At 54.0% G+C, this 56,476-nt stretch carries 55 protein-coding genes and 1 pseudogene (2 of these 56 only partly in view); 25 read left to right on the top strand and 31 right to left on the bottom strand.

Annotated elements, in window-relative coordinates:
- The 3 genes from NLX71_RS07175 to NLX71_RS07185 all read left to right on the top strand — a co-directional run.
- Positions 1 to 356: the 3' portion of a hypothetical protein gene (locus NLX71_RS07175; RefSeq protein WP_254362805.1), read on the top strand. Its footprint begins 100 nt before the window's first position; 356 of the gene's 456 nt are visible here — the last part of the coding sequence; the start codon falls outside the window, past its left edge; its stop codon occupies positions 354 to 356.
- Positions 349 to 555 (top strand): helix-turn-helix transcriptional regulator, encoded by a 207-nt coding sequence (locus NLX71_RS07180; RefSeq protein WP_160043326.1) that lies wholly within the window; start codon positions 349 to 351, stop codon positions 553 to 555. Before NLX71_RS07175 ends, NLX71_RS07180 begins: the two co-directional genes overlap by 8 nt.
- Positions 556 to 657: 102 nt before the next feature.
- On the top strand, positions 658 to 1,215 hold the full coding sequence (locus NLX71_RS07185; RefSeq protein WP_254362806.1) for a sugar O-acetyltransferase: 558 nt from the start codon (positions 658 to 660) through the stop codon (positions 1,213 to 1,215).
- Between the two features lie 38 nt (positions 1,216 to 1,253).
- On the opposite strand, the gene NLX71_RS07190 is transcribed toward NLX71_RS07185, so the two are convergent.
- The 3 genes from NLX71_RS07190 to NLX71_RS07200 all read right to left on the bottom strand — a co-directional run bounded on the left by NLX71_RS07190 (position 1,254) and on the right by NLX71_RS07200 (position 2,705).
- Positions 1,254 to 1,712 (bottom strand): hypothetical protein, encoded by a 459-nt coding sequence (locus tag NLX71_RS07190; RefSeq protein ID WP_254362807.1) that lies wholly within the window; start codon positions 1,710 to 1,712, stop codon positions 1,254 to 1,256.
- Positions 1,681 to 1,968 (bottom strand): hypothetical protein, encoded by a 288-nt coding sequence (locus NLX71_RS07195; RefSeq protein ID WP_254362808.1) that lies wholly within the window; start codon positions 1,966 to 1,968, stop codon positions 1,681 to 1,683. The genes NLX71_RS07190 and NLX71_RS07195 overlap by 32 nt, the downstream gene beginning before the upstream one ends.
- 293 nt (positions 1,969 to 2,261) lie before the next feature.
- Complete coding sequence (locus NLX71_RS07200) at positions 2,262 to 2,705, bottom strand: hypothetical protein (RefSeq protein ID WP_254362809.1); 444 nt, start codon at positions 2,703 to 2,705, stop codon at positions 2,262 to 2,264.
- Positions 2,706 to 3,049: 344 nt separating this feature from the next.
- On the opposite strand from NLX71_RS07200, the gene NLX71_RS07205 reads away from it, so the two are divergent.
- On the top strand, positions 3,050 to 3,376 hold the full coding sequence (locus NLX71_RS07205; RefSeq protein ID WP_254362810.1) for a helix-turn-helix domain-containing protein: 327 nt from the start codon (positions 3,050 to 3,052) through the stop codon (positions 3,374 to 3,376).
- A 77-nt stretch (positions 3,377 to 3,453) separates the two neighbouring features.
- On the opposite strand, the gene NLX71_RS07210 is transcribed toward NLX71_RS07205, so the two are convergent.
- Complete coding sequence (locus tag NLX71_RS07210; protein WP_254362811.1) at positions 3,454 to 3,783, bottom strand: hypothetical protein; 330 nt, start codon at positions 3,781 to 3,783, stop codon at positions 3,454 to 3,456.
- A gap of 666 nt (positions 3,784 to 4,449) precedes the next feature.
- On the opposite strand from NLX71_RS07210, the gene NLX71_RS07215 reads away from it, so the two are divergent.
- The 7 genes and pseudogenes from NLX71_RS07215 to NLX71_RS07250 form a co-directional block, all read left to right on the top strand.
- Positions 4,450 to 5,718 carry an MFS transporter gene (locus NLX71_RS07215; RefSeq protein ID WP_254362812.1) on the top strand — a complete coding sequence of 423 codons (1,269 nt, stop codon included), beginning with the start codon at positions 4,450 to 4,452 and terminating at the stop codon, positions 5,716 to 5,718.
- Positions 5,719 to 5,866: 148 nt separating this feature from the next.
- Positions 5,867 to 7,060, top strand: coding sequence for a helix-turn-helix domain-containing protein (locus tag NLX71_RS07220; protein ID WP_254362813.1), 1,194 nt, complete (start codon positions 5,867 to 5,869; stop codon positions 7,058 to 7,060).
- Positions 7,061 to 7,384: 324 nt separating this feature from the next.
- A complete protein-coding gene (locus tag NLX71_RS07225) occupies positions 7,385 to 8,353 on the top strand; it encodes an agmatinase family protein (RefSeq protein WP_254362814.1) in 969 nt (322 codons plus the stop codon).
- A gap of 26 nt (positions 8,354 to 8,379) precedes the next feature.
- Positions 8,380 to 10,038: a urocanate hydratase gene (gene hutU, locus NLX71_RS07230; protein WP_254362815.1), complete on the top strand. Its 1,659-nt coding sequence runs from the start codon at positions 8,380 to 8,382 to the stop codon at positions 10,036 to 10,038.
- A 170-nt stretch (positions 10,039 to 10,208) separates the two neighbouring features.
- Positions 10,209 to 11,492, top strand: a complete 1,284-nt coding sequence (gene hutI / locus NLX71_RS07235; protein WP_254362816.1) for an imidazolonepropionase — start codon at positions 10,209 to 10,211, stop codon at positions 11,490 to 11,492.
- Positions 11,493 to 11,732: 240 nt separating this feature from the next.
- Positions 11,733 to 13,589 carry a purple acid phosphatase family protein gene (locus NLX71_RS07240; RefSeq protein WP_254362817.1) on the top strand — a complete coding sequence of 619 codons (1,857 nt, stop codon included), beginning with the start codon at positions 11,733 to 11,735 and terminating at the stop codon, positions 13,587 to 13,589.
- A gap of 176 nt (positions 13,590 to 13,765) precedes the next feature.
- Positions 13,766 to 14,014: pseudogene (locus tag NLX71_RS07250) on the top strand (GNAT family N-acetyltransferase); the annotation flags it as partial.
- A 275-nt stretch (positions 14,015 to 14,289) separates the two neighbouring features.
- On the opposite strand, the gene NLX71_RS07255 reads toward NLX71_RS07250, so the two are convergent.
- Positions 14,290 to 15,153, bottom strand: a complete 864-nt coding sequence (locus NLX71_RS07255; protein WP_254362819.1) for an ABC transporter six-transmembrane domain-containing protein — start codon at positions 15,151 to 15,153, stop codon at positions 14,290 to 14,292.
- A gap of 21 nt (positions 15,154 to 15,174) precedes the next feature.
- A complete protein-coding gene (locus NLX71_RS07260; protein WP_254362820.1) occupies positions 15,175 to 15,378 on the bottom strand; it encodes a hypothetical protein in 204 nt (67 codons plus the stop codon).
- 135 nt (positions 15,379 to 15,513) lie between these two features.
- Between NLX71_RS07260 and NLX71_RS07265 the strand changes: the two genes are divergently transcribed.
- On the top strand, positions 15,514 to 15,732 hold the full coding sequence (locus NLX71_RS07265) for a hypothetical protein (RefSeq protein WP_254362821.1): 219 nt from the start codon (positions 15,514 to 15,516) through the stop codon (positions 15,730 to 15,732).
- Between the two features lie 86 nt (positions 15,733 to 15,818).
- Here NLX71_RS07265 and NLX71_RS07270 read toward each other — a convergent pair whose 3' ends face one another.
- Positions 15,819 to 16,673 (bottom strand): polysaccharide deacetylase family protein, encoded by an 855-nt coding sequence (locus tag NLX71_RS07270; RefSeq protein WP_254362822.1) that lies wholly within the window; start codon positions 16,671 to 16,673, stop codon positions 15,819 to 15,821.
- A gap of 200 nt (positions 16,674 to 16,873) precedes the next feature.
- Between NLX71_RS07270 and NLX71_RS07275 the strand changes: the two genes are divergently transcribed.
- Positions 16,874 to 18,754: a 5'-nucleotidase C-terminal domain-containing protein gene (locus tag NLX71_RS07275; protein WP_254362823.1), complete on the top strand. Its 1,881-nt coding sequence runs from the start codon at positions 16,874 to 16,876 to the stop codon at positions 18,752 to 18,754.
- 272 nt (positions 18,755 to 19,026) lie between these two features.
- On the opposite strand, the gene NLX71_RS07280 is transcribed toward NLX71_RS07275, so the two are convergent.
- From NLX71_RS07280 to NLX71_RS07290, 3 genes are all read right to left on the bottom strand, one after another.
- Complete coding sequence (locus tag NLX71_RS07280) at positions 19,027 to 19,197, bottom strand: ATP-binding protein (protein ID WP_375377900.1); 171 nt, start codon at positions 19,195 to 19,197, stop codon at positions 19,027 to 19,029.
- A 73-nt stretch (positions 19,198 to 19,270) separates the two neighbouring features.
- Complete coding sequence (locus tag NLX71_RS07285; protein ID WP_254362824.1) at positions 19,271 to 20,263, bottom strand: NADPH:quinone oxidoreductase family protein; 993 nt, start codon at positions 20,261 to 20,263, stop codon at positions 19,271 to 19,273.
- Positions 20,264 to 20,290: 27 nt separating this feature from the next.
- Positions 20,291 to 21,193, bottom strand: a complete 903-nt coding sequence (locus NLX71_RS07290) for a LysR family transcriptional regulator (RefSeq protein ID WP_254362903.1) — start codon at positions 21,191 to 21,193, stop codon at positions 20,291 to 20,293.
- 109 nt (positions 21,194 to 21,302) lie between these two features.
- Here NLX71_RS07290 and NLX71_RS07295 point away from each other — a divergent pair, with 109 nt between their 5' ends.
- Together NLX71_RS07295 and NLX71_RS07300 are read left to right on the top strand one after the other, a co-directional pair.
- Complete coding sequence (locus NLX71_RS07295) at positions 21,303 to 21,674, top strand: CidA/LrgA family holin-like protein (protein ID WP_254362825.1); 372 nt, start codon at positions 21,303 to 21,305, stop codon at positions 21,672 to 21,674.
- The gene (locus NLX71_RS07300; protein ID WP_254362826.1) at positions 21,671 to 22,351 is read left to right on the top strand and encodes an LrgB family protein; all 681 of its coding nucleotides are present in this window, start codon (positions 21,671 to 21,673) and stop codon (positions 22,349 to 22,351) included. Before NLX71_RS07295 ends, NLX71_RS07300 begins: the two co-directional genes overlap by 4 nt.
- Positions 22,352 to 22,454: 103 nt before the next feature.
- Here the strand turns inward: NLX71_RS07300 and NLX71_RS07305 are convergent, their stop codons facing one another.
- Positions 22,455 to 22,715 carry a YqkE family protein gene (locus NLX71_RS07305; protein WP_254362827.1) on the bottom strand — a complete coding sequence of 87 codons (261 nt, stop codon included), beginning with the start codon at positions 22,713 to 22,715 and terminating at the stop codon, positions 22,455 to 22,457.
- 197 nt (positions 22,716 to 22,912) lie between these two features.
- Positions 22,913 to 23,341, bottom strand: coding sequence for a DUF1284 domain-containing protein (locus NLX71_RS07310; protein WP_254362828.1), 429 nt, complete (start codon positions 23,339 to 23,341; stop codon positions 22,913 to 22,915).
- 178 nt (positions 23,342 to 23,519) lie between these two features.
- Between NLX71_RS07310 and NLX71_RS07315 the strand changes: the two genes are divergently transcribed.
- The gene (locus NLX71_RS07315) at positions 23,520 to 23,981 is read left to right on the top strand and encodes a hypothetical protein (protein WP_254362829.1); all 462 of its coding nucleotides are present in this window, start codon (positions 23,520 to 23,522) and stop codon (positions 23,979 to 23,981) included.
- A gap of 43 nt (positions 23,982 to 24,024) precedes the next feature.
- Here the strand turns inward: NLX71_RS07315 and NLX71_RS07320 are convergent, their stop codons facing one another.
- Together NLX71_RS07320 and NLX71_RS07325 are read right to left on the bottom strand one after the other, a co-directional pair.
- The gene (locus tag NLX71_RS07320) at positions 24,025 to 24,810 is read right to left on the bottom strand and encodes a DUF4367 domain-containing protein (protein WP_254362830.1); all 786 of its coding nucleotides are present in this window, start codon (positions 24,808 to 24,810) and stop codon (positions 24,025 to 24,027) included.
- Complete coding sequence (locus tag NLX71_RS07325) at positions 24,803 to 25,375, bottom strand: RNA polymerase sigma factor (RefSeq protein WP_254362831.1); 573 nt, start codon at positions 25,373 to 25,375, stop codon at positions 24,803 to 24,805. Before NLX71_RS07325 ends, NLX71_RS07320 begins: the two co-directional genes overlap by 8 nt.
- A 290-nt stretch (positions 25,376 to 25,665) precedes the next feature.
- Between NLX71_RS07325 and NLX71_RS07330 the strand changes: the two genes are divergently transcribed.
- On the top strand, positions 25,666 to 26,076 hold the full coding sequence (locus NLX71_RS07330) for an AbrB/MazE/SpoVT family DNA-binding domain-containing protein (RefSeq protein WP_254362832.1): 411 nt from the start codon (positions 25,666 to 25,668) through the stop codon (positions 26,074 to 26,076).
- 58 nt (positions 26,077 to 26,134) lie between these two features.
- Here NLX71_RS07330 and NLX71_RS07335 read toward each other — a convergent pair whose 3' ends face one another.
- The 8 genes from NLX71_RS07335 to NLX71_RS07370 all read right to left on the bottom strand — a co-directional run bounded on the left by NLX71_RS07335 (position 26,135) and on the right by NLX71_RS07370 (position 35,859).
- The gene (locus NLX71_RS07335) at positions 26,135 to 27,907 is read right to left on the bottom strand and encodes a sensor histidine kinase (RefSeq protein WP_254362833.1); all 1,773 of its coding nucleotides are present in this window, start codon (positions 27,905 to 27,907) and stop codon (positions 26,135 to 26,137) included.
- A 70-nt stretch (positions 27,908 to 27,977) separates the two neighbouring features.
- Positions 27,978 to 28,781, bottom strand: a complete 804-nt coding sequence (locus tag NLX71_RS07340; RefSeq protein ID WP_254362834.1) for a response regulator transcription factor — start codon at positions 28,779 to 28,781, stop codon at positions 27,978 to 27,980.
- A gap of 83 nt (positions 28,782 to 28,864) precedes the next feature.
- Positions 28,865 to 30,526 carry an extracellular solute-binding protein gene (locus NLX71_RS07345; protein ID WP_254362835.1) on the bottom strand — a complete coding sequence of 554 codons (1,662 nt, stop codon included), beginning with the start codon at positions 30,524 to 30,526 and terminating at the stop codon, positions 28,865 to 28,867.
- A gap of 67 nt (positions 30,527 to 30,593) precedes the next feature.
- Positions 30,594 to 31,481: a carbohydrate ABC transporter permease gene (locus NLX71_RS07350; protein ID WP_375377894.1), complete on the bottom strand. Its 888-nt coding sequence runs from the start codon at positions 31,479 to 31,481 to the stop codon at positions 30,594 to 30,596.
- Between the two features lie 13 nt (positions 31,482 to 31,494).
- Positions 31,495 to 32,358: an ABC transporter permease gene (locus NLX71_RS07355; RefSeq protein ID WP_254362904.1), complete on the bottom strand. Its 864-nt coding sequence runs from the start codon at positions 32,356 to 32,358 to the stop codon at positions 31,495 to 31,497.
- Between the two features lie 407 nt (positions 32,359 to 32,765).
- Positions 32,766 to 34,421, bottom strand: coding sequence for a hypothetical protein (locus NLX71_RS07360; protein ID WP_254362838.1), 1,656 nt, complete (start codon positions 34,419 to 34,421; stop codon positions 32,766 to 32,768).
- 3 nt (positions 34,422 to 34,424) lie between these two features.
- Positions 34,425 to 35,213: an ABC transporter ATP-binding protein gene (locus tag NLX71_RS07365; protein ID WP_254362906.1), complete on the bottom strand. Its 789-nt coding sequence runs from the start codon at positions 35,211 to 35,213 to the stop codon at positions 34,425 to 34,427.
- Positions 35,214 to 35,379: 166 nt separating this feature from the next.
- Positions 35,380 to 35,859 (bottom strand): hypothetical protein, encoded by a 480-nt coding sequence (locus NLX71_RS07370; RefSeq protein ID WP_254362840.1) that lies wholly within the window; start codon positions 35,857 to 35,859, stop codon positions 35,380 to 35,382.
- A 530-nt stretch (positions 35,860 to 36,389) separates the two neighbouring features.
- Between NLX71_RS07370 and NLX71_RS07375 the strand changes: the two genes are divergently transcribed.
- Positions 36,390 to 37,628: an aminopeptidase gene (locus NLX71_RS07375; RefSeq protein WP_254362842.1), complete on the top strand. Its 1,239-nt coding sequence runs from the start codon at positions 36,390 to 36,392 to the stop codon at positions 37,626 to 37,628.
- 64 nt (positions 37,629 to 37,692) lie between these two features.
- On the opposite strand, the gene NLX71_RS07380 is transcribed toward NLX71_RS07375, so the two are convergent.
- Positions 37,693 to 38,280, bottom strand: a complete 588-nt coding sequence (locus tag NLX71_RS07380; protein ID WP_254362843.1) for a thymidine kinase — start codon at positions 38,278 to 38,280, stop codon at positions 37,693 to 37,695.
- 130 nt (positions 38,281 to 38,410) lie between these two features.
- On the opposite strand from NLX71_RS07380, the gene NLX71_RS07385 reads away from it, so the two are divergent.
- Both NLX71_RS07385 and NLX71_RS07390 read left to right on the top strand, forming a co-directional pair.
- The gene (locus tag NLX71_RS07385) at positions 38,411 to 38,947 is read left to right on the top strand and encodes a tubby C-terminal domain-like protein (protein WP_254362845.1); all 537 of its coding nucleotides are present in this window, start codon (positions 38,411 to 38,413) and stop codon (positions 38,945 to 38,947) included.
- A gap of 117 nt (positions 38,948 to 39,064) precedes the next feature.
- The gene (locus NLX71_RS07390; protein ID WP_254362847.1) at positions 39,065 to 39,523 is read left to right on the top strand and encodes a GNAT family N-acetyltransferase; all 459 of its coding nucleotides are present in this window, start codon (positions 39,065 to 39,067) and stop codon (positions 39,521 to 39,523) included.
- A gap of 74 nt (positions 39,524 to 39,597) precedes the next feature.
- Here the strand turns inward: NLX71_RS07390 and NLX71_RS07395 are convergent, their stop codons facing one another.
- Positions 39,598 to 41,430 (bottom strand): PAS domain-containing sensor histidine kinase, encoded by a 1,833-nt coding sequence (locus NLX71_RS07395; protein ID WP_254362849.1) that lies wholly within the window; start codon positions 41,428 to 41,430, stop codon positions 39,598 to 39,600.
- Between the two features lie 380 nt (positions 41,431 to 41,810).
- Here NLX71_RS07395 and NLX71_RS07400 point away from each other — a divergent pair, with 380 nt between their 5' ends.
- Both NLX71_RS07400 and NLX71_RS07405 read left to right on the top strand, forming a co-directional pair.
- A complete protein-coding gene (locus tag NLX71_RS07400; protein WP_254362908.1) occupies positions 41,811 to 42,680 on the top strand; it encodes an RNA-guided endonuclease InsQ/TnpB family protein in 870 nt (289 codons plus the stop codon).
- Positions 42,681 to 43,138: 458 nt separating this feature from the next.
- Positions 43,139 to 43,507 carry a hypothetical protein gene (locus tag NLX71_RS07405; RefSeq protein ID WP_254362851.1) on the top strand — a complete coding sequence of 123 codons (369 nt, stop codon included), beginning with the start codon at positions 43,139 to 43,141 and terminating at the stop codon, positions 43,505 to 43,507.
- 76 nt (positions 43,508 to 43,583) lie between these two features.
- Here the strand turns inward: NLX71_RS07405 and NLX71_RS07410 are convergent, their stop codons facing one another.
- Together NLX71_RS07410 and NLX71_RS07415 are read right to left on the bottom strand one after the other, a co-directional pair.
- Positions 43,584 to 44,324: a hypothetical protein gene (locus tag NLX71_RS07410; protein WP_254362853.1), complete on the bottom strand. Its 741-nt coding sequence runs from the start codon at positions 44,322 to 44,324 to the stop codon at positions 43,584 to 43,586.
- Positions 44,325 to 44,509: 185 nt separating this feature from the next.
- Entirely contained in the window at positions 44,510 to 46,306 is a 1,797-nt protein-coding gene (locus NLX71_RS07415; protein WP_254362855.1) for an ABC transporter substrate-binding protein, read from the bottom strand.
- A 156-nt stretch (positions 46,307 to 46,462) separates the two neighbouring features.
- Between NLX71_RS07415 and NLX71_RS07420 the strand changes: the two genes are divergently transcribed.
- Both NLX71_RS07420 and NLX71_RS07425 read left to right on the top strand, forming a co-directional pair.
- Complete coding sequence (locus tag NLX71_RS07420) at positions 46,463 to 46,816, top strand: hypothetical protein (RefSeq protein ID WP_254362856.1); 354 nt, start codon at positions 46,463 to 46,465, stop codon at positions 46,814 to 46,816.
- A gap of 473 nt (positions 46,817 to 47,289) precedes the next feature.
- On the top strand, positions 47,290 to 50,448 hold the full coding sequence (locus tag NLX71_RS07425; RefSeq protein ID WP_375377901.1) for a hybrid sensor histidine kinase/response regulator: 3,159 nt from the start codon (positions 47,290 to 47,292) through the stop codon (positions 50,446 to 50,448).
- A 38-nt stretch (positions 50,449 to 50,486) separates the two neighbouring features.
- On the opposite strand, the gene shc is transcribed toward NLX71_RS07425, so the two are convergent.
- The 4 genes from shc to NLX71_RS07445 all read right to left on the bottom strand — a co-directional run bounded on the left by shc (position 50,487) and on the right by NLX71_RS07445 (position 54,744).
- On the bottom strand, positions 50,487 to 52,397 hold the full coding sequence (gene shc / locus NLX71_RS07430; protein WP_254362910.1) for a squalene--hopene cyclase: 1,911 nt from the start codon (positions 52,395 to 52,397) through the stop codon (positions 50,487 to 50,489).
- Between the two features lie 109 nt (positions 52,398 to 52,506).
- Positions 52,507 to 53,265 (bottom strand): HAD family hydrolase, encoded by a 759-nt coding sequence (locus NLX71_RS07435; protein WP_254362859.1) that lies wholly within the window; start codon positions 53,263 to 53,265, stop codon positions 52,507 to 52,509.
- A 67-nt stretch (positions 53,266 to 53,332) separates the two neighbouring features.
- Entirely contained in the window at positions 53,333 to 53,734 is a 402-nt protein-coding gene (locus NLX71_RS07440) for a bactofilin family protein (RefSeq protein ID WP_254362912.1), read from the bottom strand.
- A complete protein-coding gene (locus NLX71_RS07445) occupies positions 53,734 to 54,744 on the bottom strand; it encodes a M23 family metallopeptidase (protein WP_254362861.1) in 1,011 nt (336 codons plus the stop codon). Before NLX71_RS07445 ends, NLX71_RS07440 begins: the two co-directional genes overlap by 1 nt.
- A 125-nt stretch (positions 54,745 to 54,869) precedes the next feature.
- On the opposite strand from NLX71_RS07445, the gene NLX71_RS07450 reads away from it, so the two are divergent.
- On the top strand, positions 54,870 to 55,250 hold the full coding sequence (locus tag NLX71_RS07450) for a hypothetical protein (RefSeq protein ID WP_254362863.1): 381 nt from the start codon (positions 54,870 to 54,872) through the stop codon (positions 55,248 to 55,250).
- On the opposite strand, the gene NLX71_RS07455 is transcribed toward NLX71_RS07450, so the two are convergent.
- On the bottom strand, positions 55,245 to 56,476 hold the 3' portion of the coding sequence (locus tag NLX71_RS07455) for a GerAB/ArcD/ProY family transporter (RefSeq protein ID WP_254362864.1). It continues 199 nt past the right edge of the window; only the last 1,232 of its 1,431 coding nucleotides appear in the window; its start codon lies off the right edge, out of view — the gene reads right to left on this strand; it ends in the stop codon at positions 55,245 to 55,247. The two genes, NLX71_RS07450 and NLX71_RS07455, sit on opposite strands and share 6 nt — an antisense overlap.

A 56,476-nucleotide genomic window follows, 5' to 3' on the forward strand; every position in this document is an offset into this window, starting at 1 on the left:
ATCTACATGTAGACACTGTCAAATTAATCACAGGCTTCACTGCCATTATTTCTGTTATTGGTGGGGTTGTCTGGGCGTATTATCTCATGAAAATTGTCCTGTTATCGTTTCTCATGCAAAAGAAGCGCCCATTGGCCATTTCATTAAATAATGAGTATTTTCAAGTGATTCGACTTAAGAGCTTTAGGATAGGCTTTTGGGTTATTTTGGGGTTGGTTGGGATTTTATTTACGCTCAGCTTGTATGTTGCATTAAATATCCAGCTTGTTTTACACCTATTGCTCGTTGTTGGTGTCATTTCTCCCCTAGTAAGTTACTTAATCCTTGACAAAGATGAGGTTCTCGACGATGAGTGAAGATGTTCTAGAAAATACTATAAAGGTGCAACGAGCCAAAATGAATTTGACACAAGAACAGTTAGCAGAGTTGATTGGGGTCACCAGAAAGACGGTCAACACGATTGAAAATGGCAAGTTCATACCGAGTACAGTGTTAGCCATTAAGATGGCAAGAGTTTTTGGTCTTCCCGTCGAGGAATTGTTTATTCTGAAATAACGTGGGACTGAACGCCTTTGAGGGGGCACCGAAGAACGCCTCCCTTCAACAAGAGAATTCTCTCGTGTATACTTAGTAAACATTGTACTAAGGAGGACTTCCATGAACGGAAATAATAAAGAAAAGGTCTATTATGAACGTGGAACGAATGAACTGCGGGAGAAAAGCTTGCGTGCGCAAAAGCTTGTGAAAGCCTTCAATGACTGCGATCCTGAGTACGCGCAAGAGAAAGAACGAATAATTCGAGAACTGTTCGGCAGCGTTGGTGAAGGAGCAAGCATCGAGCATAATTTCCATTGTGATTTGGGATATAACATCCATGTCGGACGTAATTTCTATGCAGGCTACAACTGCACCATAATGGATATGGCGGAAGTCCGCATAGGCGACGACTGTATGATTGCACCAAATGTCGGAATCTACACAGCGGGTCATTCGATTGAACCGAAAAACCGTAATAAAGGCGGTTACGGTATACCGATTGCTATTGGCAACAATGTATGGATTGGTGGACATTGCTCCATTTTGCCTCGGGTAACAATCGGTGACAATTCTATTGTAGCGGCGGGTTCTGTAGTGACGAAAGATGTTCCTGCAAATACGATTGTCGCGGGTAATCCTGCCAAGTTGTTGAGGCACATCGCAGAGGAACAATATTGATTTTATATAGCGTTGCTTGAAACAAACGGGAACGATATTCATTGAAAATCTCGCGAGTACTCAATTGCTTTTGGAACTTTAGCGTAAACTTTTTGCTGGCTGGTATAAGAGGTATCATACATATACCTGTCCCCATTATATACACGATAAACATCGGTTTTGTTGACAATCGTTGATCCTAAGTCATATTGAATAGCACCGTAGTAATCACGATGGTTAGGAACAGATTCCGGAGCCGTGTATACTTTTGTTGTTGAATATGTGTATTTGAACCCGCCAGTTGCCTCATTTGTCCATGCGATATTAATGACTTTTTGAAGTTCAACTCCAACACTAGATTGAATTTTGACGTTGGCACTAACCTCAATCGTTTTTGCAATCGTATTGGTTCCGCCTCTAGGAACACTGCATAAGAATGAATCTTGTTCCCTTGGACCTACATTGAAATTACCGTCTGCAACGGTTTTATACGGGTACTGAGTAGGTCGAATAAGCATAAACCTCGCTAATATTCCCTTGTGGAGTAATTTCCCTGCCTGAGTCTTTCTTCGCTAATGCCTCGTCAATAAATCTTACGGTAGCGTTATCTTGACCTTGGGGTTTGCCTACAACAACCGGTGCAGCCGAGGATGCAACTTGCGAGCTTGTCACAGCTTCCTTTTCGAAAATTGGATGAGCAACAACAGGAGATACAACGAGTGTTAGAGCTGCTAAAGAAGTGGCGATAACGGCAGGAATACGCTTAGGAGTCAAGTGGATAACCTCCCTAAAGGAATAATATGGTACAATTAACATAATGTCATAAATCGATTTATATTTAAATATAAAATTCAAAAGGAGGTATATTATGGTTAGTAGAGGGGTTATGTGGAACTTGATTATTTTGTTTTCTATTTTGTAGCAAAGCTCGGCCAACCTTCGGGCGGCAAACCCGGCACCTGTCGATGCCCTGTATACCGCGTCGTATAAGTTCTTAATGCCGTATAATCACTCAAAGATAGCACCGATCCGGGCAAGGTAGCGAATTCGTTCTTCACTTTCCCCGGCTAGTAAATAATCACCAGATTGTAAAAATAGGCGGATTCATTTGGCTTTTCATTTTGAAACAGCTTTTCCGCAACAGCAAAAAGAATCGATACATTTTTTTGATTATCCAGCAGCTTAGAGACGATCGGTTCAATGCAATCGTACCGGCCGACCTCCGCACATCGGACCAGGTACGGAACTAACCGTTTTCGTGATAACCGATCTTCCGAGTAGCATTCATCCGGATATAGTTCATACTGCCAACCAGGAGCCTGATTAAAAACCATGGCTAAAGTATCGAGCTGACCAATGGTCATTGATCGGGAAGCTTCGTTCAAACTCAAAATGCTGCTTAAATTTCCGACGGGGATACGAGTTAATTCAGCTAGCTTCGTAAGACTATAGCCATGTAGTTTTTGCTGGTGTTCGATCTCGGTGCGCAAACAACGAGTGACAACCTGCATCAAAATTCCCTCCCACAAAAACGAAAAATGATCTTACTACAATATACCATTGGATAATTTTAAAGCAATTTTTTAAAAATAAGTGATAAATTAACAATCAAAGAAAAGCTCCGTCCCATCCCCCTTCTTTTGACTTGAATTGCATAAAACGCTTTTCCTGCTTTTAGGTTTACTCTTTACGCAGAAATCATTTTTGTAGGCAGAACTAAAGGTGATATGGGAAAAGTATATCGAATAGAACTTTAAAGTTCAATTAATTATATAAATAATGAATTTATAATTGCCTCCAATCTTACAGACACCTTGTCTACACTTCTATGTAAAGAGAGGTGACGAAACTGGACATGAACCTTGCTAAAATGATAGGAGATCAAATTCGACATTTCCGCAACCTTCGAGGTTTAACACAGGAACAATTAGCCGAAGCCTTGGAATCCCATGGAACGTATATCGGTCGTTTGGAACGGGGCGAGCAAAACGTACAGCTCGCAACGCTTGAAAAAATAGCGGAAGCCTTACATATTAGCGTATTCGCCTTTTTTAATCATGATCAGTTTGAACACCTGAAAAATCAGGAGTGGATATGGCGCTCCGTATTACTGCTGCAGGAGCAGCAAGAAGTCGATCAACAACGGGCCTATCGTGTACTAAAAGAAATGTTTACGAGATGAAATAAGCTTCCCTGTCAAGGGAAGCTTATTTCATAGGCACTGAACAGCAGGCTGTCCTTAAAATAAAGTGGTAGACTTTAGCTTAGCGGTCTAGTTGAACTTAATAGCTGATTCTGTTGGTTGCTAAAAGTTACTGTAAGCTCAATATGTTCTAACGATTTTTCACTTGAGTCGATTATTTCATTATCAAATTCCCATGAAACCATTATGGTTACATTATTTCCAGCAGGTAAGAAAAGGCTTCTCCTAAACCATCTTGCTCGGTGATTATCACCTACGATTTTTACCTGTTGTTTTTCCTCATCTTCAACTAATACTTCATATTCCTTACCTCGTGTCAAAGCATTTACATATGTCCCTACATAATTGCATACTACAATTTTGTTGTTTATTTTTTCATTATTCATTGCAAATTCCACCCTCATTTATTGCATTTTTGAAATAAGAATATCAAAAACCATCGAATTACACTAAACTGCCCGTTAGCTTAATAAACAAAAACAACAATGACGTATAACAGAGCCTTTCCTTAAGGAAACGATCCGGAACAGGAATAGACAAGTAAATGCCCCCAGAAATCGAAACAGCGACAGCCATGGACGAGAAAATATAGTCCTGGACTGTCGCTGTTTCATTGAACTAACGATCCCTACGAGCATTAAACAACAGCCCTTCCTTGAGAATCAGACTATCGAATAGGCTTTTTTTGCAAAAGCTTTTCTACTCATAACCGAAAGAAGGGCTTAGGGGAGCTGCTTGTAGGTTGGGCACGCTCCAATTCTTCGGCAATGATGCGGATGCCCTCTTCAATAGCATGCTCATCGGTCCGAATGATGCTAAGACGCAGCAAGTTAAGCTTATCTTTATAGTAAATATCGGTGTCGTACTGTGCGTGGCGATCGCACGGCGATTTGCATCGAAATAGTTCCCAAGGATAGCTCCGATTTCGTAGAGCTATTCTTAATCTGGATCTTTTTTGACCGTTGGAAAAAAGAGATTCAAATCATTGACGGAATCGGTTACTCTTAAAACTAGAGTACAAACGCTGCATGACTTCGAAGGACGGGTGGCCGATGTCGGTTTTATTATATGAATGGAAGATGCAGTTTCTCGGATACAGCCGGAATCTCCGGTTGTTTCTTTGCTTTAATTTCGTATGGAATTTGGGGCTCGGGATGTTCGGCCTCGTCTACAATCTCTATGTCAAAGCGCTCGGCTACGACCAGACGATGGTCGGGCATATCGTCGGTATGGCGGCTGCGGCCGCAGCGCTCGTGCTGGTGCCGGCCGGAATCATGAACGACAGGTTCGGTCCGAAGCGGCTCGTGACGACGGGGGGCTTTTTGGTGATCGCGGCTCTAACGGCCCGCTCGCTGATCGATGGCGAGCAGGGGCTGCTCGTCTCCGCATTTTTGGGCGGAATGACGCTGGCGGTCGTGTCCGCGACCGTCATTCCGTTCATGGCGAACCATTCCACCCCGTCGCAGCGGGTGCATTTGTTCAGCTTGAACCTGGCTCTCGTCATGTTTGCAAGCGTTATCGGCAATGTCTTCGGCGGGTTTCTCACCGACACGCTTCAGTTCACCTTCGGTCTTGATGGCGTCCAGAGCCTGCGTCTGACCTTGCTGACGGGCGTGGGCATCGCGGCGCTCGGGCTGATTCCCGTCCTGATGCTGAAGGGGGCCCGGGAGGAACGACCGTCCGGCGGAAAGTTGTCGTGGCGGCATGCGGTACAGCATCATAAAACGTCGCTTCAAGTGATCGGCCTCTTCGTTCTGCTCGGGCTGATGACCTCGACGGCCGGAGGTATGGTGGTGCCCTACTTGAACGTCTATTTCGAAGATCGCTTCGGCGCCTCGAAATCGGTGATCGGCGTCATCGTGTCCTTGGGGCAGGGCGCGACCGCGCTCGCGTACTTAATCGGTCCGGTCATCGCCCGGCGGCTTGGGGAAGCGAAAGCGGTCATCTTGCTTCAACTGTGCTCGATCCCGTTCCTGCTCATTACGGCGTTTTCGACCAATCTGATGATCGCGAGCGGAGGGTATTTGTTCCGGCAGGCTTTAATGAATGCCGCCAATCCGTTCTACAACACGATCAAGATGAAATACGTCGACCGCTCGATGCGCGGACTTGCCTCCAGCTCCGGAGAAGCGGTGTTCAATCTGGGCTGGTTTCTGGCTTCGCCGGTCAGTACCGGACTTGTCGCTCAATACGGCAGCTACTACGGCTACGTTTACGCGTTCGTCATTACAGCGGTGGTGTATACGGTCGTTTCGATGTTGTTCTACGTCTTTTTCGGCAAAAACCGGTTCAAGCCCGTGGAAGCGGAAGAGACGGGGTAAGCTGCGGTCGTTGAACGAACTGGCCGCAATCGTGGGACGAATCGCGGTATAACGCCAGCAGTAAAGACAAAATGACCGCACCAGAATCGCGCATACCCGGAACGACGGGATGTGGTTTTTTTACTGAAATTACCATGAGGAGGCTCCCATGAGGCAAAATCCGACTCAAGCGACGTTTACCCACCTGCTGATCACCGGTACGCTGGTCCACGAAGCGACGTTCGCGGAGATGCAGGCGGAGTTCGATATGTACCTCCGGCCCAATCTGGCGATGGTCGTCTCGATGGACCGCTATCCCGATCTTGCGCTCGGACAGCCCATCCAGTGGCGCGTCGCTATCGGGCAGAAGCTGATCGACGCTCTGCATGCGGGCATCCAAGCGCTGTTCGTCTGGGTGTGGGTCGCCGAGGGCGTGCTTGCTTTGCTCGTCGAGCTGGGGGCGAAGGACCGGCGCGATCCCGATCCCGCCAAGACCGCTTTCGCCATGGCGAAGCGGGTGCAGAAGCTGACCGACGCGCAGGGCTTTTCCGTCTCCGTCGGCATAGGCACCTTTTATGATAACCCGTACATGCTCCACTACTCGTACGAGGAAGCGAAGGAGTCGATGATCGACCGCTTCTTCCAGGGCAACCGGCTCATTTTCCAATATGAAAAGCAAAAGCAGGACGGCGAGCAGCCGCACAACACTCTCTCGCAAGCCGAACGGACGGAGTTAATGGCCCGCGTTCGTTTGGGCGACGTGAACGGAGCGGTTTCATACTTGCACCTGCTGCTGGAGCGCATGGAGCAGACGTATCGCGGAAATGTCGATATGTTCAAATCCGAGGTCATCGACCTCGTTATGCAGCTGACGCGTCTGACGCTCGATGTCGGCGGCCATGCCCAGAGCATTTTGTCAGAGAACGCCCGGTTTATTCAAGACCTGTACATGACGATCCGCTACGACAAGTTCATGGCCAAAGTCAGCGAGCACTGGAGCAAGCTGACCGCACGGATCGGCGAAGCGCAGACGGCGGAGGTGTCGCCGGTGATCCGGACGGCCATCGCCTACATAAAGCAGCATCATCAGCGCAAGATTCCCCTCGAAGAAATAGCACAATATTGTTACCTTAGCACCTACCATTTCAGTCACCTGTTCCGCAAAGAAACGGGCAGCACCTTCGTTGACTACTTAAACAAGCTCCGGATTGACAAAGCAGTCTATTACCTCGAAAACACCGATAAACAGGTACAGGAGATCGCTGCGCTCGCCGGTTTTCAGGATTCCAATTACTTCTGCCGGATGTTCAAACGATATCTGCACTGCAGCCCGAACGAATACCGCGCAGCAAAATTGTGCTAAACTTTCGCAAAATTCACTAGTGCTTTCGAAAGCGATTGCAAGTACGATAAAAGTGTCCCGGGAATGTTCGTACTTCGTTCAGGATCATCTCTCCCGATGGCTCCATTCTGTATCAAGGCAAAGACATCATCGGCCAGCCGACGCATCAACTTGTGGGGACAGGCATCATCATGGCGGCCGAAGGCCGGCTTATTGAGGCTATTAACCATTAGGTCGGCTAATCATACCAGACGGTTAATCATATAGGAGGTTAAGCAAGCGGCGGGTTCTTCGGCGGCAGGAGACGCCGGAATCCGCGGTAAAGGCAAAAGAGGAGGCTTATGCGTGAAAACGATTGATCTGTTAAACCCGCCGGAGCTGGCGCGGCGGTCGAACTGGCGCGACCGGTTCGAGACGAAGGTAGCCCAGTGGCTCACGCCGTGGGACGGGGAAGCGCCGGTCGACTTCGGCTTCATCGGGGTGCCGCTGTCCAAGACATCGATCAGCGTGTCCGCCGCGTCGATGACGCCGAATGCGCTGCGCGAGCTGTTCGCGAACGTGACGACGTACAGCATCGACCATGACGTCGATCTGCAGGAGCTGAACGCCCGCGACCTTGGCGACATTCAAATGCACGTCACCGACCTGCTGCGCTGCCATGCGAACATCGAGCAGGGGCTGACGAATGTGTACGAGGCGCTGCCGGATTTGTTCCCGATCATCGCCGGGGGCGATCATTCGATCACGTGCCCGTCCGTCAAGGCGTTCCGGAACAAAATCGGCGGGCCGGTCGGCATCGTCCAGATTGATTCGCATATGGACGTGCGCAATCTGCAGGACGGCGGACCGTCCAACGGCACGCCGATCCGCGGCCTGATCGAATCCGGCGCCGTGGAAGGAAAGCATATCGCACAGATCGGCCTGCACAGCTTCGCGAACTCGAAGCCGTACCGCGACTATGCGCGGGAGCAGGGAATTACGCAGGTTACGGCGCGTCAGGTCGCGCTGGAGGGTGTGGAGAAGTTCGTCGTGCAGGCGCTTGAAGTGGCCGGCAGCGGCACCGACGCGATCTATGTCACGGTGGATATGGATGTGCTCGATCAGTCCTACGCGCCGGGCGTTCCGGCGATGGTGCCCGCGGGGATGACGAGCTGGCAGCTGCTGGAGGCGGTATTCATGCTCGGCCGCCATCCGAAGGTGAAGGGCTTCGATATCGTCTGCGTCGATCCGATGCAGGACCCGCGCCGGGCAACCGTGCGCACGGCGCTGCACGTTATTCTTAACTTTCTGGCAGGCACGATGAAACGCGGTTGATCAATAACCTAAAGGGAGAGATCACGATGGAAAATAAACGTACGATTCGCGCGCCGCGAGGCACGAAGCTGACGGCCAAAGGCTGGCAGCAGGAAGCGGTGCTGCGCATGCTGATGAACAACCTGGACCCGGAGGTGGCCGAGCGGCCGGAAGACCTCGTCGTTTACGGCGGGATCGGCAAGGCGGCCCGCAACTGGGAAGCGTACGACAAAATCGTCGAGTGCCTGACGGAGCTCGAAGCGGACGAAACGCTGCTCGTGCAGTCCGGCAAGCCGGTCGGCATGTTCAAAACCCACAGCCAAGCGCCGCGCGTGCTTATCTCCAACTCCGTGATCGTGCCGGCGTTTGCGAACTGGGATACGTTCCACGAGCTGGACAAAAAAGGGCTGATGATGTACGGGCAAATGACGGCGGGCAGTTGGATTTACATCGGCACGCAGGGCATTCTGCAGGGTACGTACGAAACGTTCGCGGAAGCGGCGCGCCAGCATGCGAACGGCACGCTGCGCGGGACGCTGACGCTGACTGCGGGTCTCGGCGGCATGGGCGGGGCGCAGCCGCTGGCCGTCACGATGAACGAAGGCGTCGTCATCGGGGTTGACGTCGACGCGACGCGCATTCAGCGCCGGATCGATACGCGCTACTGCGACGTGATGGTGCGCGATCTGGACGAAGCGCTCAAGCTGGCCCGCGAAGCGCAGGAGCAGGGCCGTCCGCTCTCGATCGGCCTGATCGGCAACGCGGCGGAAGTTTTCCCGGAATTCGTGCGCCGCGGCATCGTGCCGGATTTCGTCACCGACCAGACGTCGGCGCATGATCCGCTGAACGGCTACGTGCCTGCGGGCTACTCACTGGAAGCGGCGTCGGAGCTGCGCACGAGCCACTCGGCGGAATACGTCCGCTTGTCGAAGCGGTCGATGGCGGCGCATGTGCAGGCGATGCTCGACCTGCAAAAGCTGGGCTCCATCGTGTTCGACTACGGCAACAACATCCGTCAGGTCGCTCTCGACGAAGGCGTGAAGGACGCGTTCAACTTCCCGGGCTTTGTACCCGCTTATATCCGCCCGCTGTTCTGCGAGGGCAAAGGGCCGTTCCGCTGGGCCGCGCTGTCCGGCGATCCGGAGGACATCTACAAGACCGACGAGCTTGTGCTGAAGCTGTTCCCGGAAAACGAGCACCTGCGCCGCTGGATCGAACTGGCGCGGGAGAAAGTGGCGTTTCAAGGCTTGCCGTCGCGGATCTGCTGGCTCGGCTACGGCGAGCGCGTGAAGATGGGGCTCGCGATCAACGAAATGGTACGCAGCGGCGAGCTGTCCGCGCCGATCGTCATCGGCCGCGACCACCTCGACTGCGGCTCCGTCGCCTCGCCGAACCGCGAGACGGAAGCGATGAAGGACGGTAGCGACGTGGTCGCGGATTGGGCGATCCTGAATGCGCTCGTGAACACGGCGTCCGGCGCAAGCTGGGTCTCGGTACACCACGGCGGCGGCGTCGGAATGGGGTACTCGCTTCACGCCGGTATGGTGGTCGTTGCGGACGGCACCCAGGAAGCGGAAGAGCGGTTGTCCCGCGTGCTGAACACGGACCCGGGCATGGGGATTATTCGTCATGCGGATGCGGGCTACGAGCTGGCGATTCAGACGGCCAAAGAACGCGGCGTCCGCGTCCCGATGCTGGGCATTTAAGAAGGCGTGGCTGGCGTTTCGAGACAGCCGATTGCCGGTTGAATAAAGCAATCTGGCTGCGGTTCGCCGCATCCGCCGAGACACCGGCGGACCGTGCGAGCCGCATGCCGCTATATTCCGTCCGGCCCCGAACGACGTCGGGTCGGACGACTTTGTTGAGGTGATGGAAGATGGAGCAACAAAGGATCGATTTGCTCGTGCATCATATCGGCGAGCTGATCACGATGGCCGGGGAAGCGGGACCGCGTACAGGCAGCCGCATGGCCCAAGTGCCTGTTGTAAAAGGAGGCGCCGTAGCCATTCGCGATGGCGTCGTTGTCGCCGCAGGCCCCGAAGCCGACGTGCGCGCGCAGATCGCGGGCCTGCCGGTCATGCAGGAGCTTGATGCCGGCGGCCGGTTGGTGACGCCGGGGCTGGTCGACCCGCACACGCATCTGGTGCACGGCGGCTCGCGCGAGCACGAGCTGGCGATGAAGCTGCAGGGCGCGACGTATTTGGAAATCTTGGCGCAGGGCGGCGGGATTCTGAGCACGGTCCGTGCCACGCGGGCGGCGACGGAGGATGAGCTGTACGCCAAGGCGAAGCGCAGCCTCGATACGCTGCTGCTGCAGGGCGTGACGACATGCGAAGCCAAGAGTGGCTACGGCCTCACGCTGGAGGACGAGATGAAGCAGCTTCGGGTGACGAAGCGGCTGAACGAGGCGCATCCGGTTGAGCTCGTCTCGACGTTCATGGGCGCGCACATGGTGCCCGAGGAATACAAGGGCCGCTCGGCCGATTACGTGAAGCTCGTCATCCGCGAAATGCTGCCGGAAGTGAAGCGCCTCGGACTGGCCGAGTTTTGCGACGTGTTCTGTGAGCACGGCGTGTTCTCGCCCGCCGAATCCGAGGAGATTCTGGCGGCGGCCAAGGCGCTCGGCTTCGGCGTGAAAATCCACGCCGACGAGATCGAGCCGCTCGGCGGCGCGGAGCTTGCGGGCAAGCTCGGCTGCATCTCGGCCGAGCACCTGCTGGCCGCGACCGACGCCGGGTTCGAGGCGATGCGCGATGCCGGTGTGATCGCCGTCTGCCTGCCGGCGACCTCGTTCAACCTGCGGCTGAAGCAGCATGCCCGTGCGCGCCGCATGATCGAGCTCGGTCTCGCCGTCGCGCTATCGACCGACTACAACCCCGGCAGCTCGCCGACGGAGTCGATCCAGCTCGTGATGACGCTCGGCTGCCTGAACCTCGGGCTGACGCCGGAAGAAGTGCTGACGGCCGTGACCGTCAACGCGGCGCACGCCATCGGGCGCGGCGACCGGGTCGGCAGTCTGGAGCCGGGCAAGCAGGCCGACCTGGTCATTTTCGACGCGGCCAATTTGGCGTATGTGCCGTATCATTTTGGCATTAACCACGTCGATACGGTCGTCAAGGGCGGGAAAATCGTCGTCCGGGAAGGACGGCTGGCGCACTAGCTGACCGGACGAAAACGTTTCGCAATAGCATATCGCATGATCCGGAAGGGGACATTCCGCACGCTTGGCTTGAGGCGTAAGGAAGAGTCCCTTTTTTTCTTTTATTTAAATTTTTTACAATGAAAGCTACAATGGTTTTGTTTTCCATATGACGGTATTTTATTGAGTGAGGAGGGAAAGCTAACGAATTGATTTGATCGATGGTTGAATACTAAATTTATGAAGATTGGAGTGAAGTTGATGAACAGAGGGTTAAAGCGAAAACGATGGCCGATAGTATTGTCTCTGCTTCTGGTGTTCCAATTGCTGCTTACAGGCACGACGCGGGCTTCCGAATCGAAAAGCGATCCCCGCACCGTAACGGCCGATCTGACCGCTACATTAAAAAGCAAGCTCCGCGACGGCGCGAATGTACTCGCGGCCGAGGTGCATCAGGGAAGCGCGGGCAGCTCCGACCTGTACCGGGATATGAAGCTCGTTGCCAATCCCGACGATTCGGGCAGCGACGGGAATCCGCGGAGCGGCAAGCCGACGGCGATTGCGCTGACTTATTATGACGATCCGAAAACAAGCATGGCGTTCGCCTGGTACACGTCGGACAAAATCACCGGCACCCAAGTGCAAGTCGTCGAAGCCTCGAAGCTCAACGGAAATTCGTTTCCGCCCACGGGAGTCCAAACGTATCAAGGCGCTTCGCAAGTGATCAGCGTTTATTTGACACTGGCGGATAAATCCAACGATATGTCCACGAGCTTTTCGAGTCACAAAGCCATCGCCGACGGCTTGAAGCCCGGCACCGCCTATGCTTACCGTCTGGGCGACGGGACGGCGGGCAACTGGAGCGATATCGGCACGTTTACGACGGAGCCTGCAAGCGATAACGGTTTTACCTTCCTGTATACGACCGATTCCCAAGCCAAGACGCAAGCCGACTACACGATCTGGAAAAACACAGTTCAGCAAGGGATTCAAACATTCCCGGACGCCAAATTTATCGTCAATACGGGCGATCTGGTGGATAACGGCGATGTGGAAGAGCAGTGGATGTGGCTGCTCAACGAACCAAAGGACCTTTTATCCCGCATTCCGCTGATGCCGATTCTGGGCAACCATGAAACTCAAAATTACAACAACTTCGCCTACCACTTTCATTTGCCCAACAAGTCGCAAACGGATGCCACTCCGGAAGGCTCGGTGTATGCTTTTGACTACGGTCCGGCCCATTTCATGGTATTCAACACGCAGTATTCGGGCAGCTCTGATCCCGTTTTCAAGAAGCAGGTAGAGTGGCTTCGAAACGAAGTCGCCAAAACGGATAAAAAGTGGAAAATCGTCCTGTCCCACAAGTCGATTTATTCGGTAGCCAGCCATTCCGGCAGCAGGGACGTCAAGTTTTTCCGCGAGCATCTGGCGCCGCTGTTCGATGAACTGGGCATCGACGCCGTCCTGTCGGGACACGACCATACGTATACCCGAAGCTACCAAATGTACGCCGGTCAGCCTCAAGAAGTGACGGAGGACGGCGAAGGCCATGTCCTGAACCCGAAGGGGACGGTCTATTTCGTAGGCAATACGGCAGGCCCTAAATTTTACAAGCCCAAAGCTCAGGGTTTCCCGTACGCGGCCGTATCCGGCCAACCGAAAAAGCAAATGTTCACCGGGGTAACCGTTCAGGACGATACGCTGACTTTCCAAGCTTATACGACCACGAAGGGCGGAAGCACGGAACGATACGACGCTTATAACATTAAGAAAACCACCGCGAAGCCAAACAAGGTGGAAAACGCGAAAGCGACGCTGACGGCGGACGGGAAAGTCAAGCTGACTTGGACCGCTCCGGGCACGGGACCGGCCGTGGAGGGCTATCGTATTTACGAGCAGAATGACGCATTGGGCCCGAATTGGACGGCCAAAGTCCGTCATGCCGACGGAACGACCACCTATAGCTATACCGTAGCGACAAAGAACCCGTCCCCATCGTATCGGTTCGTGATCAAGGCGGTGAGCGGGAGGCTGAATTCGGACCCGGTCGTAGCGGAGTATGCGGCGGGGAAAAGAGAGCCGGCGGCGGTCCGCACGGTTCCGGGCATGCCTTAGACAGTAAAACCGCCCAAGCGCTTCGGCGTTAGGGCGGTCTCTTTTTTTCTAGCCTTTGATCAAGAACGAATTGCCGTCCTCGTCGAGGAAGGTGGCGAAGGCGCCCCACTGCATTTTTTGCAGCTCGCCCTCGAAGGTGACGCCGTTCGCTTTCATCGTCTCGTTACCATGGGGAGACGCAGGTAGGTTTCATGCGGGTGGTGACGGACTACGCCACATTCTCTTGGGTCTGCGACGTTATCGTGCATCCCGATCACCGGGGGCAAGGACTCGGCAAGTCGCTGGTGCAGTTTCTGGTGGAGCATCCGGCGTTGCGGGATATCCGGATGGTGCTTGGCACCAGAGACGCGCATGGGCTGTATGAGCAGTACGGTTTCGAGCGGCACGAGATGATGCGGCGGCCGATCCCGGCTGCGGCGGAGTAAGGGAGCAGAAATTTGGTGCCCGAGAAATCCGGAGAAAATAAAGATAGGCCCTTGCCGCAAGGATGCGAACAAGAGCCGTTTTTTTGCATTGTTCCATGAAATCAAAATCGCCGCTCAAGGTGGAAAATCAGGAGAAAAAAATCTCGGCTACCATAAGCCGAGATGCATCCAACATTGGCTTACCGTTTTACGAAGAACCCATAATCTCTTTTTATTGCTTTTGTATTGTCGTTGACATCCTTAGTTTCCGATTCATATGGCTGCTCACCATCTCTCTAGTTAACATCTCCTGAAACACGTTCACCTATATCATACACGCGTGAAACATTTTGAACGATTATAGGTAGTTCATTCACCGATCCTTGAAACATCCTTACATAGGATAGGACTGCATAGATGGTACCAGCAGTAGCTGCACCAGAATCACTAAATCGAAGGAGAGTAGCGATAGTTAAGACAATTACTACTATCTCCACCAACCCCCAAGTCCCTGCTTCAGCATTAGAGATTTTGACGCGCCAGAATTTTAAATGAAAAAAGTGACGTACAATGGCTTTGAGGGAACTGTTGACGATAATATCCGCCTCCTTTTCGATCCTATCATTTAGAGCTCTATTAAGACGATAAGATCGTTTTCCAAACCATCGATTCATTAGTGTTATTGGGATCATTGCGATCAGTGCAAACACTCCGATAAGTGGATCATAAATAAATAGCATTAAAGTTGCTCCTACAAACTGTATGACCGTTGAAGCAACTGCCGGTAGCTCCATCTGAAAAAAATCTACTAATTCTCGAGACAATGAAACCCGTCCAATAATTCGAGTTCCTTCTATTCCTTTTTGTCGTTGACGAGCAACCATATCACTTGCAACTCGAGAATAGATACCAACGAACACCTTGGTATCGTAAACATGCCTAAAAAGCCCTACAGTTAAATGAATACACGATAACAAAATAAGCGGTATTAGACTAGTGGGATTTCCCTTTAGTAAACCATCAATCGCAAATCCTGTAGCTGCAGCGTATAGAAGACTACAGACGTTTTCTACAATAGTTAAGCCGTAAGTAAGACTTATTCCGCGATAGTTATTTCGCCATATACTTTGAAGTAGAAGAGAAACAGATGAACTTTTCATGGTGGAATTTCTAACTCCTTTTTATGATGAATCAATATATCCATTACCTTTTGCATCAACTGATTCATGTGTATTTGTAATTTTTACTTTGTATGTTCCCTGAGGTACATTTGACCAACTTATTGTTTTATTGGTACTTGTATAATTTTTATCTACTAAAATATCCGTATTAGGAATATCATTGCCATCGGAGTCACAGAGATTATAAACGAGTTTAACTGTCATTCTTCCAAAAAAATTCTCCTTTCATTTGATTTTTGCTGTACTAATCTTGCTGCCGCCGCCATTGAGAGATTTCGTTCTAAACGAGGAGCTGTTTTAACATCTTGCGCTTGAACCGCACGCCCCGTGAGGCGCTGCTTGCCTCCGGAGCTGCGAGAAATAACTGACCGTTTGTGCGCCGAACCTCCCGGGGAGCCTTCCCGCGCCCGCCGGTTAGAACGGCTCGGCCAACTGGAAGAAACGCTCCTGCGGGAGCGAGCCGTCATCCTGTGGTATCGCTGGCGGCAGTCCGCCTCGTACCCGCCAAGACTGCGGGACGTCTCGATCAGCTCGCTCGGCTGGGTCGATTACCGTTAAGCTGTGGTTCGACGGCCGCCAGGAAAGCGGTGGAGCCGGGACGCCGAGCTCTCGCCGCTAAAACCAATCTGCCCATTCTTTGCCGCTCAGCCAGAGAAGTGCGCCTTCACGGCGCGGCGCATGATCGTGCGGTGCAGCTTTTCCGGCGTAATGCTCGGATTCCCGGCATTGATGCGCGGAATTTGCATCACGTCATCCTTTCGCGTCACCATGCCGCTTTTCACCGTAAAAGCATAGCGAATCCCGGCCTGCCCGACCAGATCCGATGCCTGCCTGTCGTACATGCCGTAAGGGTAGGCGTACATGTCCACTGCCTGCGAATGAAGGGCATGGAGCCGGCTGACGCAAGCACGGGTGTCTTTCAGAATCCGGCCGCCGTATTCGGCCGCCGTTTCAATTCGGCCCTCCGTAGGCAGCAGGGTGGTGAGCAGCGGATTGCCATCCACTTTTTGGTGCAGATCGTGCGAATGACATTGAAAATCGATAAAGTCCGTTTCCGAGGTCATCTGCCGGATTTGCTCCTCGGATAAAGTCGTAAGTATAGGCGTCTTCGGCTCGGCCAAATCCTTGGTCACGACAAAATTGACCGCCGGTATGCCCAGCTCCTTGAGCACAGGGTAGGCCTGCGTATAGAAGCTTTCGTAGCCGTCGTCGAACGTAATCAGCACCGATTGCCGGGGCACATCCTTGCCGTTCATGAAATCGCGGAATTCCGATAGCGTCAGAAACCGGTATCCTTTTTCCTTCAAGAAGCTGACTTGCTTGCGGAACAACTCCGGCGTGATCGTGACGTTGCTCTTATCCGTATCGTCCAAATGATGATAGGCCAGCACCGCAACCTGATCCGCATACGGATAGCTGCCCCATTGATAGACCGAACCCGCGATAACCCCGATTGCGACGCAGCCCGCGAGCAACACTTTTACCAACCATCGAAACATGCACTGCGCTCCCCTTCTTGCCAAAATTAAGCATTTTCATTGTATGATACCAGTTGAAAAAACTCAACCTCGTTTTAAAGTCCGCATTCAACCGTTTAAATTTACGAAAAATTTATACAGGGTGTAATTTCCATTTACTTGATCTGTGCTAAACTAAAAGGGATACGCCAAACTGTTTCAATTGGGAGGAGAAGCTTCGAATGAAGAGTTGGAAAAAATGGATGTCCCCCGCGCTGGCTGCGCTCATGCTCGTATCGGCGGCAGCCCCGGCAGCGGCGGAAACGTCGGCAGCGGACGCCGGCGGCAAGAAGGGCACGACGAAAATTACGCTTTTCCACACGAACGACACACATTCCCGCGTCGACGAGAGCAAGGAAGGAATCGGCTTCGCCAAAATGGCCGCGCTCCTCAAGGAGTATGCGAAAACGAATCCGAATTCGCTCGTGCTGGATGCCGGCGATACGTTCCACGGGCAAACGGTTGCGAATCTCGTTCGCGGCGAAAGCATCGTCAGCATTATGAATGCCGTAGGATACAATGCGATGGCCGCGGGCAACCACGATTTCAACTACGGCTACGAGCGGCTTGTCGAACTGGCGGGCAAAGCCAAATTTCCGGTGCTGAGCGCCAACACAAAAAAAGCGGACGGCACCCGCCTTTTGAAGCCTTACGAGATTAAGGAAGTGGACGGCATCAAGCTGGGCATTTTCGGTTTGACCACGCCTGAAACCGCTTATAAAACGCATCCGAATAACGTCGCGGGCCTCAAGTTCACGGACCCTGCCGTCGAAGCGAAGGCGATTGTAGGCGAGCTGAAAGGCAAAGTCGACGCCATTATTGCGCTGACGCATCTCGGAGTCGACAAGTCTAGCATCGACACGAGCATCAAGGTGGCCGAGCAGGTGCCGGACATCGACGTCATCATCGACGGACACAGCCATACGAAGCTGGATACGGGCATGAAGGTCGGCAACGTGCTGATCGCCCAGACCGGCGAGTACCTTAAGCAATTCGGACGCGTCGACCTGACGTTCGAGAACGGGAAGCTGAAGGACAAGGTGTCCGGCCTGATCACGAAAAAAGCCGCCGATGAAGACAAGACACCGGGCGACGCGGCTGTTCTGGAAATCATTCGTTCCGTGAAAAAAGAGCAGGAGAAAGTACTTCAGCAAAAAGTCGGCTCCACCTCCGTTAAGCTGGTCGGGGACCGCGAAGTTGTACGCAAGGGCGAGTCGAACCTCGGCAACCTGATTGCCGACGCGATGATCGACGAGACAGGGGCCGACGTTGCCATCATTAACGGCGGGGGAATCCGCGATTCGATCGGCGTAGGCCCGATTACGAAGGGGCACGTCATTACCGTACTGCCGTTCGGCAACTACATTCAGACGAAAAAAGTGAAGGGCTCCGACATCGTAGCCGCTCTTGAGCACGGCGTATCCGCTTATCCGGACTCGCTGGGTGCATTCCCGCAAGTCGGCGGTGTTACCTTCGAGCTCGACCCCGCGCAGCCGAAAGGCAAACGGGTATCCGGGGTCAAAGTGAAAGGCCAACTGATCGACCCGAACAAAACGTATCTGCTTGCGACGAACGACTTTATAGCCGCAGGCGGGGACGATTACAAGATGTTCAAGGACTATCCGCTCGCAGGCGACTATTCTTCCCTGGAGGAATCGCTGATCAAGTACTTCCAGAAGAAGGGCGAAGTAAACCCGCAGGTCGAAAACCGCGTTGCGGTCAAACAAGCATCCGGCACGGTGACGACACCGGCGCCAACAGTACCGGCTACTCCGGCACCTCCGGCTACTCCGGCCGGACAGACGTCCAAACCAACGCCAGTGCCAGCACCGGCCGTTCCTGCGCCGACCGCGCCTGCACCAGCACCGGAAGCAGCAAAGCCTGCTCCGGCGGCTCCAGTGGCAACGGACGGCGGGGTGTACATCGTGAAGTCTGGCGATACGTTGTGGAAAATCGGCAAGAAACATAACACGACTTGGCAGAAGCTGCAAGAGCTGAATAAGTTCAAGGACCCGAATCTGATTTTCCCCGGGCAGAAGGTTAAGCTTCCTGCTGCCGGATAAGCGGCAGACAGCACGACAACCCAGCGTCCGTGCAAGCCGTACAAACAAAGCCCGACCGGGTCAATCCGGTCGGGCTTTGTTTTGCGCCACGCATGGCGATTACCTAGTCGGTGAAAGTCCGCTACAGGCTTGGCAGTAGGAACTGTTAGCCAAGGGCAAGGGTGTCCATCGCGAGGTGGAATCTGAAGGAAGCCGGAGGCAAACCCTCGGTCTGAGAACAGAAATCACATAGAAGGCATGATGGGACGGACGAGCTTGCACAACACACGGCTTTAGCCGTGTCGGAGGCTCAAAATCACTGTGGTTCCATGATGAGGCTTACTACGAACCTCAATCGTTCCTTTGTGAACCTCTACAATCCATTTACATAAAGACAGTCCCAGTCCTGTTCCACCTTGACTTCTTGTTCGGGAATCACCTACACGATAAAATCGTTGAAAAATATAGGGTAAATAGTATCAGTTTGATTGCTCACCGCATTGTCGCCTTCCCAACGCAACCCTGCAAGCGGAGCACTTATTTCAGCTTCACAACAACCTTCCCGCGGACGCCGCTTTGCAGAATCCGCTGCAAAGCGGACGGCAGCTCGTTGAGCGTCGTTTCCGCATGGACCATCGCTTCAAGCTGCGGCGGCTTCAGATCCGATGCCATTCGTTCCCAGAGCCGCTGCCGGAGCGGAAGCGGGCAGTAGGCGGAATCGATGCCGAGCAGGTTCACACCGCGGAGAATGAACGGGAACACGGCCGCCGTAAACTCGGTGCCGCCGGTCAGTCCGCTAAGCGCCACGGAGCCGCCGCGGTGGATGGCGCTAAGAATATGAGGCAGCGCAGCCCCGCCCACCGGATCGACGGCGCCCGCCCACTGTTCCTTGGTCAAGGGCTTGACCGCGTCCGGGTACAGCTCTTCCCGGCGGAGGATCGAACTGGCTCCCAGCTCGCGCAGGTAGTCATGCTCCTGCGCTTTCCCCGTGCTGGCCGTGACCTCGTACCCCGATGCCGCCAGCATCGAGACGGCGTGGCTTCCGACGCCGCCGGTCGCTCCGGTGACGAGCACGGGGCCGTTCTCGGGGCGCAAGCCGTTCTCTTCCATGCGGTGGACCGACAGCGCCGCCGTCAGTCCCGACGTGCCGAGAATCATCGCCTCGCGATGGGACAATCCTTTCGGCAGGGGGATCACCCAATCGGCGGGAACTCTCGCATATTCGCTAAACCCGCCGGAATGCCCGACGCCAAGCTCATAGCTTGTCGCCAGCACCTCGTCGCCTTCGCGAAACCGCGGATCGGTCGAAGCGGCTACCGTCCCGGCGAGATCGATCCCCGGCACGATCGGATAACTGCGGACCACCCGGCCCTTCGGACTAGCCGCCAAGCCGTCTTTGTAATTGACGCCGGAGTAGGCGACCCGAATGAGCACCTCGCCTTCCGACAAATCGTCCAAGCTGAGCGATTGTACGCCTACCGAAAACGGATTCTCCGTTTTGTCCACAACGAGTGCACGAAATCGTTCCATATTTACGTACCCCTTCCGAAAATGGATTTAAAGCGACGGTCTGCCTTGGTTCGTCAAATGCGCCTTCGAGAAGCGGACCCACTCCCGTGCGGCAAACGACAGATAGCGGTCCTTCCGCCAAATCATGCCCAGATGCCATGGAATGGCCGGATCGGTCAGCGTGACCGTGGCGACGCGGTTCGGGTCGAGCATGCCGCAGATGCTTTCGGGCAGCAGGGCGACGCCCATCCCCGCGGCGACCATTTCATAGATAAAATCCCACTGCGAGCTTTCGTACCAGATTCGGGGCCGGAATCCGACGCCGTCGCAAGCCTCGATAATCCGCTCGTGCAGCGCAAAGTCTTCCCGGAACAAAATGAAAGCCTCGTCCCGCAGCTCGGCCAGCCGGACTTCCTTCCTGCCCGCCAACGGATGGGAAGGAGGGAGCACGGCCCGCAAGCGTTCGTTTACGAACGAGTACGATTCGAAGACTTCCTCGTCCACCGGCAAAAGCACCACGCCGACGTCCAGTGTGCCGTCCTCCACCTTTTCCGCCAGCTTGACTGAGCCGTCCTCCTCCAACTGGATGGTCAGCCCCGGATACGTGTCGCGAAACCGGCTCAAAATGCCGGGGAAAAACCTCGCGCCCACCATCGGCGGCAGTCCGATCCGGATATGCCCTTTTTTGAAATTCGTCAAATCGCCGAGCTGCAGCTCCAAATGCTTGAACGAACGGACGATATCCTGCGCCTGATCGGCAATAAGCTGGCCGGCGTCGGTCAGCTCAAGCGTTTTGCCGGAGCGGACAAAGAGCGGGACGCCCAGCTCCTCTTCCAGATTTTTGATTGCTTTGCTGATGGTGGGCTGAGAAATGTGCAGCGCCTCGGCCGCTTTGGTAAAGCCGCTGCGGCGGATGATCTCCAGCACATACTCCAACTGCCGGATATCGATGCGCGGACACCTCCTTTACATAGACAATAGGAATGAAAGAAATTCGATATATTCATTTTACCTATGAAAAAAAGGGGTGTAAACTTTGGATGGAAAGGAGCTGTGCATTATGGCGGCTTTTGTGAAAACTTTGGGGCAGGTGCTCTTTTTTGTCCTCGTTTCGCGGCTGTTGAGTGGGCTGGCGGCTCTGCTTCATTTGCCGGTTCCGGGGAGCATTCTTGGAATCGTTCTGGTCTTTGTGCTGCTTCAACTGAAAATTATCCGGATCGAATGGATCGATCTGGGAGCCAAGTGGCTTTTGGCGGAAATGCTGCTGTTCTTCATCCCTGCGGCGGTCGGGATGGTTCAATATCAGGCGCTGCTGCGGGATTACGGCTTGCCGATTATGCTCGTGCTGGTGTGCAGCCTTGTCGTCGTCATGCTCTCGGCAGGGCTTATGGCGCAAGCGATTGTGAAGCGGAAGGAGCGGACCCCATCATGACCTGGCTGTCGCTTGGCTTGCTGCTCTTCACCATAGCCGTTTATTATGGCATAAAAAGCTTGTACCGCAGGAGAGCTAAAATCTACCTGTCGCCGCTGCTGCTGACACCGGCGGTTGTCATCGTCCTGCTGGTGCAAGGGGACATTCCTTACGAAACTTACAACGCCGGGGCGCATTGGCTTACGGATATGATCGGACCCGCGACAATTGCCTTGGCCGTGCCGCTCTATAAAAATATGGCGCTGCTGCGCAAACATGCCGTGGAAATTATGGCCAGCGTGCTGGTCGGCTCCGCGGCGGGAATCGCGACTTCGGTGTGGATCGCCAAGGGGCTGCACCTCGACGTGAAGATCATCGACGGTCTGGTGCTGCGTTCCACGACAACGCCGATTGCCATCGCCATCACGGATATGATCGGGGGCATCCCCGCGATGACGGCGCTGTTCGTGCTGGTCACGGGCTTGCTCGGCACGGTCGTCGGACCGATGCTTATCCGGCTGTTCCGCATCCGCAGCGGGGTAGCGCAGGGCGTGCTGCTCGGAACGAGCGCTCATACGGCCGGGACGACGACGGCGTTCGAGTTCGGCGCCGTCTCCGGTACGGTGTCGAGCATTTCCATGCTCGTGACCGCGCTTCTGGCGCTGGTCGTTATCCCTTGGCTGGTCCATCTCCTGTAAGGCTGCCGGAGTAATATGCCGAATTCAAGTTCTCCACAGGACAAAATAAAACCTCCAGGATCACGTCTGACCGTGATTTTGGAGGTTTTATCGTTCTTACCGCTTACTTATACTTCTTCCAGTCCGTGCCGCTGTTGTTCAGCAAATACTCGAAGTCGTTGTCCAGCCGCTTCTGCTCGGCCTTGCGGGCCGCTTCCGCCTGCTTTCTGGCTTCCTCGCGTTGAATCTCAGCTTCGGCCTTCATTTGATCCGCCTGCGCTTTCAGCTTGTTGACGACGTCCGGATTCAACAAATCCTTCAGCGTAGCGGGTTTGTCTTGGGAAGCGGCGCTCGAAGGAGCCGCCGGCTTGTTTTTCTTCGCCATGGCACTCACCTTTCGCGTTAATTTTCGAACAAATACAGCTTGCCGTTCTCCGGCGTGCCGAACCAAGCCGACTTTCATTTCCGCTCCAACCATCCTTGCCTGTAAAAGTCCGTCTCTTTATCATACCTCGGAATGGCCGGGAAGTTAAAGGGCCAGTTTCCCTATATCGATTTTATCTGCCTCTGCGGCCGTGTCGGTTACCGACTGGCGACCGGGGGCAGCGGCTCACCGCTGCGGATCAGGCGGACCCCGTCCTTGCAGACGCCGTAACGCTCCCAAGGACAGGTCGCGCACAGCAGGCCGATGTCGTCCGGACGCATGGTCGCGGAGACGGCGGCGCAGATGTCCGCCCACGTCATCGCGGTCCCGGTATGCAGTCCAAGCTTGTCCAGCACGCGGGCGTCCCGGTCGTCTACGTTATGGTCGTCGCAATGCGGGGGCTGGTCCTTGGGATACGCGCTGCAGATGTCGTCGGGCCCTTCGACAAGCTCGATTCGGGTGTCCGGCTGCTTCCGGAGCGATTCGTATACGACCGTCATATTGTCGCAAAACGAATCGGAGTACCCCATTCCACGGTACCCGAGCAGGCAAAGTAAATGATGGCCGCGGAGCCGGATGCTATTCATAGACCTCTCTCCATTTTCGCATGGATATGCAGATTGTTAACTGATTATACCATAAATGCTCGCTTAGCTTCGCGCCCGCCGAATGATTGTTGAAGCCAACAGGTTTGAAAATAAAACGTTAGATTTTGGATAGATAAGGCGTTAAGGATAATGAATCGAATTTTAGGGGGAATTAATTTTGAGAGCATTGGCTGCAAAAACGGTAATCATGGCTGTACTTGCGATTGCCCTTGCCATTCCCGGACAAGCTATGGCGGCTAAAACACCGCCACCGCCGGAAGTTGGCATTCTATTTACCCGGTTTGACCCCAATCATAAATACCTCGAAAACGGTAACGCTTACATAAGTTATAGCGGGGAAGGGAAGGCAAGTACATGGGGGGAAACGATTGCGACTCGCAGAGTGAATACAGTCGGGTTACAGTTGGTTTTACAGCGTTGGACGGGAAGCGAATGGATTGACGTGTACACAGGAGACAAAACGGAAATGAGCAATTCATCGCGGACGAATACGACCATCGACAATTTGTCCGTTTCGAGCGGCTATTATTATCGGGTGAAATCGTTCCATTGGATTACTTACGGTAGTACAAATGAAGATGGTTCTCGTTATTCCTCCGTTTTGCTCATTCCGGATTAAAAAAAATAAGCGAATAGGGGGGTTCTACCCCCTTGTTCGCTATTCACTGCAATGATGCTCCAATCTTTAGAATGTCCTCTTTGGCGATGGGACCGGAGATATAGATTTTAATTCGGTCTTTCGTCAGCCATTCCAAGCTGGTTATGCCGCCATTACGATCCACGAATAAGACCGCCGGATGTTCTCCCACAAAAACGTCAAAAAATTCCCCCGAATCGCTATGAATGTCCGTTTTAATCGCCCCCGTTTTCCCTTCGATTTTTCGTTGACTGATCTTTAACAGCTCTCCATCTTCATTGAGGTATTCAAAGTAGGCATCATGATACGCTCCGTCCGCTTCCTTTGTGATGAACACGGCATCTAACCTGAATTTTTCAGGTACGTAAGATGGAGTCAAGAGAGGGAAGGCCATTTTATTTTTTGCTTCTTCCAGGCTGGTTTTCTCGGGAGCGAAGCTGCTGCCGGGACGATTCGAAACAGGCCGTTTTTCTTCCGGAGGCGCCGTTGTTTTCGCGTTTGCCGCTTCCTGACTCGGCGGAGCCTCATAAAAAATTTCAATAATATTGCCCTGAACCTTTTTCAGCAGCGAGGCAATTTGCGCGTAGGATGTAGAGAGATCGTTATTCAGAAAAAAGCTAATGACAAAGGAACAGGCGATAATCGCCGCGGTGAGCTTCATGCGTCGGACCAACATTTTACGGCGGCCGATCTTTTTTAGCTTGTGCTGCACTTGCTGCCAGGATGCCGAGCCGTTGGGGATTTCTACGCCGGCATGGTTGCGTTTTAACATTTCCTTCAGATTGTGATCATCATGGTTTAAATTACGCATCTTGATCAACCCATTTTCTTGAGAAATAATAAAACAGTTTCTTGCGGGCTCTCGTTAGGATTTGTGCGAGGGCTTGTTCTGATATCTGTAATTCCTGTGCGATTTCACGGTATGATTTTTCTTCGATGTAAAACAAAAGCAGCACATGCCGGTATTTGATATTCAACTGATTGAGGGCTTCATGGAGCATTTCGTCCCGGATTTTTTCTTCCACCTGATCAGCTATGGTACGTTCTTCGGTTGGAGAAAAGTGTTCATTGTCTTTAACGAGCTGCAGGTCGGATACATGCCGATATTTTTTGTTTTTTTTAAAACTATCGTAAGCCGTGTTCCGGGCGACTTTCTTGAGCCAAGCTTTCATATTTGAAGTATTTTTCAGCTTTGACGCTTTTTCTATTACTTTTAAGAATGATTCTTGTACTACATCTTCAGCTAAGGCATGATCCCTGAACAGAAAGTATATGTCGTGATAGATCAGTTCCCGAAAAGAATGATAGATCAATTCTTGAGATGAGTTGTCCAGGTGATGGAAATCGTTGCGTAAGAACGTGAGCCATTGCTCCATTTATATTCCTCCAACACCATTCTCTTATATGCAATTGTTAAACCGAGCATTTTGTATATTTTTTTCTTTTTTTGCGGATTTTTTTTGTCAAGTTTGTTCTTGATAGATCGTTATATGTAATAGGAATCGTGTCTTGATGGATGATGTACGGATTGATGAGATGGTGAAGAAGGGGTATCCTTCACTTCTATAACGGAAAGGAACTCCGAAAGCTGACGATGGTATTTTTATCCTTATTATAGCAGAATTTGCAATGGATAAGCTTATTCTAGTTATGGGAGTTTGGGAATATGAGAAAAACGGGCATCGTCCGACATGTGGACCATCTGGGACGTCTTAATCTGCCGATTGAACTACAGCGAACTTTGAGTATAGGATTTGGTGATGCAATTGAATTTTTTGTCGATGACGAAAAAAAGCAGGTGCTGATCCGGAAGTACCGAGCGGAGGAATGCATTTTTTGTTCCTCCACGGAGCGGCTTGTCTTTTTTCGCGGACGGTTTATCTGCTGGGCCTGTTTAAAGACGTTGCCCGGGAACAATGAACCGCTGGCTGGAATGAAGCGAAAACGGAATAAGGACACGCGGCTCCTCCTGGCTTCGGTGATGAAACAGTATCCATCGGCTTCGCAAACCGAATGGGGTCATATGATCGGCGTATCGCAGGGCTGGATCAGCCAACTGCTCAAGCAATTGAAATAAGCTTCCCGATACGGGAAGCTTATTCTTGCCGCACATGGAGCGATATTGTTCAGCATCCTCACGCCTCCCCCGGACGTCGTCCGGCATCCAGCTCCGCCCGGCTGGACACGTATGGCGCCGTCCGCGGCACGCACGGCAGCCGGATCGTCACCGACGTCCCGATGCCCAGCTTGCTGTAGATGCTCACGCCGTACGGCTGGCCGTAATGCAGCTCGATCCGTTGGTGAACGTTGCGGATGCCGTACCCGGCTTCTTCGCCGTCGTCGAACTGCGAGATGCGCCGCAGCGTCTCCGGCGTCATGCCGACGCCGTCATCGATGATGCGGAACTCGATGTCGTCGCCGATGCGGCGTCCGGTAACCCGGATATGCACCCGGTCGCCGGTCCAGGCATGCTTCAGCACATTTTCCAAAAACGGCTGCAAAATCAGCTTGACCATCTCGTAGCGCAGCAGCTCCGGTTCAATCTCGAACAGGACGTCCAGTCGGTCGGTGTACTTCACCTTTTGAATATCGAGATAAGCCTTTGCTTGCTCCAGCTCGTTCGCTACCGGAATAATCGTGCGTCCTTCGTTGAGCGAAAGCCGATAGAACAACGCCAGATTGCTGACCATCCGGTGCAACTGCTCGACTTGCCCGAACTTGGCCAGCAAGCTGATCGAAGACAGCGTATTGTACAGAAAATGCGGATTGATCTGCGCCTGCAGCGATTCCAGCTCAGCTTCTTTCTTCTTGATGCTGGCTACGTACACCTGTTGGATCAGCCCGTCGATATGCTCTGCCATCGTGTTGATGGATTGCGAGATCGCCAAGAACTCGTCCTTTCCCTTGAAGCGTATCCGCTTATGGAAGCTGCCGTGGCGGAACGAATCAAGCACCTTCACAATGTGCGACACCCGCTTGGAGAAGTAGCGGGACAGGAACCCGCCCACGCCCAGAAAGAGCAGGAAGCTGGCCGATCCGATGACGGCGGTCAGCACCTTCACTTTCTTCGCATCCTTCTCGACCCATTCCTTCGGAATGCTGGCCACGAGCTTCCAGTCCAAATCTTGGAACGGCTCCGTTATCGTCAAATATTGGCTTTCCCCGACTTGGGCAATCCGGTCGGTCGTCCAGGCGCCCCGCTCGAGCAAAATTTGCCCTTGTCCGTCCTCAATCCGAACCGACGTGCCTTCCCCGAAGTCCGGAGAGACGGTCTCGAACATCTCGGTCAGCTTCACGGTGAGCCGCATGAATCCGAAATCCAACTGGCGGTTGAAGGAAGCCGTATCCACGAGCCGCCGCAGGAGCGAAATATTGCCGAACTCGGCATCCCGGTCGATCTGCCGCCATTGCATGGTCATCCCGTAACGCTCCGGGGGAAAGTCCTTATACCACGAGTTGTCGGCGATCCGCTTCAAATACATCATGTTATAGCTCTTGCCGGCATAGAGCAGCGGGTCCGAATCGTTATAAAACGAATAAATTTCAGGCAACGTTTCGTTGCGTAAGTAAACGACGAGCCAGATGCGGTGGTTCGTCGCCTTGATGACGCTGTCGAACTTGGGTTCCAAATACTGCGTCACCGACTCGTAGCCGTAGTAGCCTTCATTCAATCTTCTCAGCCGGGAAGCGACAGTCTCGTCGTAATAGATCATATCCGACAGACGAACCGTATCCTTCATCCGGTACTCGATATTGTCCTTCATCTGGCGCAGCGCCGCCTGAACGTTCTCGCTCGTCTGCTTGCGGACCGAATCCACGAAGATCCAATTGGCAAAATAACCGAACAAGATGACGTGAACCAAGGTAAGCAGCATATAGGACAGCATCAGCTTGTACCCGAAGGGCATATACCGTGCTTCCGGTCCGGAAGCGGCAGCGTGATTTCGCCGGGATCGACGGAGCATGGACCGGATTCGACTATTGGCCATTGCGGAATTCCAGCGGGGTCATCCGGTACGTTTCCTTGAATTGCTTGCTGAAATAAGGCATATAGCGGTAACCGACCTGATGAGCGACCTCATAAATGCGCAGCTTCGGATCGCGGAGCAGTTCCCCGGCCTTTTCCATACGCAGCGTGACAAGATATTCATGGAACGTCTGACCCGTCGCTTCCTTGAAGATTTGCCCCAGGTAATTCGGCGAGAACGAGAATTGATCCGCCACTTCCTTCAGCGTGAGCGGCTGATCCAGCCCGCTGCGTATCATGCCGATCATTTCTTGAATCAGCTTCCCGTTTTTGCCCATCCCATCCGCGGCCTTGCCGTCGATAGCTGCGGATGGGGCGGGCCTTGCGCCGCCCGACAGCATCTGCCGGACCTCATACTCTGCTTGCTCGCGCTTGCGGGCGTCATCCAGATCGCGCCGAATACGCTCGAGCGATTGAATGAGCTCGTCCTCGTTCATCGGCTTCAGCACGTAGCTGTAAGCTTGCAAGCTCAAGGCTTCCTTCACATACTGAAAATCTCTGTAACCGCTGACAAAAACGATCCGCACGTCGTGGAAACGCTCCTTCACACGTTTCGCCAGCTCAAGACCGGACATGTTGGGCATATTGACGTCGGTGACCAGCACATCGATCTTCTGGGTCTCGATCAGCTCACAAGCGGAGAACCCGTTCGTCACGGCGCCCACAATCTCCATCCCGAGCGACTCCCAGGGAATAAACGTCTTCATTCCTTCCAGATCCAGCGTCTCATCGTCTGCGATCAGCACTTTGTACATGTCGGTCCTCCTCTGCCTTGGATCTTCGCATGAAATGGAAAAGCAGGTGCGCCGGTAGCGCACCCTGCCTTGTCCGCATGTCCTTATTTCTTCTTCATTTTCTCTTCATTTTCCTTCCAGCGCTTCGTCAAATATTCGTTGAGCTTGTCGACGCCGAGCGTTTTCGCGTCCTTCTCGCCTTTGTCGATGATTTCAATCACTTCTTGCTCGCTTTTGGCGAGAATCGCTTGGGCGCGGATTTTCTTATACAATTCGATCCAGCGCTCGCGAATGATCCCTTCGGGGCTATCCTGCGGCGGCTCGATCCCGCGAAGCGTTGTCAGGTCCATATGCGTCTTCCAGGTGATGGCATCCTGGTATCTCGTTTCCCAGGAACGCTTCTCTTCCGGCAAGGAAAGCTCGGCCTTCACTTTGATTTTGTCGTTGTACGTCGAGTTACCGACGATTTGAAGGTCGGTCGTCGCGTTCATGTTCTTCGTGCGTTCCGCCGGATCGCTGAAAAATTTGTCCGTCAAGTTCGGCAAGCCCTCGCTGTCCAGACCTTTCCAGTACTGACCTTCCGGACCCCACGCGATTAAGCGCATGCCCTCCGGACTGGTCATCCAGTCCAGCGCCGCAAAAATTTTCTCCGGGTCCTTTGCCGTCGTCGTAATCGCTGCGGCGTTCCAGCCCAGCCGGTCGTAGTGGGCCACTTTAATTTTGTTTTTGTCCAGTCCCGGCTTATGAATCGGCCAGATCATGAAGTAACCGGCATTCGGATCGGACTTGGTCAGCTCGGCATTCGCTTTGGAAGCGTAGTCGGTAGCGGTAATGTCGGCGTATACGGCGACGCGGCCTGTATTGAGCTTTTCGCGGACCTGATCGACCGTTTGCGTCAGCGCGTCCTGCGTCATCAGCTTCTCGCGGTGCAGCTTGTTGACGAAGGTCATCGTCTCCTTGTACACCGGATCGGCGAAGAGCGACGTGAACTTGCCGTCCTTCGGCACGGCGCGCAGCGTTCCCGCGTAGCTCGCCGGGTTATTTTCCGCGAAGGCGGAGAACAGCAGATCGACGCCTTTGCCTTCTTTGGCCTGGCCTGGCTCGAACGGAATGATGTTCGGGTACTTCTCCTTGACGAGCTTCAAGTAATTGTACAGGTCGTCGGTCGTCTCCAGCCTCGGCTTGCCGAGCTCTTCGTAAATTTTCTTGTTTACAACGTAACCGGCGTTGCCTGTCGGCTTGTTCGTGTACCAGTTCGGGAACATATACAGCTTGCCGTCTTTGGCGCGCAGCATGTTCAGAATTTCGTCGCCTGCCCACTTTTTCAAGTTCGGGTATTTGTCCAGATACGGGTCAAGCGGCACGAGGACACCGTTCTCGCGCAGCCGCTCGAACTTGTCGCGGTCGCCCCAGATGACGTCCGGCAGGTCCTTGCTCACGATCATCGTGCTTAGCTTGGCTTCCGCGTTACCACCGGCGTTGATAGCCGTAATGTTGATTTTATACTGCTCTTGAATGTGCTTGGAGAACGCGTCTTTGCCCCAAGGAGGCATCGTATACCAGCTGTAATTGCCGAAGAACGTGAAGCTTACCGGCTCGCTGCCGACTTTCCACGGCTCCGACGACGATGCGGCCGGCGTCTGCGTCCCGGACGCCGCTTTGTTGTCGGCGGGAGCGCTGCCTCCGCCGGAGCAGCCGGAGATGACCGTGCCTAGCGCCATGACGGCTGCCAGCGGCCCCATTCCTTTTTTGACCCAATTGTTCATTGTGTGTATAGCCCCTTTCCCATTGTAAATTCAAGCTATGCTTAAAGCGATGCGCTTTGAAGCCGGACTATTCTTTCAGGGAGCCGACAAGCACGCCCTTGACGAAATACCGCTGCAAGAACGGATAGACGAGAATGATCGGAACCGTCGTGACCATCATGGTAGCCATGGTAAGCGACTTGGTCGTGTACGATTGCCGCTTGGCGAGAAAGCTTTGGGCCGCCGAATCCTGCGTCATCTCGGAAGCGATATTGGAATCGAGCGTCTGCTTCAGCAGCGCCTGAACCGGCAGCAGGTCCTGATTGTTGATGTAGATGGACGCGACGAACCAGTCGTTCCAGTGCGTGACGGCCGTGAACAGCGAGAGCGTGGCGACGACCGGGCCGGACAGCGGCAGCACGACGCGCAGGAACGTGCCCCAATAGCCGCAGCCGTCAATCCGCGCCGCATCTTCGAGACCGGCCGGAATTTGGCGGAAGAACGTGCGGAAGATGATCATGCTCCATACGCTGATGATCGACGGAATGACGAATACCCAGAACGAATCGAACAGGCCGAGACTGCGAATCAGCAGGTAGGTCGGAATCAAACCGCCGCCGAAATAAAGCGTGATGATGGAGAACGTCATGTAATAGCCCCGGCCGATCAACTCCTTGCGGGACATGCCGTAGGCTAAGAGGGACGTCGCCGCGATCGTCAGGAAGGTGCCGACGAGCGTACGGGCGATGGATACGCCGAAGCCTTTCAATATTTTAACGTCTTTTAACACAACTTGGTAATTTTCCAAGGTAAAGGCTCTGGGCCAGAACGTAATGCCGCCGAGACTCGTATCCGAACCGAGGTTGAACGAGATGACGGCGGCGTTCCAGAACGGATAAAACGTTACGAAGGCCAGAAAGAACAGCGCAATATGGATAAAGACGCTAAAGACGCGATCCTCCAATGCCAGTTTCATCAATACATCCTCCTTACCACAAGCTGTTGCCGGTTTTTCTCGCGAGATAGTTCGCAAGAGTCAGCAGTCCGACGCTCACGATGGCCTTAAACAAGCCGACGGCTGTCGCGAACGAATAGCGGTTTAACGTAATCCCCATCCGGTACACATACGTGTCCAGAACCTCCGATACGTCGCGCAGCGCCGGATTGACGCCCAGCAGCAGCAAGTCCTCGAAGCCCGCGTTCAGCAAGTTGCCGATAGCCAGAATGGAGAAAATCATCACGACCGGCAAGATGCATGGAAACGTTATCAAATAGGTCATGCGAAAACGGCTTGCTCCGTCGATAGCAGCGGATTCGTACAGATGGGGATCGATGGAAGCGATTGCAGCCAAGTATACGATAGAGGCAAAGCCAATCTCCTTCCATACGTTCGTCGAGACGAGAATCGTCCAGAAATATTCCGTAACCGACAAGTAAGGAATCGGTTCGTCGATGATTCCGAGATTTTGCAGCAAAATGTTTACGCTTCCATTATCGGTCGAAAGCAGGGAGATCACGAAGTTGGCGACGATGACCCAAGACAGAAAATACGGCAAGTAGCTGACCGTCTGCACGAAGCGCTTGAAGAGCATATTTTTGACTTCGTTCAGCAGAATCGCCAGAACGATCGGTGCCGGAAACCCGATAGCCAGCTTCAGGAAGCTGATGACAATGGTGTTTCGCATCACGACCCCAAGCTCGGGCGCTTGGAAGAAATCGATGAAATGCTTGAAGCCGACCCACGGGCTGGCTGCGAATCCTTTAAACACCGAGAAATCCTGAAATGCGATGATCACACCGTACATCGGGAAATAGCTGAACACTAAGACCAAGACGAGCGCGGGCAGCACCATAAGCTGCAAATCCCATTGCTGGAGCCAGGCCGCGACTTTTGTCTTCCCCGGCTTTGCCGCCGGACGACCCTCAGGGACCGCTGTCGCGGTTTCTTTCAAGCCGACCACCCTTTCTTGTAGATGATTGTCGATCTGTCTTTATCTTAAAAGGGATACGATGCGCGCGGCTACTTGCCTAATCAATGAAATGTTATATAAATCAATGATCAGGAACGATTTACTTCCGTTATGAGAAGCTTGGAGGGGAGAGGGCGGCGGGGAACAAAAAAACAGCGGTCTCCCCGGGAACCGAATCGTCCCGGCGGGAGACCGCTGTTTTGACGCGTAGCATGACCCATTGTTCACGCAGTAGCGGCAGCAGGAGCAAAAGCAGAAGAACCTCCCAATCGACGAATTCTAGCCTATATTCATCCCTTGTCCCGTAAAGTATCCCACGAGATGGCAAACCCTTTCCACCAGACCACGGCATTCAGCACGACCAGCAGCGCCATATACGCGTAGACCCCGCCGGTGACGAACGTGCTGGCCAGATGAACGCCCGCGAACAGAGCGAGGAGCAGCAGAAGCAGCAGGACAACGAGGCCGTCATTATGCTTTACCGCTTCGAAAGACTCCGAGAACGGCAGCGCCTTGCGGAAAGTTCGGAAGCAAATGACCGTGTACAGCAGCGCGCTCAGCGCGACGACGATTAAATCCGGAACGATGCGCACCCCGAACAGCGCGATAAAAATAACGCTCTCGATCAGGTACACGGGCATAAACAGCCTGACGAGGAACGCTTTGATCGTCCCCCGGAAAATTGGCGCCAGATTTGACAGCGGCGTCGTTTTGTAGATCCAGGCGCCCTTGGGCTTGCCGGAATAACGCAGCATCGTGACGGCGGTCGGAATGAGCAGCGCGCAGAAATAAATATTCAGATACCACTGGCTCGCTGCAATCTCGCTTAAGGACTGGTTCCGCAGCACGTTGAAAAAGAAAATGAACGGAAACACGATCGAGAAGCCCAGCGAAGGATAGACCTTGAGCTTAAATTCCCTTTCGTTGCCCATCATCAGCGAGCCGAACCGGAAAAAGATGCGCTCCTCCCGTCCGGAACAAATGAGTCTGGAAACAACATCCAGCCATCTGCCACGCTCCCTGCCTTTTTTCGCATTGTTGTTCGCCAGCTTCTGCAAGCTGCGCTCGAAGAAGGGCACCAGCCTCGTGTAGAGCAGAATCGAAACAATCGGCGTGACGAACGCCAGCAGCGTAAATACGATGAAATGCAGGTCCGCCTGACCGCGCAGCAGCCATTCGAACGGCGCGCCAAACCACAAGGGAGGGAGGAAGACCTGCCACCATTTCGGTTCGAACGCGATGTGAAGCTGCATGAGGTCAAACGACCGTCCAACGAACTGATAGCCAATGGTAATCGCGATGGTCAGGATGATCTGCACGTTGTTGATCATGTCCTTCAGCTTTTCCCCATCGAAAAACTTCAGAATCAGCATGTACAAAAAGGCCGTCACAACGACAATCAGCACGTCCGTCAGCACGATTTCGACCACAAACAAGAGAAAAAACAAAACGCCATGCTTGACCAATGCCGCAATCATCGGCGCAGCGCAGAGCGCTACGGTCAAAAAGAACAAATAAAGCAAAATATGCAGCGTCTTCGCCATGCCGATCGTCCGCCGGTTGACCGGCTTCGAGGCGATAATGTTCCGGTCCCGGATATCGAGCAGCACGGCAGAAAAGTCTGAAATCAGGGAAGTCATGACCAGGAACATCAGCAGGCCGAACAAAAAGCTCATCTGGAACATATAGTTGTCGCCCATGACGACGAAGGGGACCATAATCAGCCCCATCAAGGCATACAGGCCAAGGGACTTCACGAAATTGTTCTGATCGCCCGTCTCATGCCCGTTCTTTTTGGCGGACTGATTGAAAATGGTAGGCGTCCGCCGTCCGTCCATCGTCAGCTTGACCTGCAAAATTTTACGCATCAGCGGGTAATCGACGCCCTGCCTCTCGAACAGGGGCCTGAACCGGTCCAGCACCTTAAGTGATACGAATTCCCTCATCGCCTACACCTCTTGCACAACGGAGACGAACCGTTCCGCAATCTCTCTATGCTCATGGAAGCCCGTCAACCGGTTGAAGATTTCTTCGAGCGATCCTTCCCGGCTCTGCGCCTTCAGCTCGTCGAAGCTTCCATCCGCCACGATCTCGCCGCCGTCCAGCAGCACGATGCGGTTGCTGATCTTTTCGACCACATCCATAATGTGCGAGGAATAGAAGATCGTCTTGCCCTTCGCGGCCAGTTGCGCCAAAATTTCTTTCACCACCATGACGCTGTTCGCATCCAGCCCGCTCAAGGGCTCGTCCAAAAACAAAATGTCCGGGTTGTGCAGCAGGCTGGAGATGAGCAGCACCTTTTGGCGCATGCCTTTGGAATACGAAGCGATCCGCGCGTTATACGCGTCTTCCAGCCCGAACAGATCGATCAGCCGTTTGGCTTTCCATTCCGCCTGCTCGTCCTCCAGTCCGTACAAATTGCCGATAAAGGTCAAATATTCTTTCGCCGTCAGGGCGTCGTACACTTCGGCCGTTTCGGGCACATACCCGATCCGCTGCTTATAGTCCAAGCTGCCGTCCGAGATGTCCCTGCCGAAAATACGGATTTCTCCGGTGTAGCCCTCCACGAGGCCGAGCATCGTTTTGATCGTGGTGCTTTTGCCCGCGCCGTTCGGCCCGATATATCCGATGATTTGTCCCGGATATACTTCAAGATCGATTCCTCTGAGCACGTAGCGGTCTCCGTACGTCATTCGCAAGCCGCGAATGGACAGGATCGCTTCTCTTGCGGTTTCCATCAGCACACCTCTCATCCCTGGAACTCCAATCGAAAATAAAGAAGCATGGCCGTTTCCAGGCTTCGGCCGGTTCGGTCATGCAATCCCATTTTATGCCACGGTCCAGTACAAGTCAATCCGCAGCAGCGGGCTTATGGAAAAATGTTCAAGACGCTATAGTAGGGGCTCATTTGGGCGAGTCCTCCCCCGATTTTCCACCGTTGCCATTTCCGTTAAACAGCGCCTCCGTCAGCGTCCGCAGCTTATCCATCAGCTTGCCGTAGCCGAATCCGACGAGAAACGCAATGCCGATCTTCGCTTCCATCGAGGCGCCGGTCTGGAGCAGCATAATGCCGCTCTTGAACAGGACGATCGTCATCATGGCCGCCCCGGCGCACTTGATCGGACGAAGCAGGTACCACCAGTACCAGCGCGGGGTCATGCTGTCGTAATACTCGAAAAACAAGCGCATGGCGTACATGGTGCCTCCGATGGCTCCGGCAAGCGCATAGTAAGCGTACTCCGAGACAGGGGGAAGAAGCTCAATCCCCAGCCATTGCGTGATACGGCCGCCGCGGATGGCGCCTGTCATCCAGAAGCTTCCGACGAACCAAGCGAGCAGATAAACGAGCACTCCGAGCTTGAATCCGTGTTCCCGGGTCATCATGGCTCCCGCCCCTTTCGCTTGCATCCTTCTTCTAGTTCAACCTATGCGCCGTCCGGGAAAATGATGAAATACCGGATATATCGCGTTGTTTCTGACTTCGCTGTTTCTGATGACCTCGTTTAAAGCAACCGGCAAGCGAGACATGCTGCTGCTGGCGGTATTAAGGCGCTGGTCCGAGCCGCCGATCTCGTGCGATTAATTGACCGCTTGTTGGCGGAGTGGGCATTACGTACGTTTTCATGTATGGCTGCCGGGCGGATCGGAGACACTACGGGCGAATCCCAAATCCCGGAAGGAGGCGTCCCAATGTCCCGAGACAATGCCAACAACAACGGCAAAAAGTCGCAGCCCGGCAACAACCGAGACTCGGAAGTAGCGGAGTCCAAAACGAAAAAATAACGGGAATCCGCAGCCAGCCGTTCGCGGCTGGTTTTTTTCGGTTTATTTTGGTATACACCATTTGGTAAAGTACGGCGTAAACCGTTATACTGGGAACGTAGGACAACCTTTCATTAGTTGGAGGAATTTTAATGAGCACATTTGCCCATAAAATGGAAAAATATGCAACGCTGGCTGTTCGAGTAGGCGCCAATGTCCAACAGGGACAAACGGTGGTCGTCATGGCTCAAGTCGCCGCTGCGGAGCTGGTGCGACTTGTCGCCGTCAAGGCTTATGAGGCTGGCGCGAAGAATGTCATAGTGGAGTGGAACGACGAAGAACTGACGCGGATCAAATACAAGATGGCGCCGATGGAAGCATTCCACGAATTTCCGATGTGGAAGGCACAGGGCTTGCAGGAGCTGGCGGAGAACGATGCGGCCTTTATTCAATTTTACGGACCGAATCCCGACCTGCTCAAGGACGTCGACCCGGAGCGGGTCTCTACGGCGAACAAAACGAGCTCTATCGCATTGAAAGGGTACCGCAGCCAACTGATGGCGCACCGCACGTCCTGGACGATGATGGCTTACGCAACACCCGAATGGGCGTCGAAAATATTTCCCGATCTTTCGCCGGAGGCCGCTCTCGATGCATTGTGGGAGCGTATTTTCGAAGCGACCCGCGTGAATGCGGACGACCCGGTCGCAGCTTGGAAGGAGCACAATGCCCGCCTGGCCCGGACTGTGAGTTACTTGAATGGGAAACGGTACAAGCAGCTCGTATACGAAGCGTCGGGTACGAGCCTGACCGTGGACCTGCCGGAGAAGCACCTCTGGCTCGGCGGCGCGAAAGAGAATGCCAAGGACGTTCTCTTCAACCCGAACCTGCCTACGGAGGAAGTGTTCACGATGCCCCGGCAGGACGGCGTCAACGGCGTCGTTCGCAGCACGAAGCCGCTTAATTATGGGGGCCAGTTGATCGAAGGGTTCTGTCTGACGTTCAAGGACGGCAAAGTCGTCGATTTCTCGGCGGACAAAGGCTACGAGATGCTGAAGCGGCTGCTCGATACGGACGAGGGAGCGCGCAAGCTTGGCGAGGTCGCCTTAGTTCCGCACGAATCGCCGATCTCCAACACGAATCTGATCTTCTACAACACGCTGTTTGACGAGAACGCATCAAGCCATTTCGCCCTCGGACAAGCGTATCCGGTCAATCTGGACGGCGGCACGGAAATGAAGGAAGAGGAATTGTCCCGGCACGGGGTGAACAGCAGTCTTGTGCACGTCGATTTCATGATCGGCTCGGCCGACATGAACATCGACGGGATTACGCAGGACGGCGTACGGGAGCCGGTATTCCGCTCCGGCAACTGGGCGCTGCCCGTCTAAAAAAAGCAAAACGGAGCCAGGCGCCGAGGCGTTTCGCTCCGTTTTTGTATTCCGTTGATCGACTTTATTCCGGTGAATGGGGTTGCGTTTGGTTCTTTTGCATGGAGTAGCATTTGCGGCATACCGGCAAATAGCTTTCGTTGCCGCCGATTTGAATCTGCGCGCCCTCAAATACAGGCTTGCCGTCGGCAAGGCGCATATTCATCGTCGCTTTGCGGTCGCAGTACCAGCAGACCGTCTTAATTTCCTCGATTTTGTCCGCCAGCGCCAACAGATGATAGCTGCCCTCGAACAGTTGGCCGAGAAAATCCGCCCGCAGCCCGTAAGCAATGACGGGAATGCCCAGCGTATCCGCAATTTCCGTAAGCTGCAGCACCTGCTGCTTGTTCAGAAACTGCGCTTCGTCGATCAGAATGCAGTTCGGCCGCTCAGCCGCCGCCATTCCGATCATGTCGAGGCTGTCGTCAATGACGATGCCGTCCTTCTTCATCCCGATGCGAGAAGCGACGACGCCGACCTCGTCCCGGTTATCGACCGCAGGGGTGAAGAGCAGCACTTTCTTTCCTTGCTCCTCGTAATTGTGTGCGACGCGCAGTACTTCGATCGACTTGCCGCTGTTCATCGTTCCGTAACGAAAATATAGCTTGGCCACGCCTCTAGTCCGCCTCTCCCTGAGAAATCATGAAGATTATCATAGCACAAGTTGAGGGGGAGGTACAGGTATCGATCCGAGGATTATTCATCCAGATACAAGTTATAATGTAAAATTATAGTGGAAAAAGATGAAAGGAGTTCGTATGATTTATAGAGCAAAATTGCCGCTACTCAGAGTAAGCACCTCGCCAATTATACTCAGGGATGAAATGGGGAATGATGTTGGCGAGATGAGGCGGTATTATTCTACAAAAAAGCAAAGGTTCTTGAATTTTATATTCGACAACATCATTAATAATGTTCATGTGTTTGACCAAGAGGGAAATTTATACGCCGATATTCAAGAAATAAATACACTGAAGACCTTGATTCGAGAAAAGTGGAATGTCCGGTTAAGAGAAGAAAGTTTTGTCTGCGAAACGCGAACAAAAATCAGAACACACCCGCAATTTTATTACGAAAAAAGGAATGCCAAGGTTTGGATTAAGAGGGATTTTGCTGACAGCGTCACCCGATTCTTCGTTGACCAAAACGTGGTGGCCCGCGTCAATATTGAAGGATTTCTCCCCCCAAAATCTTGTCATCTTACCTTTGAAATCCTCGATCCTCGATTTGATATTTATGAAGTGGCGTCTTTATATTATTTGCTCAACCTAAAATATTAAAGCCCAAGTGGTTTGTTTGACTGGACTGAAAAAACGGCTTATATCCGAATCCTCCCTACGCTTCCGGCGGCGCTTCCCGTATGATGGGTCTATAGACTAACGCGAGGAGGAAGCGCTGTGAGGAACGCACCGGCGGTAAGACTCGAAGCCATTGCTCAGGACAACTGGGAGGATTGCGTGAAGCTGGAGGTGAAAGAGGAGCAGCGGAAGATGGTGGCTCCCAACTGGTATTCGATTATTCAGGCCGCCTACGACAAAACGTACACGCCGCTTTCCATTTATCACGAAGACACGATGGTCGGCTTTTTCATGTACGGTAAGGACCCGGAAGACGAACTATACTGGATCGTGCGGCTGATGATCGACAAAAGGTTTCAAGGCCGGGGCTACGGCGAGGCTGCGATCCGGCTGGGCCTGGAGCTGATCGAGCGTCTGGAGGATTGTAGCCCCGAGATCGTCATCAGCTATGTGCCCGACAATGAAGCGGCTGGGAAGCTGTACGAGCGCGTCGGTTTCGTGCCGACCGGACGGATCGTCGAAGGGGAGACGGAAGCGAGATACAAGGTATTGAGATGATTATGCCGGACGTTCGCGCACAAAAAGGCTCCCTTAGTAAAGGAGCCTTTGCTTGTGGCAGGTTCTTACATGCTTTAAACCAGTAACGTAACCGTCACGGTCGTTCCCACGCCGGCTTCGCTTGCGATGGCCATGCGGCCTTTGTGCTCGGTGACGATTTTTTGGCTTACCATCAGACCGAGGCCCGAGCCGTTTTCTTTCGTCGTATAGAAAGGCTCGCTGATCCGCTGGAGCAGCTCGGCGGGAATGCCTTCGCCCTCGTCCAGGAAGGTGACCGCGAGCGTGCCCGGCTCGGCCAAGGCCGCCACAATCTCCACGGTTCCGCCCAGCGGCATCGCTTCGACGGCGTTTTTTACGATATTGATGAACAGCTGCTTCAATTGATTCTCTTCACAGCGAACCGCAGGCAGGTCCGCTTTGATCCGCGTCTTGAAATGGACGCTGTTCAAATTCGCTTGCGCTTCCAGGAGTGAGAGGACATCGGCGAGAATGGGGCCAATTTGCTTATAATGGAAGATGGCCGCTCTTGGCTTAGCCAGAAGCAGCATTTCGCTGATGATGTGCTCGATGCGCGTGAGCTCCGACGACATGATGTCCAAGTACTGCTCCTTGTAATGTCCGGCCGTCTTCATAAACTGCGTAAAACCTTTCAGCGAGGTCAGCGGGTTGCGGATTTCATGGGCAATGCCGACGGCGAGCTGCCCGGCGACCGACAGCTTCTCCGAGTTGCGCAGCAGCTCCTCGGTAGCCTTGCTCTCGCTGATATCCCGCCCGATAATACAAACCCCGGTAATGTCCTGATCCTTGCCAACAACGGGGGAGATCGTGAAGCTCATATCGAGCGGCGTGCCATCCTTCCGCTTGCGCTTCGTTTCGTAGCTGGAGACTTGCTTGCCTTGCAGCGCTTTGCGGAACAGCAGCTCCGACTCGATCCACAGCTCCTCCGGCACGTTCGGCGGACGCTCGCCGATCAGCTCCGCTTCGCTATAACCGAACAAGTCGATGAACGCTTTGTTCACCTTGGTCAGCCGGAGGTCCGCGTCGAGAATCGCAATGGTGTCCGCAGCATGCTCAATCATGGAATCAAGCTGCTGCTTGGTCGCACGGAGCGTCTCTTCCTGCTCCTTGTGCCGGGTAATATCCCGGATAAAGACGGACAAGCCGGGCTTGCACGGATAGCAGCTGACTTCCAGCCATTTTTTGACCAATGGATAATAATCCTGAAAAAAGACGGGGACCGCTTCCTCTATCGCCCTCAAGCATGCTTTGTAAAAACCCGCGCCAAGCCACTCCGGCGCCGTGCCCCGAATGCCGTGTCCGAGCAGTTCCTCCCGCCTGAACTGCAAGAGCTGCTCGGCGTTCCGGTTCACATAGACGAGCTCTCCGCTTCGATTCAGCATCATATAGGCGTCAGCAAACGTCTCAAGCAGGGACGTCATGCGGATGAGCGATTCCTGAAGCGCACTTTCGGCAACTTTTTGTGCGGTGATATTCTGGGTTTGCATATATATGTAAGCTGGTCCGCCGCTGCCGTCCTTCAGTTCGACCGCATAAACGCTCATCCATAAGGCTTGTCCGTCCGCGCTAAGCCAGCGTATCTCGGTTTCGTAACGGGAGAGCTGGCCTGATACGAGCTGGCTCATATGGTGCATGCACAGGAGAAGCTCCCCGGGATGAACCAAGGTCTGAAGATTCATCCGCTCCAGTTCTTCCGTCCTGTAACCGAGCTTCTTGGCGAGCGTTTCGCTGGCCATCAGCAGGTTGCAGTCCTGATCGAGCAGAAGGGAGCCGGTGTGGGGGCTGGCGAAGCTTTTCAGCGCCAGATCGACAAACATTCGTGAAAAAGCCCCATCCGCTTTGGTTTTCAATTGCTCCGGGACGAGTGGCGATGCGAGCAAATCATTCATGAATGAGACTCCCTCCACTTTTTTTGGCTGAAAGTTAACATTCGTCAAAAATGAACACAATCCCTTTTTTTTGCAAGTCCCGTTTTTTTTACAGATCTTAGCCGAGAAAGCCCTTGCCTTTAGGCATGGGATGAATCGGCTTAGGACAAGGGCTGTCTTTAGACAGCTTCATTGTCCTACATTGTTTCATGTTGTTGCAGTTTTTAGGTTTAAACTGACGCAATCGGTGTATGGGATAACAATATAGAAGAACGACAACAACCGTATCACTCATCAACTATCATTTTGTGTGGTAATATTGTTGAAGAACAAAAGCCTTTCCAAAGCTCACCTCCAAGGATGTCGACGCCAAACTTCCATCCGCCGTAAAGAACCAAGCCATTCGAGATGCGCGAAGCATTCATAACAAGACGAAAAAGCAAGGAAAACGTCCGGTTCTCAAGCGCAGAGCCTACTACGTCAATAACCAGAACTATTCACTTGGGGACCACAGCGTTGCATTTCCTGTGATGTTGGACGGAAACGTACAGCGGCTCAAGATTTCGGCTCATGTAATGGAACGCGAACAACGTTTGCTATCCGGCGGCAAGCTTGGTCTCTTAAAAGTGGTTGAGAAGTCGGGCAAGTGGTACGTACAAATCTCTGTTGAAAGAAAGACAGAACAATCAACCGGCGATGTCATAATGGGCATTGACTTGGGCTTAAAAGTCCCTGCCGTTGTTGTCACCTCGACAGGGAAGACGAAATTTGTTGGCAACGGCAGACAGAACAAGTACATACGCCGCAAATACAAAGAGCGCAGAAGAAAGATGGGCAAGTTAAAGAAGCTGTCTGCGATCCGTAAGCAAGAAAATAAAGAACATCGCTACATGAAAGACCAAAACCACAAAATCAGCCGTAAGATCGTGAACATGGCGATTGAAGAAGAAGTATCGGTCATCAAGCTGGAGAAGCTGACGAGCCTTCGCCAAACGACAAGAACAAGTCGTAAAAACGCAAAAAACTTGCATAACTGGTCGTTCTATCAATTGCAAACGTTTATCGCATACAAAGCGGCATTGGCCGGGATTAACATCATCGAAGTCAATCCAGCGTACACCTCCCAAACGTGTCCAAACTGCGAGAAACGGAACAAGGCAATGGACCGAACGTATGAGTGTTCATGCGGGTATCGCGCACACCGCGACAGGGTTGGAGCGATCAACATCCTGCGCCAACCTGTGATAGATGGTAACAGTCTATCAGCCTAGATAGCTATACGCTCTGATCTAGGATGAGCTAATGAGCTAGCTCTTAACTTAGCAGTCTGCACAAAACAGAAATGGCCTGCGTGCGTTAACTAGCTAAGAATCCCACGGCTTTAGCCGTGTTGGAGGCTCAAGAGTGGTCAAAATGACGAAAAGTCTACCTATTTTTGAATTGCTATAATAAGAACAGGATGGTAATATAAAACATAATGTCCATCAGGGAATTCATAGAATTGTCACATCTGGACGTAGACGGAAGGAGCTATCCCTCTTTTTTGCGAACATAACTTCATCTCTATAACGGTATTTGACGGGTTTCAAGAACTTGTCATGAAGACAACGAAATAAAGGGCGAACGGCGTCGAAGGACGCAGTCGCCCTTTTCGCAGCTTTACGGCAGGTGTCGTTATGATGTCCGGACATGTCGTTTTTAGTCATTTATACAAGGAGGCGGAAGTCCAATGGTGGGAAAGGACCCGAAAAGCTTGTTGTCGCCACAAGAGCTTGAAGCATTGATGCATCGCCCTGAAGGAAACGGATCGGGAAGTGACGGGCATGCGGAGATGGAGAGCGAACTGGAGCGGCTTCGTCTCGAAACAACCCGGTTGGACCTGACGGTCGCCCGGCTTATCGAAAGGGTAGAGCAGTTGGAGCTCCTGTTGGAAAGCCGCTCCGCGTACGAAGCGGTTGGGGGCGTCTCCGAGGCGTCCGCGGCAGGTGAATGGAATGCGCAGGAAACCGCTGCCGCGAAATCCGTTACAGCCCCGCCCGCCCTGGAGGAGCCGACGCTTTCCCGGGTGAGAACGTACGGCCGCAAAAAGCGCTCCTAGGGAAAGCGGACTGCCTTTTGCGGCCGATCCCGGAATCGGGAGCTGCGGAATCCTCAGGAACCGATGGGGAGCACCATCATGACTGCGGCATCCGCGGCGTCAGGAACCGGCCGATTTCCTCCGGCAACACCTCCGTGTTTGAAGGATGGAAGTAATAGTTGTTGTCGTCGCGGAACAAGCTCTGCTTATGCGCGACCGGCTCGCCGGTTTGAAACACGATGCGGTACTCATTCGGGTCTCCGCCGTTCACGACCGGCCGGTAGTTTTCTTTCTTTTGCCCGTGTCCGAGCAGCTCCATGAACAGCCCGCTATCGGCTCTTTCGAGCGAACGGAACCGCTGCCAGGCGCCCGCTTGCTTGGAATAGACATACACGTCGATCCGTGTCACCCGCCCGGCCGGAACGTCCTTGTAGCTCCAGGTGTGGGTAAGCTTGCCCTCTGCGTTTTTTGCGCTGTATAGCTTGTAGCCGCCCACTTGGTTGTCCGCCTTGGCGGCAATCAGCGAATGGTCCGGATACCCCTTGACGGCATAAAGCCGCGTGCCTTCCTGTAAAATCGCCGCATCCCCGTCCTTGATCGCATAGCTCGGGTTGGTGACGGCTCCCTCGACCCTGAACTTCACGGTGCCGACAACCTCATCTGTCACGGCGTCCGGGGAGGCAGCCACCGCTTCGTAAACCCCGTTATAATTCTTTCCGTTCAGCTTGACGAAATCTACCCAATCGATAATGGCATTTCCCGTCTTCCATGGGTCCGTTTTGGCATTGCAGGCAGGCAGTACGAGCAGCAGCAGGCAGAGCAGCAAACGCCAAACCATCGTCTTCACTTCCTTTCGTCCGGTAACCGGGCAGGGTGTATGTAGCGTAATAGACGCACGTCTTCGTCCGAAAGTTGCGCAGCGGCAAGAGCGAAGGCGTCCCCTACAAAACCTTTACTACTGTAATCGTAGAAGCCCCGGATTATAATCCTGCGTCGTCAAAGCCCCGAGATCGCCACCGCCAGTCACGGCTTAAACCAGATGTTTTTGAACTGCACCCAGTCCAGCGCGTCCAACGAAATGCCTTTGACGGATTCGTGATAGATCGTTTTCAACCGTTTGAAATATAAAAAGTGAAGCACCTGCTTAGCGGTCAAATGCGCTTCAATCGCCTGCAGCAGAGCCGAACGGCGGCCGGACGACGGCTCGCGCAGCGCCTCTTCCGTCAATGCGGCGACTTTGGCTTTGACCGCAGGCTCCAAATGCCGCTGCATGCTCTTGTACAAGTCGATGAGCCGGAGCTCCGCATCGTTGTCGAGCATGATAGAGAACAGTAGCAGATCGGCGTACAGCCGCTGCTCGCTCTTGAACTCTTCCACGGACAGCAGCTTGATCTCCACGGCAAAGCCGGCTTTCTGGAGCAGCGCCTGCACATGCAGCGCATCCGGCTCGTAGTGCGTGATCGTGCACAGCGTCAGCCGCTGGCCGTCATAGGCGGCTCGCTTGAGCAGCGCGCGGATGTGATCGGTCTCATGGGCAAGCGGCTCCGCTTCCGGCCCCGTGCTTCCATGCCCGTGGCCGATAAAACTGTCGGCCGTATAGATGGCGTCGCCGCCGATCCGCTCCAGCAGCTTGCGGCGGTTCAAGGCGGCGCATACCGCGCCCCGCAGCGCAGGGTCGCTGAGCGGCCCCTGCTTCAGCAGGTTGAAGGTCAGGAACCGGCACGTCGCCCCCGGCTGCTGCACTTGCTGCCAGGTTTCGGAAGCTTCGTCGGGCAGACGGTAGTTGTGGATAATCTGGAAGCTCTCCAGCGTCCGGTCGCTGCTCTGCACCTGCATATCGGGAATATGCCACAGCTCCACACGGTCGAGGTGCGCCCGGCCTTGGAAATAAGCGGGGAAAGCGTCGAGCACGCACATGGACGCATCCAAGTGCGTCAGCTTGAACGGACCGGTGCCGACGGGAGCGAGCGCAAACCGGTCCCCCAGTTCCTCGCACAGCTCGGCCGGGACGATGGAGGCGCGGTTCGTGCCGGCATATTGAGGCAGCAGCTCGCATGGCTCGGAGAGCCGGATGCTGACCGTGATCGGGTCTGCCGCTTCCACGGAGTCGATATGCCGGTGCACCCAGCTGTACAGCGCGCCGGTCGCCAGCCGCTTGAGCCTCTCGAACGTATATTTTACGTCGTCCGCGGTCAATTCTTTGCCGTGATGGAACTGGATGCCTTTGCGCAGATGAAACGTCCAGACCGTCCGCGCTTCGTTCACCTCCCAAGCGTGAGCAATATGCGGCTCGATCGTTTGGGTCAGCCGGTTGTAGCGCACAAGCGGATCGAACAGCTGGTGCACGAGGTGGGCTTCCGTCCGGAAATTGGTCGTGGCGGGATCGAGTGACAGCAGGGACTGGGTGAGCGGAAACCGCAGCGTATCGAAGCGCTTGCTGCCCTGCATCTCGCTGCTGTAGCCGAAATAGCCAGCCAGCCAGCGGTGGAAGCTGTCTCTTAGCGACCCTTCGGGCGAAGAGACGTTCAACTGCTCAAGCGCGCCCCGCAAATCTTTGCGCTCGACAAGGTCTTGCGCGATCGAGAGGATGAGATCCTCGGCAGGTTTATAGAACGTCAGGGCGGACTTTTGGCCGCGCCCGCGCTTCGGCAGCCAATCGAGCCAGGCTTCGCTTTGCATTTTTTTGAGCAGCAGCACGACATTGCGGTGTGTGCAGCCGAGAACGGCCGCCAATTCGTCGAGATGGACGAGGTGCGGCTGCTGCTCGGCAATATGCGGATACTGCTCGCGAAGGCGGATATAGTGGTTTACCAGCTTCATAGAACAACCTCCGTGGGTTCTGAAAAATATGAAATTTATATTTCAAAATTTACTCTTTTTATTCGTGTTTTTCAAGTTACAATAAACGTAGATGGGCAATTGGACAAATTTATAATGAAATGGAAAATAGTTCATCAACATTGAGGAGGAATTCGGATGTACTGTCCTTCATGGTCCGATCAAGAGCAAATTCGAGGAGTAAAGCGGCTTCCGCTTACGGTCGCCTGGGGCGACCAACTGCTGTCGGAGGCCGAAACGGCCGTGAACGCGGCGCATACGGACGAGGAATTGCGGAGGGCGGTATGCGCTCTGGCGCGGATCGCCTACGGGCACATTCACGGAAAAGACCTGCTCGACCTACTGCAAGTCGACGACAAGGAAATTTTGTGGGATCTCGCGGGGGATAGCGATCGTATACAAAAAGCAAGTTTTTACGAGCTGCGGCAATGGGCTAACCGATGGAGCCGGCAAATCCGGCAAAGCAAGCATGAAGCGACCCTGCTGCAATAAACTTAAAACAGGCTAAGCCAAGCGGAGCTAATTCAATATTCAATATTCAAAAAGAAAAAAAACTTTCAACGAAAGGATACGGAGAATGGTATTCTTGTTATTAAAGTTACTTAAAATTATTGTTTTTTTCTCATTATTTATGACGGTTAGTTATTTTTTTATTTTAGACAAAAACGTGAAAAAAACTCTATTATCATCGTTGTTAGCTGTTATTATTTTATTTTTAGTTGATGTTTTTTTTCCAATGCTATTTATCTATTTCTTTAAGCAATATTAGCAACTAACCTAGTACACCATCAATCCTTATATGCATCTGTCATTCCCTCTTGATGAATTGGTGGCACAACCATCATATGGAATGGACAGATGTTTTTCTATTATTTTATCAATTTTTTGTAAATTTTCATTTGTCAGGCACTATGTTTTGTGAAGAGCCAAAAGGAAAGACGCAACGTTTGTCGAAATTTACAGCTATGACGCAGACATCAAACAACAAAGCTCTCAAAGCGAGTGCCGTAATTTTATTATTCCTGTCCGTTCTCCTGGGCCTTCGGTGGTTTTGGTTTTGGGCGTATACGGCCCCGGAGCATCCCCGCGCGGTTCAAGGTGTGCTGGATCTGCGGGGCTGGAGTCTGGAGCATTACCGCACCTTTACGCTCGATGGCGAGTGGGAATTTTACCCCGGCGCCTTCCTTTCCTATGAAGACATAGGGAGTCCATCTGCCGGCCATCCGAATGTTGTCCAAGTTCCCGGGAACTGGAGCGAAGGGATGCCGGAAGGCTCAGAATCGTCGTTCGGCTACGGTACCTATCGGCTGCGCATCCTTGTCGATCAGCCGTTAAGCCAGCCGTACGGCTTCTGGATTCAGGAGATCATGGCCTCGTCCGTCATCGAAATTAACGGACGGAAGGTAGCAGAAATTGGCCGGACAGCGGAGAACGCGAAGGTGTACGAACCGAGAAAAGTTTCTTACACCGCAACTTATGAGCGGAACGGCGTGAGAGAAATCGAACTGCTGGTACGTGCAGCCAATTACGAGAATCCTCATTCCGGAGGAATTATCAAGTCGATTCGCTTCGGCTCTCAGGCGGCCATTGATTACCAACGCGGGTATTCCATCGGGTTTCAGCTCGTCACCTTCATTGTGCTGCTGCTGCATGGCTTGTACGCCGTCATCTTATATTTGTTCAACCCGCGGCATAAGGTGCTCCTTACCTTTTTCCTGTTGCTTGCGGATGCAGGCATTTCTGTCGTTTCCGATCATGATACCCTACTTCTGCTCTGGCTGCCGCTCAATTTCGCCTGGGCCCTGAAAATCAAGCTGATTTCCTACTTATGGCTGCCTTTCTTCATGCTGCTTCTGGCCAGAAACTTTGAAGGTTATGCCGCCGGTAAGCGATGGTTCCGTGCTTATGGCGCCGTGTTGGGGAGCTACTCGGCGTTTCTGCTCGCCGCCACCCCGCCGCTTATTTACGATTCGATAGACGCCCATGTGTTCGTTTTGCTTTATTTATTTCCCGTCATCTGGTTTGCGTATCTGCTCGGCCGCAAGGTGGCCCGAAAAGAACAAGACGCCTTGTTTTTACTGTTTACCGCGATGAGCATCGTATCCAGCATTGTCTGGGGCGTCCTCTCCCCTTATAACGCAACGAGAAGTGTTTACTATCCGATCGACATTATCGCAGCCATTGTTTGCTTCTCGGCCTACTGGTTCAAGCGGTTTTTCCGCAACGCCGAGGAGAACGCCAAGCTGAACGAGCAGCTGCGGGTGTCCGACAAGCTGAAGGACCAGTTCCTTGCGAATACGTCGCATGAGCTGAGAACGCCGCTGCACGGCATTTTGAATATCGCCCGGACCGTTGCGGCCAAAGAGAAGCACGCCATGGACCGCGCCAGCTTCGAGAACTTGGAGCTGCTGATCACGATCAGCAGCCGGATGTCGCAGCAGCTCGACGACCTGCTCGACGTGGCGCAGCTGCAGGAAAAGCGCATCGTGCTGCAGAAGGAGCCGCTGCGCATTCAAGCGGTCGCTTCTGGCGTCGCCGGGATGCTCCGGTTTATCACCGATTCCAAGCCCGTTCAGCTAAAGATTGAGATGGCGGATGCGGTGCCGACGGTATGGGCGGACGAAAAAAGACTTGTGCAAATTTTGTTCAACCTGATACATAACGCTTTGAAATTCACGGACGAAGGAACGGTGGTCATTTCCGCCTATGCCAGCGGCGAGCTGGTCGTTGTTCAAGTCTCCGACAGCGGCATCGGCATGGATGAGGAGACGCAGGCGCGCATCTTTTTGCCCTATGAGCAGGGGGCTCACGGACAAAGCGACAGCGGGGGAATCGGCCTTGGCTTAAGCATCTGCAAGCAGCTGGTGGAATTGCACGGCGGCGAGCTGACGGTCCGCTCCGAACCGGGCCGGGGCTCCGTATTCAGCTTTGCGCTTCCGCTGGCCGCTGCGTCGGGCCTCCCGCCGAAGCACACTCCGCAATCACGGACTGCTGAAGAGGAGGAAATGGGGGACGGCTTGAGCCTGTCCGAGGACTTAATCGGCGAGTGGCCTGACCTGCCGTCCGCTGCGCCTTCCTTTACCGGGGAAAAAATGAACATTCTTGCGGTCGATGATGATCCGGTCAACCTGAAGGTGCTCGTCAGCATTCTCTCTGCGGAGCCATACCATATCAGGACCGTTTCGTCAGGCCAGGAGGCGCTGAAATTGCTTGAAGCGGAGCCTTGGGACCTGCTGATTGCCGACGTCATGATGCCGCATATGTCCGGCTACGAGCTGACACGGCGGGTGAGGACTCATTTTTCCATTTCGGAGCTGCCGGTGCTGCTGCTGACCGCCCGAAGTCAGCCTGCGGACATCTACACCGGATTTTTGTCCGGGGCCAACGATTACGTGACCAAGCCGGTCGATGCGCTAGAGCTGAAGTACCGCATCTGGTCGTTAACTACGTTGAAGCAATCCGTCAACGAACGGCTGCGCATGGAAGCCGCTTATTTGCAGGCGCAGATCCACCCTCATTTTCTGTTCAACACGTTGAACTCGATTATGGCTTTGAGCGACATGGATACGGACAAAATGCGCGATTTAATCGACGCCTTTGCGTCGTATTTACGGATCAGCTTCGATTTTCTGAATTCGGGCAGGCTGGTGGAGCTTACGCATGAGCTGGAGCTTGTTGAGTCCTTCCTGTATATCGAACAGGAACGGTTTGGCGACAGGTTATCCGTCGAGTGGGAGGTTGAGCCCGATATGGATTTGACGCTTCCTCCGCTGACGATTCAGCCCCTTGTCGAAAATGCGGTCAAGCACGGCCTCCTTGGCCAAGGGAAGGGTGGCACGGTCATGATCCGGATTGTCCGCCACGAGGGCTTCGTACGGATTGAAGTGAAGGATAACGGCGTTGGGATGGAACAAGAACGGGCCGATCAACTGCTGAATCTGACGATGAAAAGCAAAGGCGGAATCGGGCTGTCCAATACGAACCGGCGGCTGAAGCAGCGCTACGGGAAAGGCTTATCGATCCAAAGCAAGCCCGGCGAAGGCACGACGGTATCGTTCGCGATTCCGGACCGGGACGAGCAGGACGGGACCAAGCATGAAGAAGCGCGAATACGTATGGTTTGACCATGAATGCTGTCTCCTGTTCGTTGGCTTTCGTACGCTCAGGACCCGTATTTGTTCCTGTAGTGCGCCAGCGCCAGCAGCGGCCAGATCGCGTTGTAGCTGTGATAGCGCACGTAAAAATCGCCGGGCAGCGCCGCGCCGGTAGGATACTTGGCCGGCCAGGAAGTATCCCCGGCCTCCAGCATGTCCACGAGCGCACGTGCCGCTCGGTTGATGGCGTCCGTCGGCGCCGGATGCACGGCGATCAGCGCATCGAGCGCCCAAGCGGTCTGCGAGGGCGTACTTGCGCCAAGCGGGATGTAGAGCTTGGCCCGGTCGCTGCGGCACGATTCGCCGAAGCCGCCGTCCGGGTTTTGGATGCCGGTGAGCCACTGCACCGCTTGCTGCAGCTCCGGTTGATCGGGCGCAACCCCGACAGCCGCGAGTCCGGTTACGGCGGCCCAGGTGCCGTAAATGTAGCAGATGCCCCAACGGCCGTACCAGGAGCCGTTCCGCTCTTGGCAGCCAAGCAGCCACCGGACGGCGCGCCGGATGAACGGCTGCTCTTGGCGGATTCCCGCCCAAACGCCCAGATATTCCAGCGTGCGCCCGGTCAGGTCCGCGGCCGAAGCGTCAATCGCCGCCTCCGCGCCATCGACGGGAAGGGCGGTGAGCAGCGGGGAATTTTTGTTCCGTTCGAAGGCCGGCCAGCCGCCGTCGTCGTTCTGCAGCGACAGCACCCAATGAAGGCCGCGGCTTCTTGCTTCGCCATACCCGGCCTCGGGCCGCCCCGGACTCCGGCGCAGCGCCCGCAGCGCGGCGGTCGTATCGTCCACGTCCGGCACAATCGTATTGATGTCGGAGAACCCCCAGCCGCCGGGAACGGGGTTCGTGACATCGACGCTCCAATCGCCGAGCTTCGTATGCTGGCGCGAGAGCAGGTAAGCGTCCGCCCGCCGGATCGCCGGATGCGAGGCTGGCAGTCTCGCTTCCTGCAGCGCATGGCTAAGAAGCGCCGTATCCCAGACGGTGGAGGGGGAGTTTTGGATGTGAAGCTGCCCGTCGGGTTCGCAGGCGAGCGAGATCAGCCCTTGTACAGCTCTTGCGATGACGGGATGCCGCTCGTCGTATCCGAGCGCCAGCAGCGCATACACCATCAGGAACGTGCAGGATGCATAGCTGTACAGCGTCCCGTTCGGTTCGATCCGCTCAAGCATATAGCGCTCGGCATGCCGAAGCGCCAGCCTGCGGAGCTCTTGCGGCAGGCAAGGCAGCTTATGCAGAGCGCGTTGGATGTCGTTCCACCAGCCGGAGAGGCGGCGGTCTTCCCCGACATCCCTATCCTCGGCATGCGCCGACCAGCGCCCGCGGGCCGGCAGCAGCTCGGACAAGTCGGGCATCCCCGCCGTTTTGACCGTGAACTGTTTGATGCCCAATATCGCAACGGGCGCCAGATGCACGCGCGCGTAACTGGAAAAGCGATAAAAGCTCAGCGGGAACGACCGGGGAAGCAGCAGCAATTCCGGCGGAAAGGGGAACGGCCGCGGCCAAGGGTACTGACCGATGACAGCCAGCATCGCCTTGGTCAACAAGCCGCTGACGTTCCGCAGGCCGCCTTTGGACAAAATAAACTGTCTCGCCCGCCGTAGCGCTTCGTCGGAAGCGTGCAGCCCGGCATACCGCAGCGCCGCATAAGCTTCGACCGTCACCGACAAATGTCCGTCCCCGTCGTCGTAAAACCATTTCCACGCGCCATCCGCTTCCTGCTTCGATAAAATCCGGTTTGCTAAACGCCGTATAAGGTTTTCGTCCTTGACGTTTAACGATCTTAATAACACGATCAGATACCCGTCCGTCACGATCCCGTTTTCAAAGCAAAAACGCCACGTCCCGTCCGGCGATTGCCGCGTCAGCAGCATCTGCATCAAACGATCGGTGGCGGTTTCGACAATCCGGTGGAGGCTGCTCATTCTCATCACCCTTTCCCCATCATTGTATGGGGGCTCCCGGCAAATCATGCGCGGGTTCGCGAGGAAACGGGACGAGCATGCGGGCCTCCGGCCCGGTATTCGGGAGCGGTCAGGAGCCCGTGGTGATTTTCGCAGCGGTATAATCGCGAATCGTTTCGGGGATGTACCGCAGGGAAGAGAGCGTGAAATAGGCGCCGGAAGGTTCTACGTCCACTTCGACCTGATTGTAGGCCCACTCCAGCTCCACGGGCATGAAGATGGCGTGAATACCCGCCTTGAGCGCCGGGGTAATATCGGTGCGAAGCGAATTGCCGATCATCCAGGTGTTGTCCCGGTCGAATTCTTTCATGCGGATGAGTCCGTCGAGGTACTCGGCGTTTTTATGGCGCGTGACGTAGATCCGGTTGTCGAAGAACCGTTCCAGCCCCGCTTCTTTTACCTTGCGCATCTGAACCGTCGGGTCCCCTCCGGTGTACAAGTGAAGCGTATGGCCGTCTTCTTGCAGCATGCGGAGCGTCTCTTCCATATAAGGATACGGCTCGATGCTGTGACCGTAGACGGAGGCGCCGAGCTCGATCAGCCGTCTGACTTCCGCTTCATTTTTGGATCGGCCGGTTAAATCGGTATAATATTCGTACGTATCAACGAACGATTGGGGGAAGAAGTCCGGCACAAAGCCGTTGACAAGCACCCGCTCCAAATCGATTTCCGCTTGTTTTTTCTTGATTTCCGCGATGGACAGGTGGTAGCCGTGAAACCACGCTTCCATTTGGTCCGCGAATTGGTCGATCACCAAGTCGAAAAATTTGTTGCAATACAGAAGCGTATCGTCCATATCAAACAAGATCGTCTGCTGCATTTTGGTCATAGCGATTTCTCCTACTCTCTCTATGCTTTTTGTTGTTTTTTGCAACAACAAAAAGCTTTTCTCTTCATTATAGCATGGCTATGACAAGAGACGCATCCTCCTGCGGCGCTTGGCCCATCTCGCTCTGGCCTTGGAACACGGCCCCCGGCTCGATAATTAGCGTAGCGGCGCGGACGGTGCCGACCAAGCGGCCCGTCGGAGTGATGCGGACGATGCCCTCCGCCTCCACGCGACCGTCCAGCCTTCCGGCAATGACAACGTCGCGGGCGCGCAGATCGGTGGAGCGAACGATCCCTTTCTCTCCGACCGCTACCTCGCCTGCGGCTTGAAGCATGCCTTGAAACTCGCCTTCGATGCGCACGTCGGCTTCCGAGCGGAACGCTCCTTCGAGGATGCTTCCCTCGCCGATTAGCGAGACGGAGCGCCCGGAACGCGAAGAGCGGCTTCGCCAACCGTTCATTCGAAACATCACTTGTTCCTCTCCTTTTTTCGATTATCGCTTGGCATATAGGGGACAGGATCGGTGCTTTTGCCGCTAAGCAGCACCTCGTAGTGAAGGTGGGGTCCGGTGCTGCGGCCGGTTGTTCCCAGTTGACCGATCGCCTGTCCTTTATCGACCGGATCGCCCCGATCCACCTGCGCGCTGTTCAGATGCATGTACCACGTCCGCAGCCCTTTGTCATGCTCGATCACAACGTTGTGCCCGTGCAGCCTGTCATAGCCGGCCGAGTGGACGACGCCGCCCGCGACCGCATAGACCGGATCGCCCAGCTTGCCCGCAATGTCGATGCCGCGATGGAAGCTGAGCTTTTTCGTAAACGGGTCTTTGCGGTAGCCGTAAGGGGAGGTAACGACCTTGGATAATGTAGGCCATATATCGGGCGTGCGCTGCTGCCGCTCCTGCTTTTCCTGAAGCTGCCGCTTCGTTTGGCCGAGCCGGGAGGCGAGCTCCTTCATCTCGGCGCGCAGCGACGCGTAACGGGCTCCCGTCGCCGCAGCCAGCTCATGCGTCTGCTCCTCGGTTGCGGGGAACGCTTCGCCGCCCATCCCCCCCGCATCGGCAGAAACGGCTGAGGATACAGGCTGTCCGCCGGCTTTCCGGCGCTTGATGCTGCCGGGAGCCAGCTTGTGCAAATCCTGCTCGAGCCGCTGCATCCGCTCCATTTGGCTTCGGACTTCCGCGGCTTGCTTCGAAAGCGCATAAATATCGTTTTGCAGCCGTTCGATGGCCGCGTTTTTACGATGTAAATCTTGCTCCAGCTGCGCTGTCCGCCCTTTCATCTCCACCGATTTCAGCGAAATGGACACGGTGGAGTGCAGACTGCGAACAGACAGAACACAGATCGTCCCGAACAGCAGCAGCATAAGAGAGGCAGCGCACCATAGGGCGGCGCGGGGCAGCTTGAGGCGTACCACGCTTCCGTTCGCCTCGGGAATGATCACGAACGTCAGCTTGCTTTGAAACCACGTGAACTTCATGACGGCTCCTTTCGGTGGATCTGCCTCGGCCCGAAACGGTTATTTGGCGAGGCCGGTCTAGAAAAGTCCTTCTTTCTCATACACATACCTAATAGAACAGATTTGCGTATGATGGAGGGATTCGCTTGTCATTTTTACATTCAACCCACATGGACCTGCTGGAGCGTTTGACGCTTCATCTTAAGCAGGATATTGCTCTGCAGGCCGAAGACTTCAAGAGTGGTGCAGGCGTGCTGAATCAGGTCGGTAAACGGTTTATCCGGATGGATGAACGCTATGTCGTGCCCGCCTCGATGCAGGAAATTGTCCTTTTTGATATCCCGAAGAAGGGGGCGGGCTCCCGCGTAAACGTCCGGACAACGTATGCCGGCACATTCGAGGCGGTTCTGCTCTGCACCGGGGCCGATTTTGTCGAGCTGCGCGTAAACCGGGCCGAAGAAGAAGAGGAACTGGTCATTCTCATCCCCTTCAGCCGGATCGTTGGGATCGAGCGTGCCAGGTCATGACGTCTGCGCCGAATTGGGGGAACTCCTCGCTGCAAGGTCCTTGGCTTTCCGCATCTCCATGTGCGTAACGAACAGCAATAACGCCAGGACGAGTGCATATCCGAAGGCGGCCAGCTTGCCGATGATCGCATAGTTCCGGCTGAAGATCAGGCCCGCGCCGACGAAAACAAATCCGAAGGCGAGCAGCACATTGCCGGCTCGCAGCCAGGTACGGCCTGATATCGCGCCCAGACGCGAGCCGAACCGTTTCCCGGGGTGGCGATTTCCCCCTTTGGACTCACCGTCCCGGTCATGTCCCTGACTTTTCCCCGAAGATGCTTCCGCATGGCGCTCGGGACTTCGTTTCGGGAATCTTCGCATGAGCAGCAGCATAGCCGCCAGCAGCACCGGTTGATAGCTGAGCACAAACACGGGCGAGCTGTAATTGCCGAAGCTGAATACCTCCGGCGTGCTCTTGAAAGCGAGAATCGTGGTCACCAGCAGAAACAGGCTGACCGGGGAATTGATAAGCGTGTAGTCCCTTTGCCGGATCAGGCTGGTAATCCCGATCAGGAAGGCGAGATAAATGAAGATCATCTTGCCGACGATAATCGGGAACCAGATGCTCAGAATAAGCAGATCCATCCGGTCCAAAAAGTCCGTAATTTGAATGTGCTGCACCAAGCTGTAATTTGGGTAAATCAGGTTGCCGGGAATGTTCGGCCCGAGGACGGACACTTCCATCAAGAGGAAAAGCGACAGCAGCGCCGTAGCCATCAGCGAACCGTGCCGAAGGGCGGAGTGAACCTGTCTGGAATTCCAGATCATATGCAAAAACGCCCCTGCAATGATGATATCCCCGTACCAGCCGATACTGAGGAGGCCTGCGTATCCGAGCTGCTTAGGCGAAGTCGTCAATACCGGCTGCAGTAGACGGAAGCTCATTTCGTTGGACAACAGGAACGGCAGCATGAATGTGAGCGCGAAGAACACGGGAAAAAACAAATCATTGACCCGGGAAATCACTTCAGCACTGGTCCGGCCGTAAAACATAAGCATCACGACGAGGAGCAGAACGAGCATTTCCTCGGGGGTATTCGGCAGAAGAAGCGTGCCGATGAACTTGCCGAACATCCGAAGATCGCGCAGCAGGATGAACCATACGTGGATCAGCACTACCATGTTCGCGAGCATGCCGAACCAGCGGCCAAACAAAATAAAGTTGATCTCGAAAAGATGCTTTCCTG

The organism is Paenibacillus sp. MZ04-78.2 (assembly GCF_024213375.1).
Classification (GTDB): domain Bacteria; phylum Bacillota; class Bacilli; order Paenibacillales; family NBRC-103111; genus Paenibacillus_G.

Bases quoted from the DNA above. Each gene is read 5' to 3' on its own strand.
- NLX71_RS07180 (WP_160043326.1), top strand. From the start codon at position 349: ATGAGTGAAGATGTTCTAGAAAATACTATAAAGGTGCAACGAGCCAAA.
- NLX71_RS07185 (WP_254362806.1), top strand. From the start codon at position 658: ATGAACGGAAATAATAAAGAAAAGGTCTATTATGAACGTGGAACGAAT.
- NLX71_RS07190 (WP_254362807.1), bottom strand. From the start codon at position 1,712: ATGCTTATTCGACCTACTCAGTACCCGTATAAAACCGTTGCAGACGGT.
- NLX71_RS07200 (WP_254362809.1), bottom strand. From the start codon at position 2,705: ATGCAGGTTGTCACTCGTTGTTTGCGCACCGAGATCGAACACCAGCAA.
- NLX71_RS07205 (WP_254362810.1), top strand. From the start codon at position 3,050: ATGAACCTTGCTAAAATGATAGGAGATCAAATTCGACATTTCCGCAAC.
- NLX71_RS07210 (WP_254362811.1), bottom strand. From the start codon at position 3,783: ATGAATAATGAAAAAATAAACAACAAAATTGTAGTATGCAATTATGTA.
- NLX71_RS07215 (WP_254362812.1), top strand. From the start codon at position 4,450: ATGTCGGTTTTATTATATGAATGGAAGATGCAGTTTCTCGGATACAGC.
- NLX71_RS07220 (WP_254362813.1), top strand. From the start codon at position 5,867: ATGAGGCAAAATCCGACTCAAGCGACGTTTACCCACCTGCTGATCACC.
- hutU (WP_254362815.1), top strand. From the start codon at position 8,380: ATGGAAAATAAACGTACGATTCGCGCGCCGCGAGGCACGAAGCTGACG.
- hutI (WP_254362816.1), top strand. From the start codon at position 10,209: ATGGAGCAACAAAGGATCGATTTGCTCGTGCATCATATCGGCGAGCTG.
- NLX71_RS07240 (WP_254362817.1), top strand. From the start codon at position 11,733: ATGAACAGAGGGTTAAAGCGAAAACGATGGCCGATAGTATTGTCTCTG.
- NLX71_RS07255 (WP_254362819.1), bottom strand. From the start codon at position 15,153: ATGAAAAGTTCATCTGTTTCTCTTCTACTTCAAAGTATATGGCGAAAT.
- NLX71_RS07260 (WP_254362820.1), bottom strand. From the start codon at position 15,378: ATGACAGTTAAACTCGTTTATAATCTCTGTGACTCCGATGGCAATGAT.
- NLX71_RS07270 (WP_254362822.1), bottom strand. From the start codon at position 16,673: ATGTTTCGATGGTTGGTAAAAGTGTTGCTCGCGGGCTGCGTCGCAATC.
- NLX71_RS07275 (WP_254362823.1), top strand. From the start codon at position 16,874: ATGAAGAGTTGGAAAAAATGGATGTCCCCCGCGCTGGCTGCGCTCATG.
- NLX71_RS07285 (WP_254362824.1), bottom strand. From the start codon at position 20,263: ATGGAACGATTTCGTGCACTCGTTGTGGACAAAACGGAGAATCCGTTT.
- NLX71_RS07295 (WP_254362825.1), top strand. From the start codon at position 21,303: ATGGCGGCTTTTGTGAAAACTTTGGGGCAGGTGCTCTTTTTTGTCCTC.
- NLX71_RS07300 (WP_254362826.1), top strand. From the start codon at position 21,671: ATGACCTGGCTGTCGCTTGGCTTGCTGCTCTTCACCATAGCCGTTTAT.
- NLX71_RS07305 (WP_254362827.1), bottom strand. From the start codon at position 22,715: ATGGCGAAGAAAAACAAGCCGGCGGCTCCTTCGAGCGCCGCTTCCCAA.
- NLX71_RS07310 (WP_254362828.1), bottom strand. From the start codon at position 23,341: ATGAATAGCATCCGGCTCCGCGGCCATCATTTACTTTGCCTGCTCGGG.
- NLX71_RS07320 (WP_254362830.1), bottom strand. From the start codon at position 24,810: ATGCGTAATTTAAACCATGATGATCACAATCTGAAGGAAATGTTAAAA.
- NLX71_RS07325 (WP_254362831.1), bottom strand. From the start codon at position 25,375: ATGGAGCAATGGCTCACGTTCTTACGCAACGATTTCCATCACCTGGAC.
- NLX71_RS07330 (WP_254362832.1), top strand. From the start codon at position 25,666: ATGAGAAAAACGGGCATCGTCCGACATGTGGACCATCTGGGACGTCTT.
- NLX71_RS07335 (WP_254362833.1), bottom strand. From the start codon at position 27,907: ATGCCCTTCGGGTACAAGCTGATGCTGTCCTATATGCTGCTTACCTTG.
- NLX71_RS07340 (WP_254362834.1), bottom strand. From the start codon at position 28,781: ATGTACAAAGTGCTGATCGCAGACGATGAGACGCTGGATCTGGAAGGA.
- NLX71_RS07345 (WP_254362835.1), bottom strand. From the start codon at position 30,526: ATGAACAATTGGGTCAAAAAAGGAATGGGGCCGCTGGCAGCCGTCATG.
- NLX71_RS07350 (WP_375377894.1), bottom strand. From the start codon at position 31,481: ATGAAACTGGCATTGGAGGATCGCGTCTTTAGCGTCTTTATCCATATT.
- NLX71_RS07355 (WP_254362904.1), bottom strand. From the start codon at position 32,358: ATGGTGCTGCCCGCGCTCGTCTTGGTCTTAGTGTTCAGCTATTTCCCG.
- NLX71_RS07360 (WP_254362838.1), bottom strand. From the start codon at position 34,421: ATGAGGGAATTCGTATCACTTAAGGTGCTGGACCGGTTCAGGCCCCTG.
- NLX71_RS07365 (WP_254362906.1), bottom strand. From the start codon at position 35,213: ATGGAAACCGCAAGAGAAGCGATCCTGTCCATTCGCGGCTTGCGAATG.
- NLX71_RS07370 (WP_254362840.1), bottom strand. From the start codon at position 35,859: ATGATGACCCGGGAACACGGATTCAAGCTCGGAGTGCTCGTTTATCTG.
- NLX71_RS07375 (WP_254362842.1), top strand. From the start codon at position 36,390: ATGAGCACATTTGCCCATAAAATGGAAAAATATGCAACGCTGGCTGTT.
- NLX71_RS07385 (WP_254362845.1), top strand. From the start codon at position 38,411: ATGAAAGGAGTTCGTATGATTTATAGAGCAAAATTGCCGCTACTCAGA.
- NLX71_RS07395 (WP_254362849.1), bottom strand. From the start codon at position 41,430: ATGAATGATTTGCTCGCATCGCCACTCGTCCCGGAGCAATTGAAAACC.
- NLX71_RS07405 (WP_254362851.1), top strand. From the start codon at position 43,139: ATGGTGGGAAAGGACCCGAAAAGCTTGTTGTCGCCACAAGAGCTTGAA.
- NLX71_RS07410 (WP_254362853.1), bottom strand. From the start codon at position 44,324: ATGGTTTGGCGTTTGCTGCTCTGCCTGCTGCTGCTCGTACTGCCTGCC.
- NLX71_RS07415 (WP_254362855.1), bottom strand. From the start codon at position 46,306: ATGAAGCTGGTAAACCACTATATCCGCCTTCGCGAGCAGTATCCGCAT.
- NLX71_RS07420 (WP_254362856.1), top strand. From the start codon at position 46,463: ATGTACTGTCCTTCATGGTCCGATCAAGAGCAAATTCGAGGAGTAAAG.
- NLX71_RS07425 (WP_375377901.1), top strand. From the start codon at position 47,290: ATGACGCAGACATCAAACAACAAAGCTCTCAAAGCGAGTGCCGTAATT.
- shc (WP_254362910.1), bottom strand. From the start codon at position 52,397: ATGAGCAGCCTCCACCGGATTGTCGAAACCGCCACCGATCGTTTGATG.
- NLX71_RS07435 (WP_254362859.1), bottom strand. From the start codon at position 53,265: ATGACCAAAATGCAGCAGACGATCTTGTTTGATATGGACGATACGCTT.
- NLX71_RS07440 (WP_254362912.1), bottom strand. From the start codon at position 53,734: ATGTTTCGAATGAACGGTTGGCGAAGCCGCTCTTCGCGTTCCGGGCGC.
- NLX71_RS07445 (WP_254362861.1), bottom strand. From the start codon at position 54,744: ATGAAGTTCACGTGGTTTCAAAGCAAGCTGACGTTCGTGATCATTCCC.